Genomic DNA, 55,700 nt, shown 5'->3' on the forward strand with positions numbered 1-55,700 from the left:
GGTCAATTGCTTTTAATTTAGTTGCCAGTGAATATTTCGCCATGATAAAAGGCGCCCCCTAGTTTGGATTTCTCCAATCTAGGGGGCGCACTTCACTATCGTTAGATAAGCGTCTTTTGAGTATCATGAAAATTAGTTATGCTTCTTTTTGTTCAATACAACTGCACCGGCCATGGCAGTTCCAGCTAAGGCCAAGGCTGTTAAAGCAGCGGCATTATTCTCAACTGCTTTAGCAGTGGCTGGTAGGGCAGCTGCGCTCTTAGCAATCACTTGCTTAGCAGCGGCTTCTTGGTTTGCCTGGAAAGCAAGGGTTTGAGCAGCCATTGCGGCAGCTTGTTTTGCAGCTGCTTGTCCATTAGCTTGTTGAGTAGCACTCTTAGCAGCTTGGGCTGCAGCAGCTTGAGCTGCCATTGCTGCCGCTTGGGCGGCTTTAGCAGCATCAATAGCTTGCTGAGCAGCGGCTTGGGCAGCTTTAGCTGCTGCTTCAGCGGCCTTTACGGCATCATCAGTTGGTGTGTTATCTGTTTTACCACCTTGCTTAGCATCTTCATAGGCTTTTTGAGCTGCTTGAGCAGCCTTATCCAAGTCAGCTGCCTTTAACTTAAGGGCTTGCGCAATTTTAGCATCCTTAGCAGCGGTGTCATTAGCTGTTTTAGCATTGGCGTCAGCCTTCTTAACTACTTCAGCTGCTTGCGCATCTTCCTTCTTGGCTTGATCAAGGTTCTTTTGGTTAGTTTCTAGTGTCTTCGTAGCATCAAAACGAGCTTTTTCAGCTGCATCTAGAGCCTTTTTAGTACTATCAACTTTGGCCTTATCGGCAGGTAGGGCATCCTTAGCGGCCTTGGCATCCTTTTCAGCTTTTTCATAGGCTGCTTGGGCTGCATCGGCTAATTTCTTATTTTTTTCATAGGCGTTGTACTTTTCTGAAGCAGCTGCAGAGGCTGTATTTGTAGCTTCCTTGGCAGCCTCATACTTAGCTTCAGCTGCTTTAATGGCTTCAGAATCTTGGCTTGTTTGCGCCTCTGCTAATTCTTTGTCAGCTTGATCTTGAGCCTTAGTAGCTTCGCTACGAGTCTTCTCAGCTTGGTCTAGGTTATCTTTAGAAATAACTAGTTCACTTTGAGTGGTTGAAGCGGATTGACTAACACTGTTGAGTTGGCCAACCACAGCCTGATCTTTAACTAATTGATCCTTGGCTTTGGTATTGGCGTCATTAGCTTTTACAGCTTTAGCTGAGGCGTCATCGACCGCTTGTTTAGCTTTATCAACTTGCTTACCAGCTTCTTGAACCGCTGTACTGGTTGAAGTAGCAATTTGTTTTGCTTTTGCATCGTCAGCATTAATCTGCTTGGCTGTCTGTGATGACTTATCAGCCTTTTGTTGCGCAGCATCTGCTTGACTGTGAGCCGTGCTAGCAGCTGTTGAAGTTGACTGAGCAGCCTTCGCCAAGTCATCTAAGCTAGCAGCTGTGCTGGTGGGTGCTGGTGCGGGAACCGGCGTGGTACTAGTCATACCAGTTTTTTCAGTAGTAGTAGGGACAGCAGTATCGGCACTAGCCGTATTGCTAAGAGCCACAGCACCACCCATTAGAGCGGCAGTAAACATCATTGAGTAAACCCATTGTTTACCATTTTTATACATTTTATAGTGTTCAGTTGTGTTTGGCATAATCATAGCTCCCTTGGTTACGTAATTATTGAAATCGCTTACAAACTTCATTATAAGACAAATTTATTCGTTTTTAAATAAGAAATGCACGTATCCCTATATTTCTAGATGAGTTCAGCTTGATAGATCTTTAAGGCCGTGCCTTTGGGGTTGGCAACCATCGGTTGCTAACGCTGCTACTAAAGCGTTACAGCAATTTTTCTCTAGTCCTTGTCATTTATAGCTGACTGGCTATGATAAGATTAAACGTCATGAGATGTGGGAAGGAATGAGCATGAATAATGTGTTTAAACAGCAATTAGTCAGTTTAAGACAGCGTCAATCTTTATCGCAGGCGGCCCTAGCACAGAAATTATTTGTTAGTCGTCAATCAGTTTCTAAATGGGAATTAGGAGAAGCCGAACCAGATATTGATAAATTACTTAAAATTGCGGATGTTTTTTCGGTTGATTTAAATTTTTTATTGGCTGGTTTGTATTCTCCAAATCAATCTATTTTGCATATTGACCACTTAGTTAAGAAATTTAACCGTCCGCTACTAGAGGATGTGAGTTTTAATATTAATCATAATGAGCGGGTAGCTCTACTGGGAGATAATGGTGCTGGTAAAACTACTTTAGTCAATTTAATTATGGGTGTGATTGAACCGGATCAGGGTGAAGTTAAGCGCTCATTTGATCCACACCACGATTTGGGTGTGATGACCCAGGATAATAATTTATTGGATTCTTTAACGGTCGGTGAACAAGTTGATTTAATGGCGGCTATCGATGGGATTAAGAATCCGAGTTACACGGCGGACATGTTAAAAAAATTCAAATTAGCTAATTACAGTCAAAATTTGGTTGGTAAGTTGTCAGGGGGTCAAAAGCGGCGTCTTTTCTTGTTATTAAGCCTATTGAAAAAGACTAAGTTGCTAATTTTGGATGAACCAACGGTGGGGATGGATTTGAAATCAATTGATTTTTTCTGGTCCTATCTGGACCACATTAATAGTAGTGTTTTAATGATTACCCACGACTTTAACCAGATTGATAAATTTTTTACTAAAGTTATGTTATTAAAAGATGGTCAGATTATGACGGCTAGTGTTGCCGATGTCCATGCTAATAATCAGACGATTGAACAGTGGTATCGCCGCCATACGGAGGTAACCAAGTGATTAAGTATATTGATTTGAAAAATACCTTGCGTAATAAACGCTTTATTTTGTTTACCCTCTTAGTTCCTTCATTTTGGTATGTGTTCATGGTCTTTTCGGCCCATAGTGGGGGCTATTGGAGTCAAAAATATGCCTACATTTGGTATATGGCTTCGGCTTTGATTGGTATTTTAGGTAATTCAATTGTTACTTTTGCCAAAAAAATAAGTGCCAGTAAGCGGTTTTTTCTCCTACAACTGCACATTAGTGACTATTCCTTAGGTCGATGGATTAAGGATCAACTATTTACCCAAATTATCTTAAATACCTTAATTCAATTGGTGATTTTGATAGTTGGTTTGCTCATGGGAGCCATTAAGATTGATTTGATTGTCCTTGTGAGTTTGTTGTTAGTAATCGTGTTAGGGATATATTTTAGTATTATTGGTTTCTTACTAGGCATTTATGTTGATAGTAAGACCTTAGATACCATCGGTACGCCGATTATGATGGTCCTGGCTATGGTGGTGGTACCATTTCATACCTTTATGTCCGGGACTTTGGCTGATATGATTACTTATTTTCAGCAGCTTTTCCCGGGTTACTATGTCTATCAAATTGTTTTGAAAATGTTAACGAATCGTCCGGTAGGAGCAGACTATTTAGGTTTAATCTTGACTTTTATCATTATTATTCTGCCTATCTTGTTTGTTTCTTGGCGTGGTAAATTGCAAGAGAATCGATAAATGATTATTAAGGATATCAAGGACCTTCATAACCAAGTCAAACATGATTATGAAGCGGGTCTTTATCAAGAGCGAACTACTTTCTATGATAGAAAGTATACTAAAAATAAAAGTTCAGACTACCAACTAGGATATGAACAAGCTGCTCAAGATAACCATAAGCAACAGCAAAAACATTATCCACGGTGTCTGATTTTAGGGTTGAATTGGGTATTATTTAATCATTTACATGAATTAGTTGATTTTGTGAAGGGCTATGATGATTTTTACCGTGAGTTAGAAAAGTGATAACGAAGTTAAAAAAGGCTCAGATATTTCTGAGCCTTTTTAGCTGACTAATTTTATGGTTGTTTAATTAGTTGTAATTGTTTTTTTAGATTAGTGATGGCTGAATTGCTTAATAATAGATAGCTGATGATGATTTGTACCAAGAGACTAATAATCATTTTGATTGTGCGAGCCCCCAGTAAGCTTTGGAAATTTAAGTGATTGGTGTAGGTGATTAAAAAGGTATTGAGGAAAAAACTAACCCCGACTACAACAACGGTGTTTACCACAATAATGCGTGTGAGGGTAGGTTTTTGTAAAAAGCCATAGACCCCTCCGGCTAAGACTGCGGGAAGTAAGAACAGGATTGAAAAAGAGCCTTTTCCCATAATAGTAAAAGCCAACAGGTTAGCTAAAACAGCTGCCAGGGCTGTTAGACGGACACCGTAAAAGTAGCCGGATAGGACTAAGGCAATAAAACCAAAATTAACACTGGCAAAAATTGGCCCAATACTAATTTTTCCTAGAATAATGTTAAAGGCGATTAATACTGCTAGGCCAGTAATTTGTCGAACGTTTAAATGCATAAAAATATCCTCTCTGAACGTACATAAATGACACAAGTGTCATTTATTAAAGAGAATTATACTATATAATGACATTGGTGTCATATTTTAACTAAGGAGTTTCAATGAGTAGCAAAGGATTAACTAAAAAAAGTGAACTCAAAAAAGCGGCCATTCTTAGTGGGGCTCGGCGCGTTTTTGCTCAAAAGGGTTTTTTATCGGTTACCATGAAAGATATTATTGATGCCTGTCATATTAGTCGCGGCGGAATTTATCTTTACTTTGATTCAGTGGATGACATTTTTTTTGAAGCCGTCACCCAACGATCAGTTCGGCAATTTGATAATATTCGGGAAGAGATTAAAAAGAATCCGCCTTTTAATTTAATTTTTAAGAATTATTTAGCGGAGCAAAAAAAACGATTATTAAATTACGACAATAATGATGACTCTTTACTAAGGGCGATGTACGAATATTCTTTTACCCATCATGCTGACCGTGATAAAAAATTAAAACAAAAGCAGATGAATGCTACTAAGGCTACAGTCCGCTCCTTGTTGGCTTTAGGAGTCAAACAAGGTGTACTCTCCGGTCAAAATATCAAAGTAATAGCTGATAATTTTATGTTGCTGATTGAGGGGATGAATATTATGGCCTTAACGGGTGAATTAAAAGCACAACAAATTGATAGCCAATTTGAATTGTTTGCGCAGAGTGTGTGATTTGTAATATCAGTACCATCAAAAGGTAAAAACACAGGTATGATATGATTTTATCATTAGAAGATATTATAAATGCCAATTTTATCGAGACCAGAAATTGAGGGTAATCAATGAGTAAAGTTTTTTTAGTTGAAGATGATCCGACTATTCGTGAAAACATTAGAACTGCCTTAAATAAATGGCAATATGAAGTCATCATTGTCCAAGATTGGAATCAAGTGGTTAGTGAGATTATGGCTGCCCGGGTAGATTTAGTATTGATGGATATCACTTTACCGGTATTTGACGGTTTCTACTGGACTGAAGAGCTGCGAAAGCAGTCGCAAATACCGATTATTTTTATTTCTTCGGCCGACATGAATCCCAATGCAGTTCGAGCGATTGCTACTGGAGCTGATGATTATGTTACCAAACCCTTTGTTTTGGATGTTTTGACTTCTAAGGTTCAGGCGATTTTGCGACGAGTTAATCAATATAATCCGACTGATAATTCGGTGCTGGATTTTGATGGTAGCACCTTGAGTACTTTAACCAACGAATTGAGTTATGGTGAGGCAACGGTTAAATTAACCCCAACTGAAGGCTATATTTTACAATTGTTAATTTTGAACCTCAATCAAATTGTGTCCAAAACTAAGATTATGCGGATGCTTTGGCAGGGGGGGGCCTTCATTGATGAAGACGTACTCAACACGAATATTAGTCGCTTACGGTCAAAAATGAAAACAGTCGATTTACCGGACCGAATTATTACAGAACGTGGACAGGGATATCGTTTGGTGGAAAATGATTCATAAAATAAAATATTTGGCGCAGTTATTGAGTCAACAAATTATCATCTTAATTGTTTACTTGGTTATGTTGGTTATTCCAACGATGATTTTAAAGCTCCAGGGAGATAATGTTGATTTAGTCTGGCAGACCTTTCAATTTACCTGGATTCCAGTCTTAGCAGTGATTATTTGCCGTGTATACGGAAGCCATATGATCATTAAAAAAGTACAAAAAAGAGTACCAATTCGGTCTTGGAATCCTGTTTTACAGGTTCAGCAGCAAGTGATTTTGGCTGAAAGCCAGCGCTTCAATGATTTAGAAAGCCAAAACTATTTTAAAACCCGTCAATTGATTGATTACCTGATGACTTGGAGTCATGAAATGAAACTGCCGATTGCAGCTTTAACTCTAATGGCTGAGCAAGAAGCCATGGTTGATAGTGATCAGGTTGTAAAACAGGTAGCCTTGATGAAAAACCAATTAGAAATGTTATTAAGTTACGAACGTTTGAACGATTTTAGTCATGACTTAGACTTTAGCTGGTTAACTATCGCTGACATTATTGATGAAACCATCAGAGAATATTCAACCTTTTTCATTGAAAAACAACTCAGGCCAGTTATTCAAGTGTCTTCAACTAGAATTCTTAGTGACCAAAAGTGGTTGTTATTTATCGTGAAACAATTAGTGTATAACGCCATTAAATATAGTGATCCGCAATCCGAAATTAAAATTAATTGGTCAGACAATCAGTTAGCCATTACTAACCATGGACTGCCGATTGCGGCCAATGACTTACCACGGATTTTTGAACCTGGGTTTACTGGCGATAACGGTCACCAGCAACAAGCTGCCACGGGCATGGGCTTGTATTTGGTTAAGCAGATTTGTCAACCATTGAACATCACGATTAGCGTTAGTTCTAACCCGCAAGTTACCACGGTTGCTTTAACTTTTCCTAAGTCAGCGTTGAAAGTCTAACAAACTGTAAGATTGGTTCTAACAGAAGTCTTTTACAATTGAAATTAATCAAAGTAAAGAGAAGGAATTATAATGACACTGTTAGAACTACAACATATTCAAAAAAGTTATCAGGAAGGCTTGAAAAGTAAAGTCGCTTTAAAAGATATTTCCTTTGGTATTGAATCCGGCGAATACGTCGCCATTATGGGTGAATCCGGAGCCGGAAAAACGACCTTGTTAAATATTATGGCTACCTTGGATAAGCCAACCAGTGGCAAGATTGAACTAAATGGAACCGATTTGAAAAGCTTATCGGAAAATGAAGCGGCGCATTTTCGTCGTAAAGAATTAGGATTTGTTTTTCAAAATTTTGATTTATTAGATACGTTTAATAACCGCGACAATATATTTTTACCGCTGGTTTTGTCTAAAGTACCAGAAAAAGAGATGCAAGCGCGTCTCACTGGACTGGCGGAACAATTGGAGATTACTGACTTATTGGATAGATACCCCAGTGAAGTTTCTGGCGGACAAAAGCAGCGTGTGGCAGCGGCACGGGCATTAATTACTCAGCCGGAATTAATTTTGGCCGATGAACCAACTGGGGCCTTGGATTCCCACAGTTCTGCGCAACTTTTGGAATTATTTGACCAGGTTAATCAGGCTGGACAAACGATTCTAATGGTTACCCACAGTGCCTTGACGGCCAGTTATTCGAAACGGACGCTTTTCATCAAGGATGGTATTATCTATCATCAACTTAATCGGGGCGAATTGAGTCAAAAGGAATATTTGGATAAGATTTCAGCCAGTTTGAACTCCATCATTAATGGCGGGAGTGTTAACTAATGGTTGAAATAAAATTAGCATGGCATAGTTTAACCAGAAATTGGCAACGTTACACTTTATTTGTTTTATCAAGTAGTTTGTTGGTAGCGATAAATTATATTTTCGTTAGTATTCTATTAAATCCCAGTATTAAATCCCCAGAAAATAACGGTCAAATGGTCATCTCAGTTGTGGCGATTGGTTTTGTCTTTATTGCCTTACTGTCACTAATTTTCATGTTTTACGCTAATGGCTTTTTAACCCGGCAGCGTAATCAAGAACTCGGGATTTATAATATTTTGGGGATGACCCATCGTGAATTGAATTTAATCGTCTTTTTCCAAAATACGATGATGTACGTGGTTAGTCTGCTGGCAGGACTACTAGTTGGTCTTTCTTTTCAAGAATTAGCCTTCTTGGTACTACGGAATCTGCTGGATAATAAACAAATTGTTGGTGATATTTCTTTTCCACCAATGTTCATTATTGCAATTTTCTTTCTGATTATTAATGTACTAATTTATCTTCAAGATATTTTCAAAATGCGTCGGTTAAATCCGATTAATTTGTTAAAAGCTGCCCGTCAAGCTCCTAAGGAACCAAAAGCTCGTTGGATTATCGGTGGCTTGGGCATCGTTATTTTGGGCATCGGTTATTATTTGTCAGTTACCACAAAGCCTAGCTTATCAGCGATTCTCTTATTTATGGTTGCTGTTGTCTTGGTAGTGATTGGTACTTATCTACTATTTATTGCTGGTAGTATTGTGATTTTGAAGTTGTTACGAAAGAACAAAAAATTCTACTATCAACCCAATCATTTTATTTCTGTTTCAGGAATGCTCTTTCGGATGAAACAAAATGGTGCTGGTTTGGCATCAATTTGTTTACTATGTACATCGACTTTGGTAGTGTTGACGGCGGTTATTAGTCTGTTTGCTGGTTCGCAAAAAATATTGGAAAATTTCATGCCCTATGACATGTTCGTATCCAGTAGTCAGCCACTAAATCAGATCCAACAAAAGCAGATTGAAGAACTAGCCCTTGATAATCATGTGAAAATTAGTAATCAACGGCAGTTAACAACCTCTTATTCAACACCGATTAACATTGTGAAGGGGCATCAGGTTGAACCTCAATTTAAGAATATTAGCCTTAAAAATTTGAATTTAACAGCTACAACGATTGAACAATATAATCAGTGGCAAGGTAAAAATCTTAGTGTCGCCGCTGATGAGCTATTGGTCTATTCACCAAAAGAAAAGTTAAAGACCGATATTTTAACCATCAATGGCATTACTTATCATATCAAGCAAATTAGTGATTTTGATATGCCAGATAGTTATGCGAATTCTGCTCCTAAAATGATGTATATATTTGCTAATAATAAAGAAACGGTTGAAAAGTTGCTAGCTCGTGATGAAACGAGTGGGGACTTACCAACTGGATTTAATAAGAATATTTTCGTGTTCAATATGCGGGGGACTCTTAAAGAAAAACTAGGCTTGGCCAAAGCAGTTAAACAATATTTAATCAAGAATGATGGCAATATTGATTCCAAGTCAGAACTTGAGCAAGCTTTCAAAGCAATCTTTGGCGGACCACTCTTTGTCGGTATTTTAATCGGGATTACGATGAGTATTACCACGGCCTTAATCATCTACTATAAGCAAATTTCTGAAGGATTTGCTGATCGACATAATTTTGAAACGATGCAACGTGTGGGCTTAAGTTATAAGGAAACGCAAAAGGCAATTCACAGTCAAATGCTAATGGTCTTTATGCTACCAATTGCCGGGGCGGTGATTAACTTAGGCTTTGCTTATCCTGCCTTAAGGAGTGTTTTTAAAGCTTTAGGGGTCTGGGATCAAGGTATCTTTGCTACCGTAGCACTATCAGTAACCGTCATTTTATTTATCTGTTACATTGTGGTTTATCTCTTAACCACTCGAGTGTATCGTCGGATTGTTAACGGTTAAAAAAGGAAACAAGTTTAACTTGTTTCCTTTTTTATGTGACGGCTCGTCATTATATTGACGAGCTGTCATTTTAATGATAACCTGTCAATACTATTAAGATTGGTGAATATATTTATGCCTAAAGAAACTTTTTTGAATTTAAGTGCAGCTAAGCAGGCTCGGATTAAGGCCAGTTTAGCTGCTGAATTTTCTGACTATTGTTTGCTTGATGTTAGCGTGGAGCGGATTGTGAAGGGCGCTAATATCTCCCGGGGTTCCTTTTATACTTATTTTTCGGATGTCGATGACGCCTATTATTGGGTATTAAAGCATATTGTGGCGGATATTCATCAAGCCGTTGGACCCGAAGATTCACTGGAAAATTTACTAAAATTTATCCAAGATGTGGAAAAGAATCCTAATTATAATTTTCTGCGGAATTACTATCTGATTAATCGTTCTATTTTAGAATTACATCGCTATGAAAAAGAATTTAGTGGCGCTGGCATTCCACCCTTAAAATTCGAGCAATCCTTGTTGCCTTGGATGACTGATTTAGCAGGGCATGAATTGATTCGGCAGTATTTTTGGCATCCGGCCGATAAAAATCAGATTATAGAACGGATTCAAGCCTTAGAACAGTGGCATAAAGGAGCAAATAAATGACATTTTTAGCGATTCGTGAAATGAAAAAAGAAAAATTTCGCTATGGTTTAGTGATTGCTGTCATTACCATGATTAGTTTTTTGATTTTTATTTTAAGTGCTTTAGCTTTTGGGCTATCCCGTGAAAATACGACTGCGGTAGAAGCATGGCATACTAACTCGGTGGTTATGAGTAAGGATGCTGATGGTAATTTAAGTCAGTCTCTTTTGACTGCCGATGATCTGGCCGATTATGCTGTCAATCAGGACCAAGCTCAAGTGGCTTTGACGCCTGGCATTATGAAGGGCGCCGGCTTACGTGAAGGGGTAATGTTTGTCGGCATCAACGCCGATGATTTGGTCAGTCGCAGTATCACTTTAACGAAAGGGCGTCTATCCCAAAATAGTGATGAGTTAGTTGTATCTGATAAATTACGGCAAAAGGGCTTTAAATTAGGTCAAACGGTTGAATTAGGTATTAATAATCAGAATTTTAAAATTGTTGGTTTTGCCAAAGATGCCGAGTATAATATCGCGCCAGTCGCCTATGGTGATATTAAAGAATGGAGTAATGTTAAGGGCGTTTCGAATCGTTTTGTCGCCAGTGGGGTAGTTTCCAGGAAAACGCTAGTAGCTAAATCTGACCAAGTTAAAGCCTACAGTAAAGCGCAATTCTTGAACAAAATGCCGGGTTACAGTGCTCAAAATAGTACTTTCTTGTTTATGATTGTGTTCTTAATTGTCATTTCAGTTATTGTGGTCACGATTTTCCTCTATATTTTGACGATTCAAAAAGTTCAAAACTTTGCTGTTTTACGGACTCAGGGCATTCCGAGTCGCTATTTAGCTCTCAACACGCTCAGTCAAACCGTCATTATTATGGTTTCCGCAGTGGCCTTAAGTGTGGTTTTGGCCTTGCTGGTTAGCTTGGTGATTCCAACCCAAGTACCGATGTATTTTGATATACCATTAATCTTGCTAACGGGTCTGGGCTTAGTTGTGATGGGTACACTGGGATCGTTAATTCCCATGCGGATTATTGCTAAAATTGATCCAGTAACCGTGATTGGGGGATAAAGTTAATGGAAAAATTAGTCTTAAAAAATATAACGAAGCAATTTGGTAGTGGTACTAATTTGGTAACTGCCTTAGATGATATTAATTTTACGGCTGAAGATGGCCAGTTGACCTTAATCTTGGGACCCTCTGGTTCTGGAAAAAGTACGTTACTAACGATTCTTGGTGGGCTTCAGCGCCCTAGTCAGGGAAAAGTATCGATTAACGGCCAAAACATTGATCAACTATCAACCAAGGCAGCTGATCAGTTCCGTTTGGATCATATTGGCTTTGTTCTTCAATCCTATAATTTGGTGCCATATTTGAGTGTGAAGGATCAATTTACCCTGGTTGATCAAGTTAAACCCAAGGGGAATGTGACGGCTCAAAAATTTGAATCTTATCTAAATACTTTGGGCATCACTAAGCTCATTAATAAGTTTCCTGGTGAATTATCGGGTGGACAAACCCAGCGAGTAGCGATTGCTCGAGCCTTATATACTAACCCAGACTTCATCTTGGCCGATGAGCCAACGGCAGCCTTAGATAGTAGTCGGGTGGAAGAAGTCGGACAACTATTTAAAGATATTGCCGTTCAAGAGGATAAAGCGGTAGTCGTGGTGACCCATGATTTGCGTTTGCGAGCCTATGCTGATCGGATTTATCAGTTGGTAGATGGCAAGATTTCTTTAGAAACTGCTAAAAATAATTAATACGAAAACAAACTATTTGCGTAGTTTGTTTTTTTATTTTGCTTGCGATAATAAAAAATAGTGATATAGTAAGTGAGTAATCACTCACTATATTTAGACAAGGAGTAAACCATGACCTATACAATTGAATTACAACAGGTGGCCAAGTCGTTTGGTAACCAAAAAGTACTGAAAGATATTGATTTGAACCTAAAGCAGGGCGAAATTTTAGGTTTAATTGGTCCCTCAGGGGCAGGTAAATCGACAGTGATTAACATTGCTCTGGGTGTCGAACAGGCCGATAGCGGTCAAGCCAATATCTTAAATCAAACCATGCCAAATCGACAATTATTGGCAGAAATTGGTTATATGGCTCAATCGGATGCTTTATATGAAGCGTTAACAGCTTATGAAAACGTCGCTTTCTTTGCTGAAATGAAGGGAATTAATAAGCAAGGATTGGATCAAGAAATTAAGCGGGTAGCTGATATTGTGTCCCTGGGAGATGCGCTTTATAAAAACGTAGCTGGTTTTTCCGGTGGTATGAAACGCCGTTTATCATTGGCGATTGCCTTAATTGGTAATCCTCGATTGTTAGTTCTAGATGAACCGACGGTGGGAATAGATCCAGCCCTTCGGCGTCAAATTTGGCACGAATTGCATAAAATGCGTGATGCCGGGCATGCCATCTTGGTTACGACCCACGTTATGGATGAAGCAGAATTAGTTGACCGAGTAGCCTTGTTATTGGGCGGACGGATTATTGCTAATGACGCACCAAAAAAATTAGAAGCCGCCTATGGTGTACCCACAATTGAAGATGTCTTTTTGAAAGCAGAGGAGGAAGAATCAAATGACTAGGACTTGGGCAATTGCTAAACGAACTTTAACGGAATTGTTGCGTGATAAGCGGACATTGGCGCTGATGTTTCTAGCACCGATTGTTATTTTGGCTTTGCTGAATTATGCCTTTTCAATCAATGCAACTACCTCAATTAAGGTTGGAACGGTTAACGTTGAACGTTCCGTACAAACCAATTTAGCAGACGTAAAACATGTCAGCACGGCCAACTATGATAATCGCAGTCAGGCAACTGAGGCACTAAAAGATCAAAAAATTGATGCCGTTTTGGTTGAAAAAGATGGTCAAGACTACGATGTTTTGTATGCAAATACGGATGCTTCTAAAACAGCCATGACACGGGCTGCGCTATCCAATGCCTTTACCAAAGATAAAACCGGGAAATTAGTTAACGCCTTAACGCAGATGTCGGCACGGCTAGGGATTCAAAATCCAGCTGCTAACGGACAATTTAATTTAGAAGAGAATTATAATTATGGCAATAAGGATACTAGTTTCTTTGCCTCCATTATGCCAATCTTTATGGGCTTCTTTGTTTTCTTATTTGTTTTTCTAATTTCTGGTATTTCTCTATTAAAGGAACGGACTTCTGGTACTTTGAGTCGCTTATTGGCTACACCCGTTAAGCGTTCCGAAATTGTGTATGGTTATATGATGAGTTATGGATTAGTAGCAATCATCCAAACCGCTATTATTGTTTTCTTTACCATCTATGTCTTGAAGGTTGAGGTTGTTGGTTCGATTTTGAATCTATTCTTGATTAATGTCTTGCTGGCATTGGTAGCCTTAGCCTTTGGTCTCTTTATTTCTACTTTGGCTAAATCGGAATTCCAAATGATGCAATTTATTCCCATCGTAGTAGTGCCTCAGATTCTATTTTCTGGTATTATTCCTTTAGACAGCATGGCTAGTTGGGCACGGATTTTTGGCGATATTTTACCATTAAAATATGCTGCTGATGCCATGAGTGGGGTTGTCCTTCATGGCGTTAGTTTTGGTGGAATTGTGCCGGATCTATTGGCGCTATTAATTTTCTTGCTAGTCTTAGTAACTGCTAATATTATTGGCTTACGCCGGTACAGGAAGGTATAATCGTGACCGATTTAGTTTCGAAAGATTTAATTCAGTTAATTGATCAAGGTGAGACACCGGCTGGAAAGAAAAAAGTACTAAAGGCAGCCATTGATTTGTTTGCTAAAGACGGTTTTAGTGCTACCAGTACGGCAGTCATTGCGGAAAGAGCTGGGGTAAGTCAGGCGACTATTTTTAAGTATTTTAAAAATAAGCAAGCCTTGCTGAATGATGTTTTAAATATGATTATTAACCAGCTCGTACCGCATTATAGTCAGGATGTACTGGATGGTATGATGCATAATACCACCGATATTAAGGAATTAATTAGCTTTATCGTTACTGATCGCTATGCTTTTATGCAGGCAAATCATAATTTGATTTTAATTGTGATGACTGAATTTTTAACTAATGATGCTGTGGTGGCTGAATTGGTAACCAAATTGAAGCCAAAAACGGTGAGTCTTGTCCAGGTAATTGACCGGATGGGGATCGGACAATTGCAAGTTAGTGGCTTTGATTTATTGCAATTGATTGTTTCACAGTTGCTCTTTCTCTTCTTAAAAGAGTTCCGGTTATCTGAAGGACATCAACTCAATATTGATCAACAATTAGAACAGATTAAAAACTTAGTCATACACACGGCTATTAAAAATTAAGCGTAATGAAAAAGCTACCTCATGATTTTCCGGTAGCTTTTTTGATTAAGATAATAAGTTCTTCTTTAACGGCTGGTGTCATGGCCTGGATAGCATAACTAGTTGGCCAGAAATCACCTTGGTCTAGGTGAGCAGCATCTTGAAAACCGATGGTTGAATACCGAACTTTAAAACGCGAGGCTGGTTGGAAAAAGAGGACCACTTTATCATTCTGATTGGCATAAGCGGGCATGCTATACCAAGTTTTGGGCTTTAACTGGGGTGCAATCGTTTTGACAAGTTGATGTAGCGCATTGGCAATATTGGCTTCGGTGTCAGTCACTTCACTAATTTTAAGCAGAACACTGGCCTCGCCATATTTGGCATCTTTTTTATTTTTGGCCTGGTTAGCCAGTTCTTGGGCACGGTCTTTCATTGCCTGCCGCTCAAAATCTGAAAAGGTTGTTTTTTCCATGATTATCCCCCTTGATTTTTATAAAAGTTACTTTAACCTTAATGTATTCATTAATCTAGTATTATAAAGGAGAATTGAAACTATGCCACTAATGCGTATTGATGTTATTAAAGGTCATGATGAGGAATATTTAAAGCGCTTGTTAGCCATTGCCTACGAGGTCCAGGTCGATGTATTTCAAACACCTAAAGCTGATCGTTATCAAATCCTAACCCAGCACGAACCTTTTGAAATGCAAATTCTAGATACTGGTTTGGGCATTGAACGTAGTCGTGATATTGTCGTTTTTAACTTGGTAACCCGCCCGCGTTCGACCAAGGCAAAAAAAGCCTTTTATCAAGCCGTGACCGAGCGCTTGCAGCAAGAATTAGGCTTACGAAAAGAAGACGTTATGTTTAGCTTAGTACCCAATAACGACGATGATTGGAGTTTTGGCAATGGGGAAGCTGAGTTTCTAAATGGTAAATTATAAGCAAAAAGCTGAGGCTAAAAACCTTGGCTTTTTTAATTGACAAAGTAATTTATGAGGACTATGATGTGTCGTATTGACCGGTCGAATAGACCGGTAGAACTGTTGGGAGTTTTATATGTATGATTTATTGATTCTAACGCTACTGAGTTCACGGACGATGTCTGGCTATAAGTTGGCTTTAATTTTGGGCTCTTCGGTGATGCCCAGACGTAAAATTTCAAACGGCATTATTTACCCCCTGCTCACAAAATTAGAGCACAAAGGCTATATTCAGAGCCGTTGTGGGAATAGTCGGAATGCCAAGGTTTACGAAATTACTACGGCAGGGAAGCAATATCTAAAGCAATTGATGCAGGAACCAGTCAGTCAGGATGGTAATCGGGATAATATTTACTGCTTTAAATTTCGTTCATTTGGTTATTTAAATGATCAACAAAAGCTGGAAATTCTACAGGATTATCAAGCAGCAATCGAACAAGATTTGGCTGTTTATGACGATATTTTGCCACATTTTGCCGATTTGGCGCAGCGTTTTCCAGCCCAAAGTGACTATTACAAATGGGTGATCCGGACTGTTAGTCTCCAACAACAACTTAGTCACACTAAGTTGACTTGGGTTCAAGATAGTTTGAAACAGCTAAACAAGGAAGAAAAATAAGATGCAAAATAAAAACACAAAAAAATGGTGGGCCTTATTCGCCCTTTCACTGGGTGTATTCATGGGATTGCTCGATATTACGGTAGTTAATGTTGCCCTCCCAACCATGGTGAAGAGTTTTTCAGCAACTTTTAATGACCTACAGTGGGTTGTCAATGCCTATACAATCGCCTTTTCGGTGGTCTTACTGGTTGTGTCCAAGTTGGGGGACATGTACGGTCGTAAAAAAGTTGTCCTAATTAGTATGTTAGTTTTTGTGGTGGCCTCGGCTACCAATGGCTTGGCCACTAATTTACTAGTTTTAGATATTGGACGAGTTGTGCAAGCCTTTGGAGGCGCAGGACTTATGACCTTATCAATGGCCTTAGTTGCTTCTAACTTTGAAGGAGCTCAACGGGGGACAGCACTGGGAATTTTAGGTTCAGTAATGGGGCTATCAACGGTTTCTGGCCCACTGATTGGTGGATTATTAGTTGAGTCTTTTGGTTGGCCAGCGATTTTTTATGTTAATGTCCCAATTGGGATTGTTGCAGCGATTTTAATGTGGTTTACCATTGATGAGACGCCTAGTTATGGTAAAGGTCAAAAAATTGATTGGCTGGGGATATTCCTGTCAACAGCGGCAATTTTCTTTGCGGTCTATGGTTTGGTTGAAAAGGAAAATCACCCCCATCTACCTTGGACTGACTTAGGTATTGCGGCTTGGTTAGTAGCTGCTGTAGCACTTTTATTAATTTTTATTTTGGTAGAAATGCGTTCTGATCATCCCATGATGAATTTGAAATTGTTTAAAAATGGTAACTTTGTTGGATCAGTAATTGTAGCTTTTGCCCTCGGATCGGCTGTTTATGCCAGTAATATTTATCTGACTTCGTTGATGCAAAATTACATGGGCTACTCGGCTTTTGATACTGGGGTTCGCCAACTGACCATGACCGTTTGGAGTCTGATTTTGGGACCAGTCACGGGTTATCTTGGCACCAAATATTCGAAACGTAAGATTATTTCCGCCTCACTGTTACTAGCTGGTATGGGCTTTTTGCTCTTGGCCAATGCGATGACCACGAAGTTGACCTATATGCAATTAGTCCCAACGTTGGTAATGCTGGGAATTACTAATGGTTTGGTTAATCCGATGTTAAATACAGCTGGGCTAGAAGGGGCAGCACCCAAAGAAATCGGTATGGTTTCAGGTTTGTTAAATGTGTTCCGTCAGTTGGGTACGTCGTTTGGTATTGTTATTTTAGGATTGGCTCAAACCAATCACTATGACCAGTATCTAAATGCTCACTTTAGTTTTCCGCAGGCACCAGTGGTCATGGTTGGAAGTCTCAAACAGGTCTTAATTCAAGCTGGGCCGTTCTCTGGGAATACTATTGCCTATAGCACTAAGTTGTCGGACTTACCGTTTGTTAAAGAATTACAAGGAGTTGTTTGGAACGCCTACTGTAGTGGAATGCGAGGATTGGCTTATACGGCCATGACCATTGTTTTAATTGGCGCAGTTGGTGCATTTTGTTTACTAAAGGATCATGCTAAAAGTAAATGATAATGAAGAAGTCTGTTAGAAGGCTTCTTTTTATTTAGTGTCGAAAAATTTAAAAAGAAAAGCACTAGCATTATTAAATGTTAGTGCTTTAAGCAGTTCAATCAAATTTATTGTTATGCCAATGGGGTAAATGGCCCAACCTGTTATTAACTAATCAATATATTCTAAGATATCCCCTGGTTGGCAATCTAATAAACTACAAATCTTTTCCAGGGTACTAAACCGGATGCCCTTGGCCTTACCTGTTTTTAAAATTGATAAATTAGCCGGTGTGATACCTACTGCCTGGGCTAAGTCTTTAGAGGATATTTGTCGATCTAATAAGACTTTATCTAAATTTACTTTGATCATGGATTGCCCCCGGTTAGCTAAATCATGCTATCAGAATCTTCTTGTAGGGCCATTCCCTTGTTAAAAATCAGATAGATAACGTAGATGGCGACTAAAATTAGTATGTTTGTGAAAATTTCGGATAATGGTAGGTCGAATTCTTGTGTGGCGTTTAATTGTACTAAGCAGTAATTGATGCTCGTCATGAATTGGAAAATCATCATGCAAAGAACGGCAATCATAACTTTTTTAATTTGCATTAAATTAGCTTGAACAAAATAAGCACCTTGGCGTAAGTTGTTGACCAAACGCCGAGGTGAATCAATTATAAAATAATAGCTTGCCGAAATGAATAGGGCTAAAAAGTAGGTTGAAATTAAAATTAACGGCGATACGTGACTGTTTAATAATGAATGATGGCCTAAGGACATCGAATAATTAATTGTGTTTTGATCAGGGTGTAGGGTAACTAGAACACCACCTTTGATTAAAAGACCAATTGCAGCAATGGTGCCAATTTCAACTAAAATGATTAGGATTGATAACAATTTGAAGATGATATTTGATTTATTAGTCATAATTTTTCCCTCGCTAAATATGTTTGTATAGATGTTTATGCACCTTTTATTATCGTTTTAAAATAACAAATTATCTTTTAAAGATAATAAAAAGCATTCTTCCAAAGTAGGAAGAATGCTTTTGAGATGGGAAATTATAGAAAACTTGCTTTGTGGTGCTTGCTGAAGCTTTCTAAAAAGAAGAGTCCTAAGCCGGTCAAGGCAATGACCATTAAAGCAATGGTGTTTTGGTTAATAAAATTATTGCTGTAGTAAAGTAGTTCGCGGATACCTTCGTACAAGAAACGCATGGGTAACCAAGGTAAAATCCAATTTTGGTAGAAGGTTGGTAACATTTCTGGTGCCATGACTAAGAGGGGCAGGCCAAAGAATAACAGTAATCCAAAGATTGCCACACCGGGAACGCCTAGCCAAGCGATAAAGCCTGAGAATAGCATGATAAAGGCAAAGCTAGCTAGAGCTAAGAAGCATGATAAGGTGAATGAATCGGGGAAGGTATAACCCAGAATTTGACTAGCGTAGAAGCGGGTTGAAAAACCGATTAGTAGCGCAATAACAGCGATTATAGCCACAGTAATTGTTTTAAATTTGAGAACATCTTGACGATTACGAGGTTGAAAAGCCTTAGAAGCAAAGTACATAAGCATGGTGACAGCTAAGCTGGCAATCCAAATTGGTTGGAAGAAGACTGAACTAGCAGCTTCCAGATCGGTAGTCTGATGAGTTTTGGTAACTTCCACTTTAAGTGGATTGGCAATTGCACTGACTTGATTAGCGTTAATCGGGTTATTGCCCATCTTTGCGAGGAGGTTACTACCAATGCCATTGCCAATTTTAGTAAACATGCCCGTTAAAATTTGGTTAATCGAAGTGGATAAAGTGTTGTTACGACCTTGATTCAGCACAATTTTAATTGTCGCTGGTTGATTCGTTTGACTAATTTGCATGATATCAGCGGTAAAGTTTTTAGGAATAATAACGGTGGCGTAGTTGCCGTTAAAATCTAAATCTTTATCTGCGGCAGTCCGATTATCGTATTGCTGCCATTTAAAGATTGGCTTATCGGCATGGTCGGCCTTGGTTTTATTATTCATGATTTGTTTGGTGATGTTTTGCCCTAGTGCCCCTTGATCCTCATTAACAATGGCGATCGGAATGTTTTGCATGGTTGATTTGGCCGAGGGAATCTGGGCAATCGTCATGATTAGTGTGACTAATAAGGATGCTAGGATAGCAAATCCTAAGAATTTATTTTTAAAAATTACTTGCATATTTTTCTCCTCCACAACTGCGACACCGCGTTGCTTTTTATCTGTGATTAAGCATATAGTGAAGGCAAAGCAATTGTAAGAATTAAAATGCATAAAAGTGTTGCATTTTGTAATAGGAGGTTAGTAAATGGCTAGTTATACCAATAAAATTAAGCAAACCAATTATGTTATTCAAACGGCGTTACTGGATTTGTTAGGCACTGTGTCATTCAACAAAGTATCGGTTAATCAAATTTGTGCCAAAGCAGATATTAATCGGTCAACTTTTTATCGACATTATGTCGATAAATATCAAGTACTTGATGAAATTGAGCAGGAAATTATTACCCAACTAGGAGCAATACCTCGTAATGAATTTGAACAAAGTACTAGCATTAGTGATTTAGCCTTAAATTTAGAAGTCATTATCGATCAGATGTTAGATATTGTTCAGGGTTATCAAAATACTTTATCGCTATTATTAGGTGAAAATGGGGATGCAAATTTTCAAAATTATTTGAAACAGGTCTTTTTAACAAGGATGGAGGGGAGTTGGCAAAAAATTCACCGGCATTTAAAAGTTGATAATCATCATATTGATAGAGAGTTATCAGCGGATTTCATTGTGGCTGCTAATATGTCAATTTTATATTATGCGGTTAAGCATCCAATGGTATCACATCAACAAATCACGGAAACTTTTACTAAACTTTTGATTAGGGGACCACTGAATACCCTCTATCAGTCGATTAGTACCGAAGATTAGACGCAAAAAAGGAGCCTGTCGTTGAGGACGAGCTCCTTTTGTACATAAATAATTAACCTTGGTCGTTATGCAAACGCTTATCGGCTGGCTTCGTTTCTGGAATACCACCCATGGCTTCGGGTTCTTCTTGATAAGTGAACTTTTCGCCATCTTTGGCCACTTGACCTTCGAATTGACGAGAACCATCACCATCTGAGAAGTTCATGAGGACGTGAGTAAATTCTTGGTGTTCAATATCCTTCATGTCACCCGGTACAATGACACCATACTTTTCTTCTAGTTCTTCTTGGGCCTTCATGAATTGCAACTGATGTTGGGTTTCACGGGCTAACAGGAACTTTAACATGTCGCGCACGCCTTTATCCTCAGTCATGTAGTACAAGCGACTAACTTGCAAACGAGCTTGAGATTCACGGACAACGTTAAAACGCATATCAGCAACTAGGTTACCACTTGAAGTTACGTAACCGGCATTCCAAGCAGCACCATTAGGATTATTTAGCCCGGCCGTTAAACCGTGCACTAAGGCATGTTCTGGATCCATTCCGCTCATCAAAGCCGCCAAAGAAGGGTCTTTCTTTAATTCTTCGGGGGTAGCTTGGAAGGGAGCTCCTTCTAAAAGATAGGCAATCATGGTTGAAATCATTTCCACGTGGCCAATTTCTTCAGTACCAGTGTCTAACAATAAATCCTTATATTTTTCATCACCAGTTGATGACCATCCTTGAGAAAGGTATGACATCATGCCAGTTGTTTCACCCCATTGACCCCCTAAGGCTTCTTGTAAGCGACGAGCCATTAGTGGATCAGGACGGTCGGGCTTGGCATTGTACTGCAACTTGCGAGTGTGCTTAAACATAAGAACCTACTTTCTTTGCAATGCGAGAACGTATATTGATTTAAAATAATACCAATTTTGATATTATTTTAAATATCTGGCGATATACGTCCGGAGTTTTGACTTTTAATGCTGATTTATTAAATTGTATAACTTCTTATCAACATTGTTTAATAATATATCACAACTATACCAATTAATACAACAAAATATTTATTTTATTTTTTGTCATATATAATTGACTTTTAAACGGTGGTTAATTAAGATGAAAGCGAAAGGTATATCAAGCATTATGATTAATCGAATTCGTAAATATCGGAAGCAAAAGGGAATGACTCAGGCGGACTTAGCTCAGCAGGTTGGGATTGCTCGCCAGACGGTTAATTTAATTGAAAATGGCAAGTATAATCCGAGTTTGGATTTATGTATTCGAATTTGTCAGTGCTTGAATACCGATTTGAACACCTTATTTTGGGAGGTAGAGAGATGAAGCGTTTTACATCAATATTCTTGGGTTGCTTTTATGGTTTTGGAGAACCAATTGATCAAAAGACAGAGCAGGAAATGGCCAAGTTTAGTAGCGTCGCCTTTCCAATCTTTTCAATTTATACCTTGATTTCTAGTTTTGCGGTGGCTTGCTTAGTGGGGCAGGATACGCCACGCCTTATCTATGGAATTTTATTCAGTAATTTTATAGTGTTTTTTATCCTACTGATATCCTTTGGTTACTATATCCGTAAACACAAGTTAATCCAGGGAGAGAGCTTTTGGATGCAAGCACCCTCTAAAAGAGTAGCGCTCAGTCGGGCTATTAGTTCAGGATTATTCTTTGGTCTTGCGTATGTCATATTTGATGGCTTTATGAATGTTTTTTTGAATGAAAGTTCCTTTGTTAGTGCTTTTAGTGTTCGTTCCTTGCTTGGAGATTTTGTGGCTGCCTTAGTTTGGGCTGGAATCATTTTATTGATTAGCTATCCCTATCGTAATGGTGGTAAGAAGTAGCTTAGATGAATGATTTTTATAGGGGGAGAGATAAATATGGATCGCTGGTATAAAAAGGTAATAAGCCATTTCTACGGGATAGGGGGACCTGTTGATGAATATCGGGAGCAAAAAGTCAACAAATTTGGCAGTGTCGCCTATATTATATTGTGGATTTATTTGTTAATCTCAACCTTTATCGCAACTGGGTTTTGGAATTTTAGTGAGACTGCCTTAGCTTTCCTTGTAACAGGAAATTTGGTTGTGATTTTAGCCCTGAGCATGGGGGCAGCAATTTATGTTTATCGGAATAAACTTGATAAACAATATTTTGATAATCCACTTCGTCAGAAAAAAATTTACCGTTACAAGGCGTTTGGACAAGGTCTATATTTTGGTATTGCTACATGGTTATTAGCAGGGTTACAAAATATCTGGCTTGATAATAAATCATTTAATTTAATTTTTACTTGGAAGGAATTTATAGGCCACATTCTTATGGGGACCTTCTTTGGCGCCTTAATATACATTTTTTCGTTACATCGGATTGATAAAAAAATAGAAGAGCATTAGTTAAAAATCATTCTTACTGTTAGAAAAATTATTTTCCTTGACAAATTCTTAAATAATTTTTTTGTCTAGTAAACAATGAAAAAGGACCTCAAAAATTCAATTTTTGAGGTCCTTTTAAGTAAATCGTTAGTGTTTTTTTAGTTTTAATCAAATTCACCGTCAGCAATTTTTGCCAAAGTATCCCGCGATGGGATGAAGAATAATTGTCCGGATAATAGGGTTGAAAAGGTTAGTAGGAAGTCATTTTGCAAAACCATGCTTAACAGCATATTTTTGGTGATTTCCCAGTGACGAGCGTACCCCATAAAGTAAGTACCAGTATTGCCGGTGGCGGGGTCGGAATAAGGAACATTCATTCGAATAATCTTTTGTTCTTCACCTTCAGGAGAAATTGATTTCGAAGCGACGTTGTGGGCGTTCTTGTACTTATCCTCGTCTTCTAATTCCAAATCAGAAAACTTTTCACGACCGACTGCTTTTTCTTGGCTTTCAGTCTTCAGGTGGTTCCAAAAGTCCATATCATGGTGCCACTTTTGGGCAAAGGCGTAAGAACCATTGATGTAATCAGGGTCTTCGTCACCAATAATGGCGTAATCAGCGGCATCCTCAATGGCTGGTGCCTCGGTACCATCAATAAAGCCGATAATTGCTCGACCTTCAAAGTAACGGAAGCCCTTGGTGGAATCAACGACTTCAGTATATTCCCGCAAGAACTTCATGAACTGCGTTTGAACCTCATAAACCTGAGCCTCAGCACTATCACGGATATGGAAGAACATATCACCTTCACTAGCAGGCATGCTGTACTTGGCGTCTAAATCAGGCATACCGGGCATTTCGTAGTTAGGGCCATCGATTCCTTCAAAAGTTTCTAATTCTTTTGGTTTAGGAGTATTTGGGAAGAGAATATCCCAAGCATGATTACTAAAACCAAAAGCAACTTTGATACCGGCATTAGCTGATAAACCAGATTCCCTAATTCGCATTGAACGAATGATAGCTTGTGAACGGTCAGCGAACTCTTCGATAGCTTCCTGTAAAACCTTTGGATCAACGTCTTCTTTGAACTTTAATACAGTAAATTGAACGTGCTCACCGATATCTTTAAATACATCTTGAGCCTTGCTTGGATTAATAGGCATTGCGCTATTTCCTCGATTTCTATTATCTTTTACAGATTAAAATTTACACTAAAACGGTCTCAAATTCTACCCCAAATTAGATTGATTCTAAATAATGTGAAGACTATGAGAATTTTGTAAAGGAATAGTAAAAATTGCAATGAAGCTTACTGTTGTCATTTTGTAAGCGCTTTGATAAACTACGAATTAAGGACAAAAATTTTTTTCAACCCGAAATTGACGATGGTTTTAACCTCAATGATGAGTAATTTATTAATTTCATTGAAGCATGCCTTGAAAAAAATGGTTGGACTAAAAAATAAAGGAAAGTGGTTGGAAAAATGACAAAGAGTTTTCAAGGGATTGCAGCTAGTAATGGGATTGCGATTGCCAAGGCATATTTGCTGGTAGCACCGGATTTGGGTTTTGATGTGCACAGTATTACGGATGTGGAGGCTGAACAGGCTCGTTTTGATGCTGCTTTGGCTGCATCAACGGCAGATTTGGAGCATATCAAGGCCAAGGCTAGTCAGAACTTGGGTGAATCTGAAGCCCAAGTCTTTGAAGCTCATTTGATGGTTGTGGCTGATCCAGAAATGTCAGCGGCCGTTAAAAAGCGAATTGTCGACGAATCAGTTAATGCCGAGCAAGCGCTAACCGAAGTGACAGATGCCTATACTAGTATGTTTGAGGCAATGGCTGGTACTAACGATTATATGAAGGAACGTGCGGCTGATATTCGTGATGTTACGCAACGAATTTTGTCTCATTTGTTGGGCGTAAACATTCCTAACCCAGCTTTGATTGATGAAGATGTGGTTTTGGTAACCCAGGATTTGACTCCTTCAGACACTGCTCAGTTAGATCGTCAGTTTGTCAAGGGAATTCTTTCTGATTTAGGTGGTCGAACAGCCCACGCTTCTATCATGGCACGAACTTTGGAAATTCCCGCTGTGGTTGGGACTGATGTGGCCACTAGCCAGGTTAAAGATGGTGACCTAGTTGTCTTAGATGGTTTCACTGGCCATGTAGAGGTTAACCCTGATGCTCAAACTTTGGCTGCTTATCAGAAGAAGGCTGAAGACTTTGCTGCTCAAAAGGTTGAGTGGGCTAAGTTGAAGACTGAACATTCAGTTTCAGCTGATGGTAAAAACTTCGTGGTTGGTGCTAACATCGGTGCTCCTAAGGATATGGAAGCCGTTTTGGATAACGGGGCCGAAGGAGTTGGCTTGTACCGAACTGAATTCTTGTATATGGAATCAGATCACATGCCAACCGAAGATGAACAGTTTGAAGCTTATAAAGCTGTCTTGGAAAAGATGGTTGGTAAGCCTGTTACCGTTCGTACCATGGATATTGGTGGAGATAAGCATCTAAGTTACTGGAAGCTCCCTGAAGAAGATAACCCATTCTTGGGTTATCGTGCCATCCGAATTTCTTTGGATCAAGATGAAATTTTCCGGACTCAATTGCGCGCTTTGATTCGCGCCTCAGCCTTTGGAAACTTATGGATTATGTTCCCAATGGTAGCAACTATTACGGAATTCCAACAAGCTAAGGCTATTTATGAAGAAGAGCGTGCTAAGTTGGCTGAGCAAGGTGTGCCAATGGGTGACATCAAGTTGGGTATCATGATTGAAATTCCAGCCGCTGCTGTGATGGCTGACCAGTTTGCTAAAGAAGTGGACTTTTTCTCAATTGGAACTAACGATTTGATTGGTTATACCATGGCTGCTGATCGTGGTAATGATCGCGTTTCTTACCTTTACCAACCTTATAACCCAGCAATTTTACGTTTGATTAACACGGTTATTCAAGCTGCTCACGTTGAGGGAAAGTTTGTAGCCATGTGTGGAGAAATGGCTGGTGACAGCATTGCTATTCCTTTGCTAGTGGGTATGGGCTTGGATGAGTTTTCAATGAGTGCCCCATCAATTTTGCAGACTCGTTCTTTGATTAAAAAGTTGGAAACCGAATCCTTGAAGCATTTGGTTCAAAAAGCCTTGGCTTTGCAAACTAATGACCAGGTTAAGGAATTAGTTGAAGCAGAGTTGGGTGACAAGATTAATATGTAATCTTTTCACAGATAAGAAAAATTGAAACATAAACAATGAAAACGTTTTCAATTAGATAAATATGTGCTATTATGTTAGTTGTAAATATGAGTGTAGCTAACAAGGAGGAACCATATGTTTGGGTTTGGGAAATCAAAAGAGCTGGATAAGAAGCTCTACGCACCAGTTTCAGGTGAAGTAATTGAATTATCATCAGTCAGTGATCCAGTTTTTTCACAGAAGATGATGGGGGATGGCTTTGCGGTCAATCCTGATGCCCAAGAAGGCATTTACGCCCCAGTATCTGGTGAAGTAGTAATGGTCCAAGGGCATGCCTTTGGCTTTAAGACTGCTGCTGGCGCAGAAATTTTGTTGCATGTCGGTATTGATACAGTTAACTTGGAGGGAAAGCCTTTCACTAGTACTGTTAAAGCTGGTGATACAGTTACAGCCGGAGATAAGATTGGAACTGTTGACTGGGCTCAGGTTGAGGCGGCCGGATTAGAAAAGACCACTATGGTAGTGGTAACTGGCGGTGGTCAGGACAGTCCTTTGGCAATTGACCTTGGTCAAAAAGCGGCTGGCGAAGCAGTCGCAACACTTTAATACTGGAGTAGGGAAGTTATGGCAAAGCAAAATTATGATGAGCTAGCCAGCAAGATTATTGAACTTGTTGGTGGCCCTGAAAATATTAAAAAAGTGATTCATTGTATTACGCGATTGCGTTTTTACCTATACGACGAGAAAAAGGCTAACACCGAAGCAATTCAGGCTTTGGATGGTGTTGCTGGAGCCGTGTATAACAGCGGTTTGGGTCAATATCAAGTTGTTATTGGGCCAGCGGTTGCTGATGTTTACGATTGTGTGATTAAGCAATTGGGTACTGACGCAGCTGGCGATGATGCCCAAGAGGCGGCTACCACTGCGGCCCCTAAGTCAGAAGGACCAACAAGTTTCCTTGACCTTATTAAAAAAGGCTTCCAAACTTTGATTGGGACTATTACCGGTTCAATGATTCCAGTGATTGGATTGTTGGCTGCTGGTGGTATGCTCAACGGATTCTTGGCTATTTTGTCTGAACCAAGTTTGCTTGGTTGGATTTCAGCAAAGTCAGATACCTATGTCATTATTCAATCGATGGCCATGGCACCATTTTATTTCCTACCAATCTTAGTTGGATTTACGGCTGCTAAACAGCTTCGTTCTGATCCATTGGTCGTTGCGGCCATTGGTGCTTTCTTGGTAAAGCCGGAAATGGCTGCCTTTGTTAATGTGAAACACGTTGAGCATTTCATGGGAATTAGTTTAAACGCCAACTTCTTTGGCCTACCAATTTCAATTCCATCATATGCTTATTCAATTTTCCCAGTTATCTTTGCAGCCTGGTTGGCTCGTCCGGTTGGTAACTGGTTGAAGGATCACTTGCCTGCTTCAATTCGGTCAATTTTCCAACCATTGTTTACCATTTTCATTGTTGGTTCAGTGGTCTTGGTTGTAATGGGACCAGCGATTATCGCTATTTCAGCGGCAATCTCCTTCTTGATCAACCAGTTGTTGCAGTTCAACTACGCAATTTCAGGTTTGTTGATTGGTGGTCTTTATCAGGTTTTGGTTATCTTTGGTTTGCACTGGATGGTCGTACCACTGGTTGCCCAAGAAATTGCCCAACATGGTCAATCTAACTTGAACGCTTTGATTAACTTCACTATGATTGCTCAAGGTGCTGGTGCTTTGGCAGTGGCCTTTAAGACTAAGATTGCTAGTTTAAAGGGATTGGCTGGAAGTTCAGCTTTGTCAGCCTTTGCTGGAATTACTGAACCAGCGGTTTATGGAATTAACTTGAAGTACGGTCGGGTATTTTGGATGTCCAACGTCGGTGGTGCTGTGGGTGGCTTGATTGCTGGTATGTTTAACTTGCATATGTATGGCTTCACTGGTTCCCTAATTGGATTCCCATCCTTTGCTTCGGCTAAGGACAACCCTAACAACCTATGGATTTTCTGCCTAGCTGCAGTGGCTACAATTATTGTTTCATTTGCTATGGTTTATTTCTTCGGATTTAAGGATAGCGATACTCAAAGCGTTAAGGCTCCTGTTGAAAAGAAGAATGTCTTCAAGGAAGCAGTAGCAGACGAAAAGTAGTTTAGTACTGACAAGCACGCGGGAGACTGCGTGCTTGTTATACGTTAATCAGCGGATATTTAAATGATGATTAGCAGAGGAAGGATATCGAACATGAATTCGAAAAATTGGCAACTACGTTATGATGACTTGCAAACAGGAAAAAAGTCATATGGGCAGGAATCACTGCTTTCTTTGGGAAACGGCTTTCTGGGATGGCGTGGAGCGCCAATCTGGTCGACTTATTCGGATAATCATTATCCAGGGCTTTATGCTGCCGGTATTTTTAATCAAACCTCTACTCCAGTAGCGGGACGTGATGTTATTAATGAAGATATGGTTAATTTACCTAATCCTCAATTATTAGAAGCAACAATCAATGGGACAGCTTTAGCCAACTTGGACCTCGTTAAGCGTTCAAGTAAGTTGAATTTTAAAAGTGGTATTTTAGAAGAAATCTTTGTTTTCCAACATGATCAGGGTTTGGTTACTTTAACCTCTGCTAAGTTTATTGACCCAATTAACTGGCATATGCTGGCCATTACTGCCAGCTTAACAGCTGATTTTGATGCTGAAATTCAACTAAGTAGCCTTGTTGATACGACAGTTGAAACCCAAAACGTTGAGCGTTACCGTGCGTTTGAATCACATCAATTTGATGTCCAAGAAGTTAATCCAACTACCAAGACGGTTTTGGTGCAAACTAAGCAATCCGGGATTCAAATTGGCTTGGCAGTTGATAGTCAGGTTGAATATGCTGGGGTTAGTTTGCCAGTCACAGCCCAGGTCGTTGATCAAAAACTTGTGGAAGAAGTCCTGGTCAAGGCCCTTGCTAATACGCCGGTTCAATTGACTAAGCGTGTCGTTATAGCGACTTCTCGGGAAACTTTTGCTGATTTACTACCATTTTTGCAAAATGAACTTGCCCAACATAGCTTGGCAAGTATTCAAAATAATATGGCTGACTACTGGGCTCAAATTTGGGCCGATAAAGATATTGTTGTTGATACCCAAAGTCAAGGGGTTAAGGACTTTATTACCAAGCAATGGAACCAGCTTTGGGACAATGACGATGTGACCATTGCGTCGGACGGTGACATCTTGCAGTTAATGATTCGGATGAATGTGTTCCATCTTAATCAAGCAGCTCAATGGCGGGCCAACGAGCATTTGGATGCTTCCGTTGGTTCACGTGGTTTGACTGGTGAAGGTTACCGTGGTCATATTTTCTGGGATGAGCTCTTTGTTCTTCCTTATTACGCTGCTAATGAGCCACGAACAGCCCGGGCGATTTTGCAATATCGAATTAAGCGTCTTTCAGCGGCCCAAGCCAATGCTAGCCGTGAAGGTGAAGCTGGGGCAATGTATCCTTGGCAGGCCGGCTTATATGGGGATGAACAGTCTCAAGTTATCCATTTAAATACGGTTAACAATGAATGGGAACCTGATAATTCTCGCTTGCAACGGCACGTGTCTTTGGCGATTGTTTATGACTTGTGGATTTACACACAATTTACTGGTGACACTAGCTTGTTGGATGAAGGTGGCTTGAATGTCTTACTAGAAACTAGTAAGTTCTGGTTGAATAAGGTCCAAAAGGCTGATGACGGTCGCTTTGATTTATCTGGCGTAATGGGACCAGATGAATATCACGAAGCTTACCCAGAGGCCAAAGAGGGTGGCGTTAAAAACAACGCTTATACCAATGTGATGTTGTCTTGGTCATTAGGCTGGTTGTTAGATCTTCAAAAAACTTTGCCTAGTTTTGCGGCCATTGCGGCTGCCGATAACTTTGATGCCGATTTGTTGCAAAAGGCAGCCGATGTGGCAGCTAACTTACGCCTAGAACAGCGTGCAGATGGCGTCTTTGCCCAATATCAAGATTACTTTAATCTGTCCGAAATTGATTTTGATGCCTACGCTAAAAAATATGGTGATATCCACCGGATTGACCGTTTGCTTAAGGCTGAAGGTAAGTCACCCGATGATTATCAGGTCGCTAAACAAGCTGATTTCTTGATGTTGATGTACAACCTAGGTAATCAACGTGTTGCTCATTTGCTAGAACAAATGGGTTACCAGTTGCCAGCCGATTGGCTTGTCAAAAATACGGATTACTACCAAGCGCGGACAGTCCACGGATCAACAACTTCACGACCAGTCTTTGCGGGAATTGATGTCCACTTGGATCGTATGGATGAAGCTGAAGAATTCTTGCAACAAGCTATTCGCTCGGATTATGATGATATTCAAGGTGGTACCACAGCCGAAGGTGTCCATGCCGGCGTAATGGGTGAAACCTTAGCTGTTATTCAAAATGAATTTGGTGGTGTGGATCTACGTGATGGACAGTTCAGTATTAATCCTCACTTGCCAGAAAATTGGTCACACTTGGCCTTTACGCAAGTGTTCCAAGGTGTTAAGGTTGCCATTGTTGAAACCCCAACAGTTGTTCAGTTAACGGCTAATGCTGATTTGGATGTTGAAGTAATGGGTCAACCTGCTCATCTAGTTGCGAATCAGTCAATGACTTTTAAAATGGAGAAATAAGATGGTCAAGTTTTCAGAAATTAAAGGTTTTACGTTTGATATGGATGGTGTCTTAGCTGATACAGCTAAGTTTCATACGGTTGCTTGGCGTCAGTTAGCTGAAAAGCTAGGTGTTACCTGGAACGACGATTTACAAGAACGCCTAAAGGGTATTGACCGGATGGGTTCATTGAATATGATTTTGGCTGAGGATAATTTAGAGAACCAATACAGCCAGGAGCAAAAAGAAGCTTTGGCGGCAGAAAAGAATGATAACTACCGTCAGTTAATTTCAACTTTAACGCCTAGTGATGTTTTGCCTGGTATGCAAGCATTCTTGGATAGTTTAAAAGCGAATGGTTACCAAATGAGTGTGGCTTCAGCTTCTAAAAATGCCCCCTTTATCTTGGATAAGTTAGGTTTAGCTGATTACTTTGTTGGGGTAGTTGACCCGGCTAGCTTACATGCCGGTAAGCCTGATCCTGAGATCTTTGTTCGGGCTGGTGAATTGTTAAAGTTGGCGCCTGAACAATTAATTGGTTTAGAAGATTCAGCTGCTGGCATTCAGTCCATTAACGGGGCTGGTCAAACTTCACTAGGAATCGGTAATCCTCAAGTTTTGAGTGAAGCTGATTTGAACTTTGAGAGTACGGCCGAGGTTACCTTAGCAGCCATTCAAGCTAAGTTAGGCTAAATTTAAAACATTAAAAAAAGACGCTCGATCATATGATTTGAGCGTCTTTTTTAATGCTGTTTATAAAATTTTCGATACAAGATAATGGCCACCATTAAAATAAAAATAGCGATACAAAGTGAAATGGTCTTAGTCGCATTGTCATGATAAACCAAAATTGACCGGATCATGGCCGTCACCGCAACGTATAGGTAGTTTTCAAAATTAATGGCCGCTTTATTTTCAAAATATTCTTTAATAATAACGGCAAATTCGAAGCATAAGAAGGCCGATAAGACGGTTTTAGTGATGTCAGTGATTTCGATATCACCCTTGAATTCAAACAACGCCATGCCCAACTCATAGATACTTAAACCAAAGTAGCCTAAAATAACTAGTCCAAAAATCATCATGAAGCTCATAATGGTATATTCATAGAATTTGGCAAAAATAGTATAAATTTTTTCTTTCATTATGTTTATCCTTTAGTCAAAGCATTAGTAGCTTGTTTTTGGGCTTGAAGTTCGGCTAAAATTTGCTTTTGTAGCGCTAAATTTTCAGCCTGGAGGGTGTTATTTTTACGCTGTAAAGCTTGAATATGTAGGGCATCTTCATGGGACTCGTCATAACCCCATTTAGCTTCCTTACTTTTAATCAAAGAATTATTGATAAAACGAATGGTATAAAAAACAATCGCCGCAATGAATATCAGGGTAATAAAACTATTAAAAAACGAAGCTAATGGATTCAGAATTAAATTAAACTGCAAAGGATGATTCGTCCCCAAAATCCATTCAAATAAAAAGTTTACTAGACCGGATAGGGTAGCGATTAAATCTTTAATGGCTGAGCCAAAACTATTACCAACGACCACTGAAATCACAAAAGTCAGCAGGTTGGGAGCGAAAAGGAACTGTTTAAAGGCCTTTAAAGTTGAATTAGTACTAGTAATTAAATGGTCGGCTTGCTGTGAAATAATTTTCTTGGGTCGTAACATGAAAACCTCGTGGGGGATGTTATTATTGTTTTTTATCGTTGAGCAGGGCTTTAATTTCGGCTAAATCATTTTCAATGATTTTTAAACGTTGATCAATTTTATCGGTTTCACGATCATGTTGTTCGCCTAAAAAGTAAGAGGTAATGACACTGGTGATGCTACCAATTAAACCGATACCGACAATCATTAAGAGCACGGCTACAATTTTACCGGTGTAGGTGTGTGGTGAAATGTCGCCATAGCCAACGGTAGTAGTTGTCGCAATCGCCCACCAGAGGGCGCTAGCATAGCTGGTATTTTCAGCCAGTGCGTAAACACCAGCGCCTAGGAGAATGAACACTACGGCTGTTAGGAATAGGTAAATAAAACCATTAGTGTTGATGAATTTTTTAGTTTTAGTACGTAATTTTCCGGTAAAACCAATAATCCGAATAATTCGGAAAAGTTTTATTAACCGGACTGTTCGGGAAATTCGGAAAATAGCAAAGAGGCTGTCAAAAGGAATTATCGCCAATAAATCAAAGATATTATTTTTGAAAAATGACCATTTATTCTTAGATCGGCTCAATCGAAGCAGATAGTCTAACCAGAAAAATAGTAAAATACTATTATCAATGAAAGCTAGTGGTTCTTTTTGGATATTAATGATGTTAGTTAAATCCAATAAGGCTAAACCAATCGAAATGATTGATAGGGCTAAGACAATGGTATAGTAAAGCCGTTTCATTTATTATTTACCGTTTGAATCCTTCTATTCTCCCAGTAGTGGTGACTACTTTCAATTGCATTGCAATGTCAAATCATTTTAATATTATCATAAGTAAAGGATAGAGTTATGTTAGTTGAAATTATTATTGTTATTTTAGTTTTGGGGTATTTCATTAAAGATCAATTTGAATTTGCTCAGGTAACTCATTTGCGATATTTATTCTTACCGATTGGGGGGCTATTGGTCTTTTTAACAACCATTAATCATCTAAAAGACTTACCCTTAGCAATTATTCTGGGACTGATAGCAATCGCTATTGGTAAATTTCAGACTTCTTCTTTTGAAGTTCGCTATAAATATTTACATACCAATTTGGTTTATCAAGCCGATGGTGTTGACTATCCAATTACCAAAAAAGAACTGTTTTCTAAAGGGGGCGCTAATTATTTGTACGGTTGGCTCGTAATTGCCTTTTTTCAAATTAGTATCTCCATGATTAAGCATGGTTTAAATATGAGCGACCTTCCTAGTGAACTATTAGCTGAAATTTTTAAAGATTTATTTGTTATTTTTCGTATTACCGATAGTGAAAGTGGTTGGTGGGTCTGGGAACTTTATTCTATTAGCAGTATTTCATATTTGATTTGTCTAATTCGCTCCTCGCCTCTTTTGGCTCAACATATTTTGAAAAAAGATCCGCTAAATTAAAAACAACCTGACTTAGTCGGGTTGTTTTAATTTAGTGCTAAAAGTTGAATTAAGGCTAGTGAGGCGATACCCACAATCACAATGATGACCAAACTTTTAGTTAAAATAGCACTAATCACGGTTGGCAAGGAAGCTAATAGATTAGGGTAATCAAGGCTTGGTAAATGGCCTAGATTTTGGTGAAATAGACTTTCAAACCATAAAGCTGACATGATAACAATTGGTACAAAGCTTAATAAATCAACTACTTTGGCTGGTAATTGGAACCTTTTTAAAAGGACAAACGGTGCCACTCGGGAAATAAAAGTGACCAAACCACACATGATGATGGTCGTTAAAATAAAATTAAAAGAAGGCATTTTTAATCACCACCCCTAAAACACATCCTAGAATTGTTACTACGATTATTAATAATTGGCTGGGAATAAAAATTAATCCCAAGAAAACTAAGAAAAATACTAATAAGACCACGCTTCCTTGTAATAGCAGAGGTAGGGATCGGTCATTGATAATTTGCAGATAAAGCAACCCAATAAACATGGCAATTAGGGCAAAACTTAGGCCGTATTTTTCAGGATTTTGGATATAGCCACCGACTAGTGCGCCAATCAGCGACGAGCACACCCAGGTAGCATAGGAAATTAAATTAACCGTATTGAACCAGGCAAAATTTAACTGGCGGTTGGTGAGATTACTTTTGTTCATGGCTAAGGCAAAACTTTCATCGGTTAAGAGGGTACCTAAAATCACATTTTTTATAAGCGATTCATGCTTGACCAACGGCGCAACGGTCATGCTCATTAAAATCATCCGGGCATTTACTAGAAAAACAGACAAAGTGATAGCTAAGATGCTGTTACCAGTGGCAAACATGCCAATCATGATGAATTGAGCTGAGCCCGCGTAAGTGATTAGGGAAGTTAGGGTCACTAAAAGCGGACTAATACCTGCAGCGCGAGCGACGATACCAAAAGCTAGGCCGATGCCAATGTAGCCAAAAACAGTTGGCAGGGTTTCACGAACAGCGACTGTTGCTTTTAATTGGTTATTCATGGGGCCTTTCCTCCTGATTTTGAGCTAATTGCGCCGGCCAATTAATTTTTAAAATCTCCCCCTGTCGATCTAAGGGAACGATTTCACTGAGTTTATGTGATTTAAGTGAATCTTTAAGTGCAATTTCGGCATCTTTAAAAATATTACCCGTAATTTGAACGTAGTGTTCGGTTAACGCTGGTGAAATAAACATATTACGGATACCGGTTAAATCATAGCCACTGGCGAAGGCTTCGGGACTTTCAACAGCTTGAAATAAATCGTAAAAAGTTATTTCATCAATAGGGTGATTTAATGCATAGCCACCATTTTTAGAGGCTTCGGCCTTAATTAATCCCGCATCTTTAAGCTTTTTAGCTGTTTTTTGTAGATAAGTGTGTGAAACGCCCATAGCCTGGCTGAGTTCGCCCGATTTTAAATAGGTATGGTCTGGCAACTCAGCTAACATCACCATTAGTGCTGCAGTTTGTAAAAATCCCTTGCTAAATTTCAAAAATTTCCCCTAACTATTGACTTTATATATCTGTGGATATAATATATCTATGGATAGTAAAAAGCATTAAATATTACTATCAAAAGTATAGATTAAGTAATCAAAATGCACAAGGAGTGTGGCAATGATGCAGGGACGTAAGTTAAAATTATTGATTGTGTTATTTTTTATGTCTTTAATACCAGTGGTTTATTCCAGTCTATTTTTAGGGGCTTTAATGGACCCCTACGGCAAGGTTAGCCAACTACCAGTAGCCGTGGTAGCTAAGCAGGCTAATCCGGTATTAACAGCAATGAACGAGCACCATCTTTTTAAATTGGAAAATGAAAATATCAATCAGGCGAACGCTGATTTAAAGCAAGGCAAAGTCTATGCCATTGTGCAATTTGACGATAACTTTAATGACCAATTAAATCAGTTTGTTAAAAACCAGCAGTCACCTACAATTACCCTGGTCACTTCCGAAGGATTAAGTTATACCACTAGTAAGTTACTAAAAAATACCATGCTTCAATTTACTACTGAATACAATAATCAGCTTGGTCAAAAAATACTGACAAACCTGCAAGGACAAAACATTCCGACTGGGGTGGGCCAGATTATTAAATTGCAAAATGAAGAACGTCATCCAGTTAAAAATAACGGGACAGCAATGGCGCCTTATATTTTCTCCCTAACCCTTTTTGTCGGTGATATTTTTATTAATCAGTTTGTGATGCGGACCTTGAGTCGTAAGCACCTGGATTTTGGGCGTTATTGGATTACTGAATTCCTAGTTCCTTTTATTATTGCTAGTTTACAGGTCTTCATCTTGCTGTTGGTTAACCAACTATTTATTAAGATCCAGATTGATCAGATGACCTTACTGGTGCCATTTGCCTTATTAGTAGCGGCAACCTTTAGTAGTATCATTGTGGCTTTAAACAAATTAATTCCAGGTATTGGTAGTCTCATGGTATTGCTTTTGACCATGTTACAAACCTCTTCTTCAGGTGGTACCTACGCGATTGAACTGTCGGGCTCATTTTTTAAGACAGTTAATGCCTTTTTGCCAATGACCTATAGTATTGATGGCTTTAAAAAATTAATTAGTTTGAATAATGTTAACATCTGGCCAGAGGTCTTCATTTTATTAGCTTTTTTCGTCCTAGGACAGTTGATTTTAGTCCGAGCTTATCGTAAACATGAATTACCAGCACTTTAGGCTTCCAATTTAGGCCTAAAGCTGTAAGATAAAGAAAAAGCATGAATTAGAGGATAGCAAAATGAGTGAGTTACAACAAAATATCGTGATTATTTTAGGCTTTTTAGGTGAGTGGTTTTTGTTTTCTTTTCCGCTCCTACAAGGTAGCTTAGAATTATCCGAACAAACTGATGTGATTGGTCACTATAAAGAATCAGCCGGTCAATATCCGAAGGTATCACCCTGGTACTGGTTATTGCCACCATTGAAGGTGTATCTAGAGCGTGAACGGGTCAAGAAAATGTTAAAAAGTGGTAGCTTTTCCGGTGTTGATAAACGACAGCTACGCATTTTTTCGATGCGCGCCACGGCTTGGTTCTACGTGGCCATGGCCGGAGCCTTTAACGGAATTGGGAAAACTAAAGAAGTCTTGGAGCATTTTCACTGGTCGGAGTCAGCCTGGGTGTTTTGGTCAATTAATGGCGTCATGCTCATATTGGGTGTTGCTAATGTGATTATCCGGCTTCGAATCTCTAAGCAAAAATTAGCTAAATCAAAAAGCGAGTCATTGCTATAATGGCTCGCCTTTTATTATTGAATGTTAAAGTCGTACTTACGAATTGAAAGGGCAACTACAATTAATTCAACGGCTGTAAAGGTAATACCAATTGGTGGCCAGAAATAGACAGCGATAAAAACAAGAATGTTAATCAAGCCAAAGATTGGGCTTTTAAGTAAACCGTAAATGAACATTGACTGGAGATAATGTTCACGTCCCGTCTGCTCCTGAATAATTTCAGCTAGTAATGCTTGACTAATACCGTAATAGGCAATTGTCCAAGCTAGGAAAATAATTAAATAGAAATAAGCGGGGGCAACCTGAGTTGGGAAACGCCCCAACCAGGCCGCCGAAACTGGAATTAATGACATGGTAAAGAGCCATAAGTTATTCAGCCAGTAAATTTTAAGATTAAGCTTTTTCACCAGTTCGAACATATAGTGGTGATTAAACCAAGCTACACCAATAAATAAGAAGCCCACCATATAAGAAATTAGGTAAGGACCTTCATGTAGCAAACCCGTAATGTCGGCAGATTCTGGTACCTTAAATTCTAAGACCATAATCGTGACAATAATTGGTACGATAGCATCAGTAAAGGCTTCAATACGACCTTTGTTCATAATAAATTCTCCCGTTTGTTAAAAAAATATTCAGCAATGAAACCATTGTACCGCAACTTTACTAGGAGATTTAAGTGTTAATGATAATTATTTATTAGGCATGATCCAGTAGTTATCTTGATTGTGATTTTTAACATATTCTGCAAATTCCGTTGATTGATAGGCCTTAGTTACGGCTTTAGCCCAAGGTTTGTTAGTGTTTTTCTTGTTTATGGTTGCAATTAGGAAATAATCAGGTTGAATATTTTCCGCTAATAATATTTTCTTAGTTGAAATTTTAGCTTCATAAGCATCTGATCCAGTTAAAATGATAAAGTCAAAATCATTTTTGGAACGTGGGATGGTTGAAGAATTCATCTCGGTAATATTTAAGTTGTATTTGTTAGAAGTGATATCTTTTTTACCAACTTTTATCGGATTAACATCTTTTTTCAAAGTAATCCAACCGGCTTTTTCCATTAACCGATAGGCGCGTGCTGTATTAGATGGATCATCGGGAATGGCAATTTTGTCTCCATTTGATATAGCATCTAAGTTATCTTTTTGTGCGGGATAAATGCCGGTTGGGACAGTTGGAATTTGATTTAAAGCAGTGAGATTAGCTTTCTTTTCGTTGTTAAAATTTTTCATATAGGCGGTGTGCTGATCGACACTTAAATCAACCTGACCCTCATTTAGGGCAATATCAGCATTTAATAGGCTCGCAAATGATTTATTTTTCACAGTGTAGCCCTCTTTTTCGAGAATTGGCTTAATACCCTGCAAAAATAAGTCACTATAAGGTCCGGGTGAGGAACCTAAAATGATGGTTTTATCTTCGGTCTCCTTATTGCCCGGATGGTAAATAAAACTAAAGAAGAACAAACCAATCAAGCTGATTACTAAAATACTGATCCAATAACGTTTTTTCATATTTTGACTCACTTTCTAATTCAGTACAGAAGAGTAGATTTATGGACAAAAAAATCAGTAGGCGCACGGGCGTGCCTACTGATTGGAAGTGATTTTGAATAAAGGATAACTTCACTAAAAATAACTTGGTCAGTCAGACAAACCGTACAGGTACACCTAACTGAATATCATTTCTACTCATTTAGGGTACGGATAATAGCGCAATATCCGTATCCTAAGAACAACAAATATCGCCTTTATATATGCATGCACATGGGCATCGACATGTATGCCATAGTTGACATACAGCAGGCGTTATTTGAGTAGCTTTGGTTATTTAACATAATGAATATCCCCCCTTTGATAGTTGTGTTGATTAAAACACGAATTGAAATGTTTGTAAAGAGAATCTTTGCACAAGTTAGATTAAATTAATTGAAAACATCATTCTTTTAGTAGAGCTGTCTAGAATAATTATTTTAAAAACTGGCTAGACGTTCCTGTGTAAATAATGATAAGATGGCTGAGATTAAGTCATTTTAAGAACTTGAAAATGAGGGGGACCAGCGATTGAAAATTGCGATTTTAGGACATGGAACGGTCGGACAAGGTGTTAGCGAAATTATTAACGATGCTCCTGCAGGGAAAGGCACTGCTCAAATTGACATTGCCTATGTCTGGGTACGGCCGGAGAAGGCCCATGAACGGCCATATTACACAGCAAATTATCAAGAAATATTAGAAGATCCAACGGTTGATGTTATTGTTGAGGTGTTAGGTGGGCTTGAACCAGCCCGTACCATGATTCTAGCTGCCTTAGAACATGGAAAACATGTGGTAACAGCCAACAAAGCCGTTGTTGCGCGTTATTTAGTATTATTTAACCAAATGGCCGAGAAGCATCGGGTTAAGTTCTACTTTGAATCTAGTGTTGGTGGTGGGATTCCGTGGATTATTAACCTAGAACGGGCCTTGCGAATTGATGAAGTCGACTCGATTCACGGAATTTTCAATGGTACCAGTAACTTTATCCTAGATCAGATGACTAAAACCGGCGCTTCCTTTGAGGACGTCTTAAAAGAAGCCCAAGATTTGGGCTATGCTGAAGCAGATCCAAGTGCTGATATTGATGGTTTTGATATTGAAAATAAACTATGTATTAGTGCTGATATTGCCTATAATACCGTGATTGAGCCTGGTGATCAGCTCTTGAAGTTTGGTATTCGGAATATTACAGCTGCTGACATTGCCTTTTTTAAAGAGCATAACTGGGTAGTGAAATTACTAGGCCGTAGTCTTCGCAAAGAAGATACCTATAGTTTTATTATTGAACCGACCCTCTATCTCCCTGGTGAAATTGAAGCCGGTGTCCATGATAACTATAACTATGTTGGCCTGCGGGGAACAACCATTGGTAAATTAAGTTTTAACGGACAAGGAGCTGGTAAGTTGCCGACAGCGCATGCCTTAATGCAAGATCTTTTAGATTTGCAACAGGGGGCCAACCACTTGTACCAAGATTTTGACCAAAAATTAGTTTTGGATAATCGGCGTAGTATTCGAAATTATGTGATTCGAACGACGTTGGATTTGCGCCAGTCCTTTGCCGACTATGACCTACAACAAAACGGCCCTTATTGGTTAGTAGCTGATATTAACGCTGAAGACTTGCATCGAAAAATAGCCGAGTTAATTCAGCAAGATGAACATATTTTCTTTGCCTGCTTAAACCGCCGTGCGCAAGCAATTTTATAAAGCAAAAGGTAGCTAGTTTAATTAACTAGCTACCTTTTATTTTAAATAAAGTCCGTAGAGTTGCTGACTCAATAAATCGCCGTGCTGATTACGAGCAATATTAGGTAATTCGCCCCACAAAGTAAAGCCATGCTTTAGCAGAAGATGATTACTGGCCGTGTTGACGGAAAAAGTCGTGGCTACTAAGTTATCAAAGCCTTGATCTTGGGCAATTGCCAATAACCTTCTTAGTATTTTAGTTCCTAATCCCTGACCACGATAGGCCATATCTAGATAGTAGGAGACTTCGGCAGTCTGTTGATAACCAGGACGAATATTATAAGTTGATAGATAACCATAGCCGATTACTTCATGATCATCAACTAGGACTAGCAGGGGATAATGGAAATTATCTAGGTGTTCCTCAAGGGCCACCATGCGCTGCTGCGGTGTTTCTGGTACTAGGTCTGCTGTGATATTACCGTGCTGGATGGCTTGGTTATAAATCGTAGTGATTCGTTCAAAATCAGTTCTTAGGGCTGGACGAAAGCTAAGCATAGGCGCCTCCAAAATAAAGTTAGAGGTATCTTAGCATAAGTTGGTTAGAATCTGAAATTGTATTTTTTAGATAACGGTGTTATCGTTTTAATAATTATCAGAAAGAAGAATTATTATGAAAAAAATTGCGCTTATTATCGGATCTAACCGTTCGCAAAGAGTCGCCCTATCAATTGGGCAGTGGGCACTAAATCAGTTACAATCCGAGGCCTTTACCGTTGATATGATTGATTTGGCAGATATTAACCTGCCTTGGTTGGATGAACCAGAAATCCCAGCCAAAGGAAATTATCAGTTAGAAAGTACTCAAAAATGGTCTGAGTTAGTCGCCAGCTACGATGGTTTTATCATGCTCTATCCTCAATATAATTGGGGTTATCCAGCTGTTTTAAAGAATGCCCTAGATAGCCTATATGCTGAATGGCACAATAAGCCAGTTAGTTTGATTTCGTATGGATCCCATGGTGGTTTTCAGGGGATGCAGGCTATGCGTTGGGTCTTGGCCGGTTTGAAGATGAAACAACTAGCGACACAAGTCGGCTTGATTATGACTGATGATATGGTCAATGAAGCTGGTCAATTCATTGATATTGAGGCGGCTTTAGCCAGTCAAGCTTTTAACCTTGATTTGCTACGACAAAATTTTGAACAGGAATTAAAGACTAAGTGATGCTTCTAGGCTGCTTGGTTGTGAATGTCTAATAAAAGGACGTGCAATTAGCACGTCCTTTTTTAGTCTCGATTTAAACTATTAACAAAATTGAGATAGGCATCTTCTTCAGTTGTTGGCGTAATAGTTAGTTGATCTGGTTGTAGCTGACCAGAATGCAACAGAGCTTCATCAAGGCTGATTTTAGCCGTGAAAGTTGCGTTCCCAACTAGCTCAATCCACTGTTGTGGTTCATTGGGATGAACAATTGTTTTGACCATTCCACCGGGGTTAAAGACTTCGATTGGTTGTTGAGTGTCGACTAAATCAGGATAGTTTTGCGCAAAGGCTAATGACGTCGCTGACATCCCAGTGCCACAGGCATTAGTAAAGCCCACACCGCGTTCATAGGTTCGGACAAAAAGACGATTAGGACCGAGAATTTTAGCAAAATTGACGTTGACGCCATCTGGGAAATAAGGATTGGTTTGATTTAATTTTTGACCTAAATCACCGAGAGTTTGGTTGAGATCTTCTTCATCCTTTACAAAGCTGACCAAATGTGGATTTGGGACGGCCAATGCTGTAAAAAGGAGTCGGTTACTAAGTTCAGGTAAATATTCATTAATGATTTCATCCTTGCCTAACTTATCAAAGGGCAGGGCCGTTCGTTCATAACTAACTGGTGAAATTTCAACTGAAAAAGCTTGAACTTCGGGGGCTAAATCATCTTTGCGACTAACTCGTAAATCAGCGGCTGGGGTTTCAACCGTGAATTCGGTTTGGTTGTATTTTTCAGCCAGGTAACGTCCAACACAGCGTAAACCATTACCACACATAGAAGCTCGACTGCCATCGGCATTGACGACCACCATGCGACCAATGGGGCCTGGATGAGTAGCGGATTCAACGACTAAGATGCCATCAGCACCAGGCCAGTTAGCGTCTTTTTGACAGTAGTTTAAGGCTAATTGGGTGAGTTCTTCTTCGGATAAAGCTTGATTTAAACTAGTTTGATCTAAGATGAAAAATTGATTTTCAGAACCGTGAACGCGAGTTAATTCTGCCATTATTAGGCCTCTTTTCTGTTTTTAAAAAAATGATGATAAATATCAATGACGGCTTGATCAGCATCAGCTCGGCTGGTACCAATCATAGTTGAAATTTGGGAAGCACCTTGATTGATCATGTTGACTGGAATCCCTTTTTGGGACAAAACACTAATAGCTTCGCTGGCAGCTTTGCTTTGACGAAGCATCCCTTCGCCGACCACCATAATAATAGAATAGTCGTCAATCCACTTCAAAGTATCTGGGTGTAAGACCTCTTGGACTTCCTGGCATAACTGCTCAATAGTAGTTTGATTAAATTGCCGATTATCAAAAATAATGGTTAAATCATCAATTCCAGATGGCATGTGCTCATATGAAATGCCGTATTTATAAAAAATTTGCAATAATTTTAAAGTTAAACCAACTTCTTGGTTTAAGAGATATCGGTGCAAATACAAAGCGGAAAAATGATTGGAACTAGTGACCCCGGTAATCGGATACTGGGGTTGGAAACCATCTTCAGGAACAATCATGGTCCCGGGTGCCTGGGGGTCATTGGTGTTTTTGACGTTAATTGTAACTTCTCCCTCAATGGCTGGAATAATCGCTTCATCGTTGAAAACGGAGAAACCAGCGTATGATAATTCCCGCATTTCTCGATAGGTCATTTCAGCAATCGGGGCTGGGTGGTCAATAATCTTAGGGTTAGCCACGTAAATCGAGGAAACATCGGTAAAGTTTTCATACACAGAGATACCTAGACCGCGCGCCACAATTGATCCGGTAATGTCCGAACCACCTCGGGCAAAAGTTGCAATTTGTTCATTGGGGGTAATACCGAAGAAGCCAGGGAAAACTAACACCTCTTCTTCATCATACTTTAGTTGCGCTAAATTGGTATAAGTTTCAGGTAGGACTGTGGCACTATTGGCATTATCGCTGACAATCAGGCCGGCTTGAGACGGATCAATAAAGCGGGCAGGCAGCCCTAACTTTTGTAGAACCATAGCCATGAGCATGGCGTTTAATTTTTCACCATGGGCTTTAAAATAGGCTAGGCGGTAATCTGGGTCAATGAATTCTTGGTCAGGAAGGGCTAGGATGGTATCTAGAATGGGGGCAAAGATTGCCGCATCGAGTTGGAAATAATCACTAATAGCTTGATAGCGGGTAATAATTTCTGTCTGAGCTGTCTGAGAGCCGTCTTGCTGACTTTCTTGGGCGTATTGGATTAGTAAATCAGTAACCTTGATATCATCATCAAAACGCTTTCCTGGAGCGGAAACTACCACAACTTTGCGCTCAGAATTGCTCTTAATAATATCAACAACTTTTTGATATTGACGGCCGTCAGCTAGTGAAGTTCCGCCAAATTTGACAACTTTTTTCATGCCCAATACCTTCCAATTATTTGTTTACAGATTGATTAATTTGAATTTTAACAGTATTTTGCTTAGATGCAAACAAGATTTCTTAATAAACGGGTCTAATTTGGGGCGACTATATGAATAAAAATTAAAAAAGTGATATTTTGATTTAGGACTTGACGAATCCATTAAAATATTCTAAGATTTTAGTGATCGAAGAGGTTGCAACTAAGACTACTAGATTGACCGAGTCCCTGTGAGGACGGTGACGTTAATTGAACAGCAAGGTTGCCGAAGTTTATCAACTATCACAGTAGTCGATAGGCTGGGGCGTAGCTTAAGAGGCTGCGAACTGTCACAAGTCAATGCTTGTGGGGCGCTTTCGACAATGGAAACCGATAATAACGATACGTCATGATTGGATTCTTTTGTATGAGGGGTGTGCCCTTTGTACAAAAGGATCCTTTTTTTATTTGGAAAATTAAAGTTAGGTTGGATAAATAATGAACGAACAGATTAGCCCATCCCAGATTAATGCAGCCGGCCATTTGACGATTGGTGGCTGTGATGCCGTTGATTTGGCTCATGAGTATGGCACCCCTTTGGGGGTATATGATGTTAGCCAAATTAAAAGCCAGATTCAGCATTTTCAGGAAGTCTTTAAAAATAATGATGTTGACTATGCTGTCTGCTATGCCAGTAAAGCCTTTGCCAACACAGCCATGTACCAGTTAGTTCATGAGATGGACTGCCATGTTGATGTTGTCTCAGCAGGTGAAATCAGCATGGCTCTGCATGCTGGCTTTCCAGCTAGCAAAATGACCTTTCATGGAAATAATAAATCACGTGAAGAATTGCAGTTGGCCGTTGACCAAGGTTTGGGTGTAATTGCCTTAGATAACTTCCATGAAATTGATTTGCTAAGCGATATTTTGGAAAAGTCACAGGCTGAAATCAAGGTTTTGCTCCGAATTACTCCTGGGATTTCAGCCCATACGCACGAGTACATTCAAACCGGTCAAATTGATAGTAAATTCGGGTTTGATTTGGAATCCGGCCAAGCTGACCAGGCCTTGCAACGCGTTTTGCAGGAACCACGGATGCATATGCTAGGGGTTCACGCCCATATTGGTTCTCAAATTTTTGAACTAGCTGGTTTTGAAGGAGCCGGTAAGAAATTAGTTGATTTGGCAGCTGATTGGAAGAAGCGCTTTGACTATGAGGCTGAGGTAATCAACGTGGGTGGTGGCTTTGGTATTCGCTATACCCAAGCTGATCGACCACTAAAGCCTGAGCAATTTGTTGATATCATCATCAAAACTATCAAGCAAGAAAGCCAAGCGGCTGGTTTGAAAACACCAGCAGTCTGGATTGAACCGGGTCGTTCGATTGCCGGACCAGCGGGTTACAGTTTGTACACGATTGGTTCTCGTAAGGATGTCAAAGGAATTCGTCCCTATCTAGCCGTTGATGGTGGTATGGGGGATAACATTCGACCCGCCCTTTATGATGCCCAATACGAAGCAGCGGTGGCTAATCGTCCAGCTGCACCAGCCGTTGAAACGGTGCACATTGCCGGTAAATATTGTGAATCGGGTGACATCTTGATTCAAGAACAAGCCTTACCTGAAACCCAGCCGGGTGACATTCTAGTTATGTTTGATACAGGTGCTTATGGTTATTCGATGGCTTCTAATTATAATTTGAATCCTAAACCAGCCATTGTTTTCGTTGAAAATGGCCAAGCAACTTTGGTTACGCGGCGAGAAACTCCATCTGATTTGGAACGGTTAGACTTTGGTTTGAACGGCCAACAATTATCTTAATGAGTGTAAATGAAAGAATAGAGGAACTTATCCATGGTTGAATTGAACGCGCAAGAAATTATTAACTATATCGGTTCGGCAAAGAAAAAGACACCGGTTAAGGTTTATCTTAAAGGCGACTTGAAGCAAGTTGATTTTCCTGAAAATGTTAAGGTGTTTGGTGGAGATGATTTTGCGACCGTCTTTGGCGATTGGGCTGAGGTAGCACCATTGCTGGAAAATAAGGCTATCGTTGATTTTCAAATTGAAAATGATGCCCGTAATTCAGCCGTGCCTTTGCTAGACTTAAAAGGCATTAATGCCCGCATCGAACCCGGCGCAGTCATTCGTGATCAAGTTGTGATTGGTGATAACGCGGTGATTATGATGGGTGCCATTATTAACATTGGTTGTGAAATCGGAGCTAACTCGATGATCGACATGGGTGTGGTTATGGGTGGTCGGGCCATTGTGGGGCAACATGCTCACATTGGTGCCGGTGCTGTTTTGGCGGGGGTGATTGAACCAGCTTCAGCCGAACCAGTCCGGATTGATGATGATGTCTTAGTTGGTGCCAATGCCGTAGTTATTGAAGGAGTACATGTTGGTAAGGGAGCCGTTGTCGCTGCCGGTGCCATCGTTACCGAAGATGTGGCCCCTTATACTGTGGTAGCTGGAAGTCCAGCCCGTAAGGTGAAGGATGTCGATGGTAAGACACAGTCAAAGACCGGTCTTGAGGATGATTTAAGAAAGTTGTGATAACTGCATGCTAAAAACTGCTGATTTAATTCAAATTCGACGTCATTTACACCAGATTCCCGAACTAGCTTTAAATGAGGTCCAAACGCAGGCCTATATAAAGGAAGTTATTCAAGGTTTTAACCAAGAACATTTAACGCTTCGTGAAGTTAAAGAGCTACCGACGGCACTTTTAGTTCATATTGATGGGGCTAACCCTAAGCGCACGATTGGCTATCGGACTGATATTGATGCCCTCCCAGTTCAAGAAGAAACCGGATTGTCTTTTGAGTCAAAACACCCAGGGGTGATGCATGCCTGTGGTCATGATATTCATATGACGGTGGCTTTGGCGGTTTTGAGTTATTTCGCTCAAAATCAACCCCAAGATAATATGGTCTTTTTCTTCCAACCGGCTGAGGAAAGTGAAAACGGCGGTTTGTTAGCATACGAAGATGGTGTGTTTGAAGGGCAATGGCGACCAGATGAATTTTACGGTTTGCATGATACACCGGATTTGCCGGCTGGTCAGATTGGTTGTCGTTTGGGCACTTTATTTGCCGGGACAACTGAAGTCGATGTTGATTTTGTGGGTAAAGGTGGCCATGCCGCCTTTCCACAAAATGCCAATGATATGATTGTGGCGGCTTCTCAATTTATTAATCAGATTCAAACCATCATTTCCCGTAGTTTGGATCCTATCCACAGTGGCGTGGTGACTTTTGGCATGTTTGAAGCTGGTACGATTCGTAATGTGATTGCTGGACGGGCCCATCTTGAAGGCACCATTCGCGGCCTAAAGCAAACGACTATCGAACAAATTGATGATCGAATTCGCGATGTCGCGGCCGGAATTGCTCGCAGTTATAACTGTGAAGTTAACTTGAACTTCATTCAGGGTGGTTATTTGCCGGTTGAAAATGATCCGAAACTCACTGAAAACTTCATTAACTACATGGAAAAACATCATGCCAGCCAATTTACCATCACTGAACCAGCGATGACGGGGGAAGATTTTGGTTACTTGCTTTCTAAAATTCCAGGAACGATGTTTTGGCTGGGCGTTGGGGATGAACACCCCCTTCATTCGGCTAAATTAAATCCAAATGAAGACGCCATTGAACCTGGTGCTAAAGCAATTGTTGATTTCTTAGAATATCGGATGCAAGAGAAATAAGAGGAGACCTGCCATGTTTGAAGATGCTGATTTAATGACCGCGATTATCACGCCTTTTGACCAAAATGATCAAATTGACTATGACACTTTGGCACAATTGACGGAACGGTACTTGCAAGAAGGACACCGTGGTTTTATTATTGGTGGTACTACTGGCGAAACGCCAACTTTATCTCACAATGAAAAATTAGAATTATATAGTCGTTTTGCTAAGCTTGTGGCCGGACGGGTACCAATTGTGGCGGGAACTGGCAGTAACAATACCGCCGAAACGGTTACCCTGACCCAAGAAGTTAGTGAAATTCAAGGCATTAACGCAGCGTTAGTCGTCGTACCTTACTACAATAAGCCTGACCAACGGCGGATGATTGCTCACTTTTCGACAGTGGCCGATCAAGGTGGGATGCCGGTAATTATGTATAATATTCCCGGCCGGACCGGGGTTACAATGGCTAATGAAACCATTTTGACCTTAGCCCAAAATCCTAATATCATTGGTGTAAAACAATGTACCAATATGCCGGATTTGGAATACTTAGTGCAAAATGCGCCAACGGAATTTTTAGTTTACAGTGGGGAAGATGAGCAAGCCTTATTTGCCAAAATCATTGGGGCCAAGGGAATTATCTCGGTGGCTTCTCATGTCTATGGACCTAAAATGCGGCAGATGTATGATGTCTTGTATCAAGGTGATTACCAACAGGCCGGTCGCTTGCAAAGTGAATTAACCCCCAAGATGGCAGCCTTGTTTATGTACTCTTCACCAGCGCCAGTTAAGGCGATTTTGACTGCCCAAGGCTACCAGGTTGGTGCGCCACGGTTGCCGATTTTACCTTTGGATGATGAAGAAAAGACGATTTTGGCTACCAAGTTAGGCTTGGCACCGGATGCCTTGCAACATACTTTAAAGGAGTTAAATTAATGGCGAAAATAATTTTAGCTGGATTTAAAGGTTCCATGGGGCAAAAAGCACTCAAGATGATTGCTGATACCCCGGAATTTGATTTAGTTGGTGTTTATTCTCCCAGTGCCAACCAAAGTGCCACTAGTTATGGTTTGGCTGAGGAGGTCGCCGTCTTTAATCAACTAGATCAAGTCAAGCTGGCTGCTGACATTTGGTTGGATTTTACGACTCCTAGTGCGGTTTATCAAAATACCCGCTTTGCCATTGAACATGGTTTGCATCCAGTAGTGGGAACGACTGGTTTATCGGATGAGCAAGAACAGGAATTGATTGAGCTGAGCCAAAAACAAGGCTTGGGTGGTCTAATTGCCCCTAATTTTGGTCTTTCCGCCGTGTTATTGATGCAATTTGCTCAAAAAGCGGCCCAGTATTTTCCCGATGTTGAAATTATTGAAATGCACCATGAGGATAAAAAGGATGCCCCTTCGGGGACCGCTTTAATGACGGCTAAGATGATTGATGAGGTACGTCCAGAGCATGAACAGGGCCACTCCAAAGAAACCTTAGCAGGCGTTCGAGGTGGTGATTATAATGGGATTCGAGTGCATGCAGTTCGTTTACCCGGCTATATTGCCCATGAAGAAGTCCTCTTTGGTGGACCTGGTGAAGGACTAACCATTCGTCAGGATAGTTTTGATCGGGCTTCCTTTATGCAAGGGGTAAAACTTGCCATTAATAAAGTTGATCAATTAGATCAATTAACCATCGGCTTAGAAAAAATTTTGTAAAAGGAGTACCGGATGCCAGGTTTATCAGATAAATTAAAACACACCTATAATCAGCGTCTTGATTTGGTTCAACCTTCTAGTATTCGTAGTTTTGACCAAAAGGTATCTAGTATTGATGGCTTAATCAAATTAACCTTGGGCGAACCTGATTTGGATACGCCCGAGCACATTAAAGCTGCGGCCATTAAGGCGATTGAGACTAACCAATCCCACTATACGGCGCAACCGGGAACCTTAGCCTTACGTCAGGCAATTCAATCCTATTTAAAAGAGTTCCATCAGTTAAATTATGATGCTCAGGGTGAAATTATTGCAACGGTTGGGGCTACTGAAGCCATCTATGCCATCTTTGAAACCCTTATTAATCCCGGTGATAAAATTATTATTCCCACACCGGTCTTTGGCCTTTATGAACCAATTGTGACGATGTTAGGCGGTCAAGTGGTCGAAATCGACACTTCCTTGACCGGTTTTAAGCTAACTGCTGAAGCGCTAGAAGCAGCCTTAGAAGAGCATGGTGAGGCCGTTAAAGCGGTGCTACTTTGTTATCCTAATAACCCGACTGGCGTTGCCTTAACTGACCAAGAAGTACAAGCGTTAGCTGCCGTTATTCAAAAGCATGCTATCTTTGTCCTTTCGGATGAGATTTATAGCGACTTAGTATACCAGACTGAGCATCATTCCATTGCCCAGCTATTACCTGAGCAAACAATCTATATCTCGGGCGTATCCAAATCTTATGCCATGACTGGCTGGCGAATCGGTTTTGTGGCTGGACCACGGGCGTTCATTACCCAATTGACCAAGGTGCATGCCTTCATGGTTACCTGTCCATCCAGCATTGATCAAGCCGCTGCCACTGAGGCTTTTGCCCATGGTAGCCGTGATTTCTTGGCGATGCGGGAGACTTATCGGGAACGGCGAGATTATTTGGCACAGGCCTTGGCTGACTTGGACTTTGAAGTCGTTATGCCAGAAGGGGCCTTTTACCTCTTTATCAAAATCCCAGCTATCTTTAATCAAGATGATACCGATTTTGCCCTACAATTGGCTTATCAGGCTAAAGTTGGGGTGATTCCGGGATCAGCCTTTGGTAAGGGAGGACAAGGATATGTACGCTTGTCCTATGCCTCATCTTTGGACGCATTACATAAAGCCGTTGGACAAATTAAACAAGCATTGGCACAAGGTAAGTTAGTACCAGGAAAGGAATGAATCATGAAATCATATAATGTGGCTATTTTAGGGGCAACTGGAGCCGTGGGAACACGTTTGATTGATCAATTAGCCCATTCCACGGTGCCGGTAAAATCACTAAAGTTGTTGGCTTCTAGCCGTTCGGCTGGTAAAACAATTGATTTTAAAGGAGAACCAATCACGATTGAAGAAGCGACTCCGGAAGCTTTTGACGGGGTTGATTTGGTTTTGGCTTCAGCCGGGGGTGGGGTTTCTAAGCGTTTGTTACCAGAAGCCGTAAAGCGAGGTGCTGTCTGTGTTGATAACACGAGTGCCTTTCGAATGGATCCCACCGTTCCTTTGGTGGTACCAGAAGTTAACGCTGATCAGTTGAAAAATCATCATGGAATTATTGCCAATCCTAACTGCTCGACAATTCAAATGGTTGTAGCATTAAAGCCCGTTCTGGATAAGTTTGGTTTGAAGCAAATCGTGGTGTCAACCTATCAAGCCGCTTCTGGTGCTGGACAATCGGCTTTGAATGAATTCTTCCAGCAGGCGCAAGATTATTTGAACGGCAAAGAAATGCAGTCAACTATCCTACCAACTGGTAGTGATAAAGAGCATTATCCTTTGGCCTTTAATTTGCTCCCTCAAATTGATGTTTTTGAAGATGATGGTTATACCCACGAAGAGTGGAAAATGATTCATGAAACCAAAAAGATCATGCTCAACGACATGGATGCCGAAGGTTTGAAGGTTACAGCTACCTGTGTTCGAGTACCAGTCCCAATTTCCCACGGGGAATCAGTTTACTTTGAAGTCGCTGATGATAAAGCTACTACCGATGACATTAAGGCGGCGATTGCAGCCGGTGAAGGGGTTGTTTTGCAAGATGATCCTGATCACCAAGTTTACCCTCAACCTTTGACAGCTGAAGGAAAACGCGAAACTTTTGTGGGTCGGATTCGTCCTGACCGTGAAAATTCAGGGGCCTTCCATTTGTGGGTTGTTTCGGATAACTTACTCAAGGGAGCCGCTTGGAACACGGTGGAAATCGCTGAGCGCTTAGTCGCTGATGACCTAGTTCGAGTACCTGAATAACAACTATAGTGTTAGTTAATCTGACATATTTATTATAAAATGTTAAGAAACCTATCATAAAATTAAGCAGACCATTTTACTATTGGTATGCTTTTTTTATTAAATAAATGAGGTGGGATAACATGGATAGTGGTAGCATTACTTGGGTCTTGATTTCGGCCCTATTGGTCTGGATAATGTCGCCGGGATTGGCCCTATTTTATGCCGGTTTAGGTGGCCCTAAGAATCGCTTACATACAATTGGTACATCCTTGATTTTGATGGGGGTTGCTTCAATTATTTGGTTTTTACTAGGTTATACCCTAGCTTTCGGTGGCGGTAATGACTGGCTTGGTAATTTGAAATTCTGGGGTTTAAATCAAATTTCCTTTAGTCATTCGACGCGAGGTTTGACGATTCCAGACGGCTTGTTTGCTATCTTTCAGGGGATGTTTCCCATCATTACCGTCATTATCATCATTGGTTCGGTGATTGGTCGGATCCGTTTGCGCTCTTTGATTGTTTTTATCAGTCTCTGGCTGCTAGTCGTTTATTCACCACTAGCCCACATGGTTTGGGATAATGGTTTCCTAGCTAAATTAGGAGCGATTGATTTTGCTGGCGGAACGGTGGTTCATATTTCCAGTGGGGTGACCGGCTTGGTATTGGCTTACTTGATAGGTCCACGTCGGGATCAGAGTTATGAGAAAATCTATTCGCCTTATATTTTTGTTGGTGGTTTTCTGTTGTGGTTTGGCTGGTTTGGCTTTAACGCTGGCTCCGCTTTGGCTGCCAACGATCAGGCAATTCTAGCTTTGATGAATACTTGGTTGGCCTCAGCGGCAGCCTTGTTGCCCGGAGCTTGGATGTCTTACCGATTGCGTGGCCATTTATTACTAGCTGACCTAGTGACGGCTGGTCTGTCGGGCTTGGTAGTTATCACCCCTGCGGCTGGTTTTGTTCATCCCTGGGCAGCGATTGTGATGGGGGCCATTGCTGGTGTGGTTGGTATCTATAGCATTACCTTAATTAAGCGTCATTTTGGCTATGACGATACCTTAGATGCTTTTGGTATACATGGTATCGGCGGAACCTTGGGGGCCATTTTAACCGGTGTATTTGCTGATAAAAGTTTGGGCAATGCAGGTGGTCTAGTGAATGGTCACTGGGAGCTTCTAGGGCAACAATTGATTGCCATTGTCATTACCCTTTTGTTAGTCGTGGTTGGTACGGTATTGCTAGCTGGGATTACGCGACTATTGGTCGGACCTTTACGGGTTAGTGAAGATGACGAAACCATTGGTTTGGACCTGCGTTTGCATCTACAAAAATAATTAATTGGCAAAGTTAACCAGTTATCAGGCATAGATAACCGGTTAGCTTTTTTTGCTAGCATGAAAAAGGGAAAGTCGGTATAAATAGATAAACGGAAAGGAGTAATGAGATGGAGGTACATTTAGAAATTGACGCTGGGCAGAAAACGATAATTACCTATCGGGCCAGCGAGGATGGACAGGCTACCCAAGAGCTGTTTGAGGATTTAAAAGACCTGGTTGATCGTCAAAAAATACGGATTGAACAGGATGGCTCTTATCATTATTTACCTGTTCAAAAAATTAAACGAATTTACACCGAAAATAAGCTGGTCTATTGCGAAACTGCAACAGAACGTTATCGCTTAAAGGAACGCTTGTACCAATTGCGCGCAATTTTACCAGAACATCGTTTTTTACAGATATCCAATAGTGAAATTATTAATCGCGCTTATTTAAAGCAGTTTGATTTGTCGAAAACGGGGATGTATCAGGTGATTTTTACCGATGGCCAGATGACTTATGCCTCTAGGCGTTATATGCAGGCTATTAAAAGGAGTTTTAAATTATGAAGTATGTACGAATGATTCGCTTTGGCGTTATTACCGGGGTGTTTATCGGTTTTATGTCCGCCTTGCTGTTTTCCTGGCTTTATCAGAGTGATGTTTTTCAGCCATCTAGTCCTAAATTTGTGGCGCATATTTCTGATAATTTAACGGCGGTGACGATATCAGCGGTTATTTGGGCGTTGATGGGGATTGTCTTTAGTACCGCTCAAATGATTTTTGAAGTAGAAAGTTGGAGCATTACTAAGCAAACGGTTTTGCACTTTATAACCACCTATACGGGTTATACTATCTTAGCTATTTTGGCTGGCTGGTTCCCATTGAATTTTTGGTATTTATTGCAATATTCATTAATCTTTGTGGTGGTTTATATCATTATTTGGTCGATTTCAATGTATATTGCCCGACGGAATGTGAGGGAGTTGAATCAGGAATTGTCTAAATAAATTATTAAATTTAAAGAGCCTGTTGGAATATTATTCCAATAGGCTCTTTTTCATTTTACTTTTTTCTGTTATTTGATATTTTGTTAATGACAGAGTTGGTTAGTAGAGCGATTGCAGTTAAAGCTATCATGTTTACAATTATGGCCGTTAACTTATCTAGTTTTTGTAATACAAAAATAAAAAGCAAAAACTCCGAAATACCAGCCACTGCCCCAAGAATCAATGAGTACTTTAATCTATCTGACATAATTTGCTCTTTTCGAATTGGAAATGATGACCTAATGAAGTGCTGTGTTTATGTTTACTTATATCTTCCTTTCTCTAATTATATACCTGGATAATGTATTATCTTAATTTTTCATTAACATTTTCTAACACTTCCTCCACCTCAAAAGCCTTAGAATGAAGATGATATAAACATTCAATAAAAGGCATATTGGTTAGGAATCCAATTAGAAAGTGGTCCGTATTTAATGTCGTTTAAAATAATCATTTTTGGTGTTCGAGACAGTGAAATTGAGCTTTTTCAGCAATTAAAACCTAAAAGTTTCGAATTAAAATTAATCTCTGACAATCTAACTCATGAAAATGTCGCCTTGACGGCTGGCTATGATGGCGTGTTATTACGGGCAAATAATTTAGCCGATGCCCACAACTTAAATCAGATGAAATCCTATGGTATTCATTATATTTTCACGCGGACAGTTGGCTATAATCACATTGATCTAAACCAGGCGAAACAGAATGGACAGCTTATCGCCTATGTACCATCATATTCGCCTTATGCCGTGGCCGACTTAGCCTTTAGTTTAGGAATCATGCAATCGCGCCTGCTACCAACAGCCATTGCAAACAGTGCTCAAGGGGATTTTCGAATCAATGGCGCTAGTCTAACCACCGAATTTCAGAATATGACCATAGGCATTATTGGTACGGGTAAGATTGGTCAGGCTGAAGCGCGACTGTGGCAGGCAGTGGGTGCTCGAGTGTTAGCTTGCGATTTTCATCCTAAGGCTGAATTGGCTGGGATTGTTTCCTATGTACCGCAAGCAGATTTGCTGGCTCAAGCTGATGTGGTGTCCTTGCACATTCCCTATACCCAGGGTAAAAACGACAATATCTTCGCTCAAGCAGAACTGGCTCAAATGAAAGCTAATGCTGTTTTGGTCAATACGTCTCGGGCTGAAATTACGGATGAAGAGGCAATTTTAGATGCCGTTGAAAACCATCACATCAAAGCCTTTGCCACTGATGTGATTAAAAACGAAGCAGCTTATTTTGGTAAGAAAATCGGTTCGGTCGATGGGACAGTTGGTCGGATGCAAGCACTATATCCACGGGTCGTTGTTACGCCTCATTTGGGCTCATTTACCAGCGAAGCCCTTAATGATATGATTACTACTTCATTTTCAAATTTTGCACACGCCTTAGCGGGTGACTTTGATGATAATTTTTTAGTTAAACCAAACTTAAGTAAAGTCTGAAATCTATAAAAGCGTTCCTATTATTAATAGGAACGCTTTTACTTTGCATTTTTCTGGACACATTGATCACAAAGACCGAAAAT

63 protein-coding genes and 1 riboswitch (1 of these 64 running past the window's edge) are annotated in these 55,700 nt (G+C 40.0%); of the genes, 42 read left to right on the forward strand and 21 right to left on the reverse strand.

Annotated elements, in window-relative coordinates; translation table 11 throughout:
- Positions 1–132: 132 nt before the first annotated feature.
- On the reverse strand, positions 133–1,668 hold the full coding sequence (locus C7384_RS06305; protein WP_165806788.1) for a KxYKxGKxW signal peptide domain-containing protein: 1,536 nt from the start codon (positions 1,666–1,668) through the stop codon (positions 133–135).
- Positions 1,669–1,942: 274 nt separating this feature from the next.
- Between C7384_RS06305 and C7384_RS06310 the strand changes: the two genes are divergently transcribed.
- Genes C7384_RS06310 through C7384_RS06320 form a run of 3 tightly spaced genes read left to right on the forward strand, consistent with a single transcriptional unit; the run spans position 1,943 to position 3,843 of the window.
- Positions 1,943–2,830 carry an XRE family transcriptional regulator gene (locus C7384_RS06310; protein ID WP_089939165.1) on the forward strand — a complete coding sequence of 296 codons (888 nt, stop codon included), beginning with the start codon at positions 1,943–1,945 and terminating at the stop codon, positions 2,828–2,830.
- On the forward strand, positions 2,827–3,555 hold the full coding sequence (locus C7384_RS06315; protein WP_089939167.1) for a hypothetical protein: 729 nt from the start codon (positions 2,827–2,829) through the stop codon (positions 3,553–3,555). The genes C7384_RS06310 and C7384_RS06315 overlap by 4 nt, the downstream gene beginning before the upstream one ends.
- On the forward strand, positions 3,556–3,843 hold the full coding sequence (locus C7384_RS06320) for a hypothetical protein (RefSeq protein WP_089939169.1): 288 nt from the start codon (positions 3,556–3,558) through the stop codon (positions 3,841–3,843). It abuts the gene before it with no gap.
- A gap of 53 nt (positions 3,844–3,896) precedes the next feature.
- On the opposite strand, the gene C7384_RS06325 is transcribed toward C7384_RS06320, so the two are convergent.
- Positions 3,897–4,409 (reverse strand): folate family ECF transporter S component, encoded by a 513-nt coding sequence (locus C7384_RS06325; protein ID WP_089939171.1) that lies wholly within the window; start codon positions 4,407–4,409, stop codon positions 3,897–3,899.
- Positions 4,410–4,513: 104 nt separating this feature from the next.
- Here C7384_RS06325 and C7384_RS06330 point away from each other — a divergent pair, with 104 nt between their 5' ends.
- The 11 genes from C7384_RS06330 to C7384_RS06380 all read left to right on the forward strand — a co-directional run bounded on the left by C7384_RS06330 (position 4,514) and on the right by C7384_RS06380 (position 14,614).
- Positions 4,514–5,110 (forward strand): TetR/AcrR family transcriptional regulator, encoded by a 597-nt coding sequence (locus C7384_RS06330; RefSeq protein WP_089939173.1) that lies wholly within the window; start codon positions 4,514–4,516, stop codon positions 5,108–5,110.
- Positions 5,111–5,220: 110 nt separating this feature from the next.
- Positions 5,221–5,907, forward strand: coding sequence for a response regulator transcription factor (locus C7384_RS06335; RefSeq protein ID WP_089939175.1), 687 nt, complete (start codon positions 5,221–5,223; stop codon positions 5,905–5,907).
- On the forward strand, positions 5,897–6,865 hold the full coding sequence (locus C7384_RS06340; RefSeq protein ID WP_089939177.1) for a sensor histidine kinase: 969 nt from the start codon (positions 5,897–5,899) through the stop codon (positions 6,863–6,865). Before C7384_RS06335 ends, C7384_RS06340 begins: the two co-directional genes overlap by 11 nt.
- Before the next feature lie 72 nt (positions 6,866–6,937).
- Entirely contained in the window at positions 6,938–7,696 is a 759-nt protein-coding gene (locus tag C7384_RS06345) for an ABC transporter ATP-binding protein (RefSeq protein WP_089939179.1), read from the forward strand.
- Positions 7,696–9,651 carry an FtsX-like permease family protein gene (locus C7384_RS06350; protein ID WP_089939181.1) on the forward strand — a complete coding sequence of 652 codons (1,956 nt, stop codon included), beginning with the start codon at positions 7,696–7,698 and terminating at the stop codon, positions 9,649–9,651. The genes C7384_RS06345 and C7384_RS06350 overlap by 1 nt, the downstream gene beginning before the upstream one ends.
- A gap of 114 nt (positions 9,652–9,765) precedes the next feature.
- A complete protein-coding gene (locus C7384_RS06355) occupies positions 9,766–10,296 on the forward strand; it encodes a TetR/AcrR family transcriptional regulator (protein ID WP_089939184.1) in 531 nt (176 codons plus the stop codon).
- The gene (locus tag C7384_RS06360; protein ID WP_089939185.1) at positions 10,293–11,351 is read left to right on the forward strand and encodes an ABC transporter permease; all 1,059 of its coding nucleotides are present in this window, start codon (positions 10,293–10,295) and stop codon (positions 11,349–11,351) included. Before C7384_RS06355 ends, C7384_RS06360 begins: the two co-directional genes overlap by 4 nt.
- 5 nt (positions 11,352–11,356) lie before the next feature.
- Complete coding sequence (locus C7384_RS06365; protein WP_089939187.1) at positions 11,357–12,043, forward strand: ABC transporter ATP-binding protein; 687 nt, start codon at positions 11,357–11,359, stop codon at positions 12,041–12,043.
- Between the two features lie 111 nt (positions 12,044–12,154).
- A complete protein-coding gene (locus C7384_RS06370; protein WP_089939189.1) occupies positions 12,155–12,883 on the forward strand; it encodes an ABC transporter ATP-binding protein in 729 nt (242 codons plus the stop codon).
- Positions 12,876–13,976, forward strand: a complete 1,101-nt coding sequence (locus C7384_RS06375) for an ABC transporter permease (protein WP_089939191.1) — start codon at positions 12,876–12,878, stop codon at positions 13,974–13,976. Before C7384_RS06370 ends, C7384_RS06375 begins: the two co-directional genes overlap by 8 nt.
- Positions 13,977–13,978: 2 nt before the next feature.
- On the forward strand, positions 13,979–14,614 hold the full coding sequence (locus C7384_RS06380) for a TetR/AcrR family transcriptional regulator (protein ID WP_165806789.1): 636 nt from the start codon (positions 13,979–13,981) through the stop codon (positions 14,612–14,614).
- Between the two features lie 19 nt (positions 14,615–14,633).
- On the opposite strand, the gene C7384_RS06385 is transcribed toward C7384_RS06380, so the two are convergent.
- Positions 14,634–15,068, reverse strand: coding sequence for a DUF1801 domain-containing protein (locus tag C7384_RS06385; protein ID WP_089939194.1), 435 nt, complete (start codon positions 15,066–15,068; stop codon positions 14,634–14,636).
- Between the two features lie 82 nt (positions 15,069–15,150).
- On the opposite strand from C7384_RS06385, the gene C7384_RS06390 reads away from it, so the two are divergent.
- From C7384_RS06390 to C7384_RS06400, 3 genes are all read left to right on the forward strand, one after another.
- Positions 15,151–15,540 (forward strand): tautomerase family protein, encoded by a 390-nt coding sequence (locus tag C7384_RS06390; RefSeq protein WP_089939196.1) that lies wholly within the window; start codon positions 15,151–15,153, stop codon positions 15,538–15,540.
- 115 nt (positions 15,541–15,655) lie between these two features.
- A complete protein-coding gene (locus C7384_RS06395; RefSeq protein WP_089939197.1) occupies positions 15,656–16,198 on the forward strand; it encodes a PadR family transcriptional regulator in 543 nt (180 codons plus the stop codon).
- A gap of 1 nt (position 16,199) precedes the next feature.
- Positions 16,200–17,747, forward strand: a complete 1,548-nt coding sequence (locus tag C7384_RS06400; protein ID WP_089939199.1) for an MFS transporter — start codon at positions 16,200–16,202, stop codon at positions 17,745–17,747.
- A 150-nt stretch (positions 17,748–17,897) separates the two neighbouring features.
- Here the strand turns inward: C7384_RS06400 and C7384_RS06405 are convergent, their stop codons facing one another.
- The 3 genes from C7384_RS06405 to C7384_RS06415 all read right to left on the reverse strand — a co-directional run bounded on the left by C7384_RS06405 (position 17,898) and on the right by C7384_RS06415 (position 19,926).
- A complete protein-coding gene (locus C7384_RS06405; RefSeq protein WP_089939201.1) occupies positions 17,898–18,098 on the reverse strand; it encodes a helix-turn-helix domain-containing protein in 201 nt (66 codons plus the stop codon).
- A 17-nt stretch (positions 18,099–18,115) separates the two neighbouring features.
- Positions 18,116–18,655 carry a DUF2975 domain-containing protein gene (locus tag C7384_RS06410; protein WP_089939202.1) on the reverse strand — a complete coding sequence of 180 codons (540 nt, stop codon included), beginning with the start codon at positions 18,653–18,655 and terminating at the stop codon, positions 18,116–18,118.
- Positions 18,656–18,789: 134 nt separating this feature from the next.
- The gene (locus tag C7384_RS06415) at positions 18,790–19,926 is read right to left on the reverse strand and encodes a YhgE/Pip domain-containing protein (protein ID WP_165806790.1); all 1,137 of its coding nucleotides are present in this window, start codon (positions 19,924–19,926) and stop codon (positions 18,790–18,792) included.
- Between the two features lie 127 nt (positions 19,927–20,053).
- Here C7384_RS06415 and C7384_RS06420 point away from each other — a divergent pair, with 127 nt between their 5' ends.
- A complete protein-coding gene (locus tag C7384_RS06420; protein WP_089939205.1) occupies positions 20,054–20,671 on the forward strand; it encodes a TetR/AcrR family transcriptional regulator in 618 nt (205 codons plus the stop codon).
- A gap of 52 nt (positions 20,672–20,723) precedes the next feature.
- On the opposite strand, the gene C7384_RS06425 is transcribed toward C7384_RS06420, so the two are convergent.
- Complete coding sequence (locus C7384_RS06425; RefSeq protein ID WP_089939207.1) at positions 20,724–21,530, reverse strand: manganese catalase; 807 nt, start codon at positions 21,528–21,530, stop codon at positions 20,724–20,726.
- Positions 21,531–21,774: 244 nt separating this feature from the next.
- On the opposite strand from C7384_RS06425, the gene C7384_RS06430 reads away from it, so the two are divergent.
- From C7384_RS06430 to C7384_RS06440, 3 genes are read left to right on the forward strand one after another with little or no spacing between them, the layout of a single operon-like run.
- A complete protein-coding gene (locus tag C7384_RS06430; RefSeq protein ID WP_176760696.1) occupies positions 21,775–21,999 on the forward strand; it encodes a helix-turn-helix transcriptional regulator in 225 nt (74 codons plus the stop codon).
- Complete coding sequence (locus C7384_RS06435; protein WP_165806791.1) at positions 21,996–22,511, forward strand: DUF3278 domain-containing protein; 516 nt, start codon at positions 21,996–21,998, stop codon at positions 22,509–22,511. The genes C7384_RS06430 and C7384_RS06435 overlap by 4 nt, the downstream gene beginning before the upstream one ends.
- 36 nt (positions 22,512–22,547) lie before the next feature.
- On the forward strand, positions 22,548–23,063 hold the full coding sequence (locus tag C7384_RS06440; protein WP_165806792.1) for a DUF3278 domain-containing protein: 516 nt from the start codon (positions 22,548–22,550) through the stop codon (positions 23,061–23,063).
- Positions 23,064–23,206: 143 nt separating this feature from the next.
- Here the strand turns inward: C7384_RS06440 and C7384_RS06445 are convergent, their stop codons facing one another.
- Positions 23,207–24,205 (reverse strand): Dyp-type peroxidase, encoded by a 999-nt coding sequence (locus C7384_RS06445; protein ID WP_089939213.1) that lies wholly within the window; start codon positions 24,203–24,205, stop codon positions 23,207–23,209.
- 320 nt (positions 24,206–24,525) lie between these two features.
- Between C7384_RS06445 and ptsP the strand changes: the two genes are divergently transcribed.
- From ptsP to pgmB, 5 genes are all read left to right on the forward strand, one after another.
- Positions 24,526–26,259: a phosphoenolpyruvate--protein phosphotransferase gene (ptsP, locus tag C7384_RS06450; RefSeq protein ID WP_089939215.1), complete on the forward strand. Its 1,734-nt coding sequence runs from the start codon at positions 24,526–24,528 to the stop codon at positions 26,257–26,259.
- Positions 26,260–26,373: 114 nt separating this feature from the next.
- The gene (locus tag C7384_RS06455; protein ID WP_089939217.1) at positions 26,374–26,844 is read left to right on the forward strand and encodes a PTS sugar transporter subunit IIA; all 471 of its coding nucleotides are present in this window, start codon (positions 26,374–26,376) and stop codon (positions 26,842–26,844) included.
- Between the two features lie 18 nt (positions 26,845–26,862).
- On the forward strand, positions 26,863–28,380 hold the full coding sequence (locus tag C7384_RS06460) for a PTS transporter subunit EIIC (protein WP_089939219.1): 1,518 nt from the start codon (positions 26,863–26,865) through the stop codon (positions 28,378–28,380).
- A 93-nt stretch (positions 28,381–28,473) separates the two neighbouring features.
- Positions 28,474–30,909, forward strand: coding sequence for a glycoside hydrolase family 65 protein (locus C7384_RS06465; protein WP_089939221.1), 2,436 nt, complete (start codon positions 28,474–28,476; stop codon positions 30,907–30,909).
- Position 30,910: 1 nt separating this feature from the next.
- Positions 30,911–31,582, forward strand: coding sequence for a beta-phosphoglucomutase (pgmB, locus tag C7384_RS06470; RefSeq protein ID WP_089939223.1), 672 nt, complete (start codon positions 30,911–30,913; stop codon positions 31,580–31,582).
- Between the two features lie 50 nt (positions 31,583–31,632).
- Here pgmB and C7384_RS06475 read toward each other — a convergent pair whose 3' ends face one another.
- The 3 genes from C7384_RS06475 to C7384_RS06485 are packed head-to-tail and all read right to left on the reverse strand — an operon-like array spanning position 31,633 to position 33,285.
- Positions 31,633–32,034: a phosphate-starvation-inducible PsiE family protein gene (locus tag C7384_RS06475; protein WP_089939225.1), complete on the reverse strand. Its 402-nt coding sequence runs from the start codon at positions 32,032–32,034 to the stop codon at positions 31,633–31,635.
- A 5-nt stretch (positions 32,035–32,039) separates the two neighbouring features.
- On the reverse strand, positions 32,040–32,558 hold the full coding sequence (locus tag C7384_RS06480; RefSeq protein ID WP_089939227.1) for an MscL family protein: 519 nt from the start codon (positions 32,556–32,558) through the stop codon (positions 32,040–32,042).
- Between the two features lie 22 nt (positions 32,559–32,580).
- Positions 32,581–33,285: an ion transporter gene (locus C7384_RS06485; protein ID WP_089939229.1), complete on the reverse strand. Its 705-nt coding sequence runs from the start codon at positions 33,283–33,285 to the stop codon at positions 32,581–32,583.
- A 108-nt stretch (positions 33,286–33,393) separates the two neighbouring features.
- Here C7384_RS06485 and C7384_RS06490 point away from each other — a divergent pair, with 108 nt between their 5' ends.
- Positions 33,394–33,975 (forward strand): hypothetical protein, encoded by a 582-nt coding sequence (locus C7384_RS06490; RefSeq protein ID WP_089939231.1) that lies wholly within the window; start codon positions 33,394–33,396, stop codon positions 33,973–33,975.
- 26 nt (positions 33,976–34,001) lie between these two features.
- On the opposite strand, the gene C7384_RS06495 is transcribed toward C7384_RS06490, so the two are convergent.
- Genes C7384_RS06495 through C7384_RS06505 form a run of 3 tightly spaced genes read right to left on the reverse strand, consistent with a single transcriptional unit; the run spans position 34,002 to position 35,521 of the window.
- Positions 34,002–34,334: an AzlD domain-containing protein gene (locus C7384_RS06495; RefSeq protein WP_089939234.1), complete on the reverse strand. Its 333-nt coding sequence runs from the start codon at positions 34,332–34,334 to the stop codon at positions 34,002–34,004.
- Positions 34,321–35,028: an AzlC family ABC transporter permease gene (locus C7384_RS06500; RefSeq protein ID WP_089939236.1), complete on the reverse strand. Its 708-nt coding sequence runs from the start codon at positions 35,026–35,028 to the stop codon at positions 34,321–34,323. The genes C7384_RS06495 and C7384_RS06500 overlap by 14 nt, the downstream gene beginning before the upstream one ends.
- Positions 35,021–35,521, reverse strand: a complete 501-nt coding sequence (locus C7384_RS06505; protein WP_243400723.1) for an RrF2 family transcriptional regulator — start codon at positions 35,519–35,521, stop codon at positions 35,021–35,023. The genes C7384_RS06500 and C7384_RS06505 overlap by 8 nt, the downstream gene beginning before the upstream one ends.
- 124 nt (positions 35,522–35,645) lie before the next feature.
- On the opposite strand from C7384_RS06505, the gene C7384_RS06510 reads away from it, so the two are divergent.
- Together C7384_RS06510 and C7384_RS06515 are read left to right on the forward strand one after the other, a co-directional pair.
- A complete protein-coding gene (locus C7384_RS06510) occupies positions 35,646–36,725 on the forward strand; it encodes a YhgE/Pip domain-containing protein (protein WP_089939238.1) in 1,080 nt (359 codons plus the stop codon).
- Between the two features lie 61 nt (positions 36,726–36,786).
- Entirely contained in the window at positions 36,787–37,281 is a 495-nt protein-coding gene (locus C7384_RS06515; protein ID WP_089939240.1) for a hypothetical protein, read from the forward strand.
- 14 nt (positions 37,282–37,295) lie between these two features.
- Here C7384_RS06515 and C7384_RS06520 read toward each other — a convergent pair whose 3' ends face one another.
- Positions 37,296–37,886, reverse strand: a complete 591-nt coding sequence (locus C7384_RS06520) for a TMEM175 family protein (RefSeq protein ID WP_089939242.1) — start codon at positions 37,884–37,886, stop codon at positions 37,296–37,298.
- An 87-nt stretch (positions 37,887–37,973) separates the two neighbouring features.
- Entirely contained in the window at positions 37,974–38,798 is an 825-nt protein-coding gene (locus C7384_RS06525) for a MetQ/NlpA family ABC transporter substrate-binding protein (RefSeq protein ID WP_089939244.1), read from the reverse strand.
- A 549-nt stretch (positions 38,799–39,347) separates the two neighbouring features.
- Between C7384_RS06525 and C7384_RS06530 the strand changes: the two genes are divergently transcribed.
- Positions 39,348–40,532, forward strand: coding sequence for a homoserine dehydrogenase (locus C7384_RS06530; protein ID WP_089939246.1), 1,185 nt, complete (start codon positions 39,348–39,350; stop codon positions 40,530–40,532).
- 36 nt (positions 40,533–40,568) lie between these two features.
- Here the strand turns inward: C7384_RS06530 and C7384_RS06535 are convergent, their stop codons facing one another.
- The gene (locus C7384_RS06535; protein ID WP_089939248.1) at positions 40,569–41,069 is read right to left on the reverse strand and encodes a GNAT family N-acetyltransferase; all 501 of its coding nucleotides are present in this window, start codon (positions 41,067–41,069) and stop codon (positions 40,569–40,571) included.
- A gap of 115 nt (positions 41,070–41,184) precedes the next feature.
- Here C7384_RS06535 and C7384_RS06540 point away from each other — a divergent pair, with 115 nt between their 5' ends.
- On the forward strand, positions 41,185–41,739 hold the full coding sequence (locus tag C7384_RS06540; protein WP_089939250.1) for an NADPH-dependent FMN reductase: 555 nt from the start codon (positions 41,185–41,187) through the stop codon (positions 41,737–41,739).
- Positions 41,740–41,801: 62 nt separating this feature from the next.
- Here C7384_RS06540 and dapF read toward each other — a convergent pair whose 3' ends face one another.
- The gene (dapF, locus tag C7384_RS06545; RefSeq protein ID WP_089939252.1) at positions 41,802–42,788 is read right to left on the reverse strand and encodes a diaminopimelate epimerase; all 987 of its coding nucleotides are present in this window, start codon (positions 42,786–42,788) and stop codon (positions 41,802–41,804) included.
- A gap of 2 nt (positions 42,789–42,790) precedes the next feature.
- Entirely contained in the window at positions 42,791–44,161 is a 1,371-nt protein-coding gene (locus C7384_RS06550; protein WP_089939254.1) for an aspartate kinase, read from the reverse strand.
- A 184-nt stretch (positions 44,162–44,345) separates the two neighbouring features.
- A riboswitch (Lysine riboswitch) is annotated at positions 44,346–44,528 on the forward strand.
- Positions 44,529–44,640: 112 nt separating this feature from the next.
- Between C7384_RS06550 and lysA the strand changes: the two genes are divergently transcribed.
- The 10 genes from lysA (at position 44,641) to C7384_RS06600 (ending at position 54,133) form a co-directional block, all read left to right on the forward strand.
- Complete coding sequence (gene lysA / locus C7384_RS06555) at positions 44,641–45,963, forward strand: diaminopimelate decarboxylase (RefSeq protein WP_089939255.1); 1,323 nt, start codon at positions 44,641–44,643, stop codon at positions 45,961–45,963.
- A 33-nt stretch (positions 45,964–45,996) separates the two neighbouring features.
- Positions 45,997–46,701, forward strand: coding sequence for a 2,3,4,5-tetrahydropyridine-2,6-dicarboxylate N-acetyltransferase (gene dapD, locus C7384_RS06560; RefSeq protein WP_089939257.1), 705 nt, complete (start codon positions 45,997–45,999; stop codon positions 46,699–46,701).
- A 7-nt stretch (positions 46,702–46,708) separates the two neighbouring features.
- Positions 46,709–47,857, forward strand: a complete 1,149-nt coding sequence (locus tag C7384_RS06565) for an N-acetyldiaminopimelate deacetylase (RefSeq protein WP_089939260.1) — start codon at positions 46,709–46,711, stop codon at positions 47,855–47,857.
- Positions 47,858–47,870: 13 nt separating this feature from the next.
- On the forward strand, positions 47,871–48,779 hold the full coding sequence (dapA, locus tag C7384_RS06570) for a 4-hydroxy-tetrahydrodipicolinate synthase (RefSeq protein WP_089939262.1): 909 nt from the start codon (positions 47,871–47,873) through the stop codon (positions 48,777–48,779).
- Positions 48,779–49,549, forward strand: a complete 771-nt coding sequence (gene dapB / locus C7384_RS06575; RefSeq protein WP_089939263.1) for a 4-hydroxy-tetrahydrodipicolinate reductase — start codon at positions 48,779–48,781, stop codon at positions 49,547–49,549. The genes dapA and dapB overlap by 1 nt, the downstream gene beginning before the upstream one ends.
- Before the next feature lie 12 nt (positions 49,550–49,561).
- Positions 49,562–50,764, forward strand: a complete 1,203-nt coding sequence (locus C7384_RS06580; protein ID WP_089939265.1) for an aminotransferase class I/II-fold pyridoxal phosphate-dependent enzyme — start codon at positions 49,562–49,564, stop codon at positions 50,762–50,764.
- Positions 50,765–51,829, forward strand: a complete 1,065-nt coding sequence (locus tag C7384_RS06585; protein ID WP_243400725.1) for an aspartate-semialdehyde dehydrogenase — start codon at positions 50,765–50,767, stop codon at positions 51,827–51,829.
- A 122-nt stretch (positions 51,830–51,951) separates the two neighbouring features.
- Entirely contained in the window at positions 51,952–53,142 is a 1,191-nt protein-coding gene (locus tag C7384_RS06590; protein WP_089939268.1) for an ammonium transporter, read from the forward strand.
- Between the two features lie 110 nt (positions 53,143–53,252).
- Entirely contained in the window at positions 53,253–53,693 is a 441-nt protein-coding gene (locus C7384_RS06595; RefSeq protein WP_089939270.1) for a LytTR family DNA-binding domain-containing protein, read from the forward strand.
- Positions 53,690–54,133, forward strand: coding sequence for a DUF3021 domain-containing protein (locus C7384_RS06600; RefSeq protein WP_089939272.1), 444 nt, complete (start codon positions 53,690–53,692; stop codon positions 54,131–54,133). Before C7384_RS06595 ends, C7384_RS06600 begins: the two co-directional genes overlap by 4 nt.
- A 55-nt stretch (positions 54,134–54,188) precedes the next feature.
- On the opposite strand, the gene C7384_RS06605 is transcribed toward C7384_RS06600, so the two are convergent.
- On the reverse strand, positions 54,189–54,380 hold the full coding sequence (locus C7384_RS06605; RefSeq protein WP_089939273.1) for a hypothetical protein: 192 nt from the start codon (positions 54,378–54,380) through the stop codon (positions 54,189–54,191).
- Positions 54,381–54,606: 226 nt separating this feature from the next.
- Between C7384_RS06605 and C7384_RS06610 the strand changes: the two genes are divergently transcribed.
- Positions 54,607–55,617, forward strand: a complete 1,011-nt coding sequence (locus C7384_RS06610) for an NAD(P)-dependent oxidoreductase (protein ID WP_089939275.1) — start codon at positions 54,607–54,609, stop codon at positions 55,615–55,617.
- A gap of 38 nt (positions 55,618–55,655) precedes the next feature.
- Here the strand turns inward: C7384_RS06610 and C7384_RS06615 are convergent, their stop codons facing one another.
- Positions 55,656–55,700: the final stretch of a Fur family transcriptional regulator gene (locus C7384_RS06615; RefSeq protein WP_089939277.1), read on the reverse strand. It continues 414 nt past the right edge of the window; only the last 45 of its 459 coding nucleotides appear in the window; its start codon lies beyond the right edge, outside the window; its stop codon occupies positions 55,656–55,658.

The organism is Convivina intestini (assembly GCF_003096575.1).
In the GTDB taxonomy this organism is placed as follows: domain Bacteria; phylum Bacillota; class Bacilli; order Lactobacillales; family Lactobacillaceae; genus Convivina; species Convivina intestini.

Excerpts from the sequence above, each read along its gene's own strand:
- C7384_RS06375 (WP_089939191.1), top strand. The coding sequence starts at position 12,876 with ATGACTAGGACTTGGGCAATTGCTAAACGAACTTTAACGGAATTGTTG.
- C7384_RS06550 (WP_089939254.1), bottom strand. The coding sequence starts at position 44,161 with ATGAAAAAAGTTGTCAAATTTGGCGGAACTTCACTAGCTGACGGCCGT.
- ptsP (WP_089939215.1), top strand. The coding sequence starts at position 24,526 with ATGACAAAGAGTTTTCAAGGGATTGCAGCTAGTAATGGGATTGCGATT.
- C7384_RS06540 (WP_089939250.1), top strand. The coding sequence starts at position 41,185 with ATGAAAAAAATTGCGCTTATTATCGGATCTAACCGTTCGCAAAGAGTC.
- C7384_RS06395 (WP_089939197.1), top strand. The coding sequence starts at position 15,656 with ATGTATGATTTATTGATTCTAACGCTACTGAGTTCACGGACGATGTCT.
- C7384_RS06365 (WP_089939187.1), top strand. The coding sequence starts at position 11,357 with ATGGAAAAATTAGTCTTAAAAAATATAACGAAGCAATTTGGTAGTGGT.
- C7384_RS06455 (WP_089939217.1), top strand. The coding sequence starts at position 26,374 with ATGTTTGGGTTTGGGAAATCAAAAGAGCTGGATAAGAAGCTCTACGCA.
- C7384_RS06410 (WP_089939202.1), bottom strand. The coding sequence starts at position 18,655 with ATGACTAATAAATCAAATATCATCTTCAAATTGTTATCAATCCTAATC.
- C7384_RS06590 (WP_089939268.1), top strand. The coding sequence starts at position 51,952 with ATGGATAGTGGTAGCATTACTTGGGTCTTGATTTCGGCCCTATTGGTC.
- dapD (WP_089939257.1), top strand. The coding sequence starts at position 45,997 with ATGGTTGAATTGAACGCGCAAGAAATTATTAACTATATCGGTTCGGCA.
- pgmB (WP_089939223.1), top strand. The coding sequence starts at position 30,911 with ATGGTCAAGTTTTCAGAAATTAAAGGTTTTACGTTTGATATGGATGGT.
- C7384_RS06610 (WP_089939275.1), top strand. The coding sequence starts at position 54,607 with ATGTCGTTTAAAATAATCATTTTTGGTGTTCGAGACAGTGAAATTGAG.
- C7384_RS06580 (WP_089939265.1), top strand. The coding sequence starts at position 49,562 with ATGCCAGGTTTATCAGATAAATTAAAACACACCTATAATCAGCGTCTT.
- C7384_RS06355 (WP_089939184.1), top strand. The coding sequence starts at position 9,766 with ATGCCTAAAGAAACTTTTTTGAATTTAAGTGCAGCTAAGCAGGCTCGG.
- C7384_RS06440 (WP_165806792.1), top strand. The coding sequence starts at position 22,548 with ATGGATCGCTGGTATAAAAAGGTAATAAGCCATTTCTACGGGATAGGG.
- C7384_RS06415 (WP_165806790.1), bottom strand. The coding sequence starts at position 19,926 with ATGCAAGTAATTTTTAAAAATAAATTCTTAGGATTTGCTATCCTAGCA.
- C7384_RS06475 (WP_089939225.1), bottom strand. The coding sequence starts at position 32,034 with ATGAAAGAAAAAATTTATACTATTTTTGCCAAATTCTATGAATATACC.
- dapF (WP_089939252.1), bottom strand. The coding sequence starts at position 42,788 with ATGGCAGAATTAACTCGCGTTCACGGTTCTGAAAATCAATTTTTCATC.
- C7384_RS06465 (WP_089939221.1), top strand. The coding sequence starts at position 28,474 with ATGAATTCGAAAAATTGGCAACTACGTTATGATGACTTGCAAACAGGA.
- C7384_RS06330 (WP_089939173.1), top strand. The coding sequence starts at position 4,514 with ATGAGTAGCAAAGGATTAACTAAAAAAAGTGAACTCAAAAAAGCGGCC.
- C7384_RS06360 (WP_089939185.1), top strand. The coding sequence starts at position 10,293 with ATGACATTTTTAGCGATTCGTGAAATGAAAAAAGAAAAATTTCGCTAT.
- C7384_RS06495 (WP_089939234.1), bottom strand. The coding sequence starts at position 34,334 with ATGCCTTCTTTTAATTTTATTTTAACGACCATCATCATGTGTGGTTTG.
- C7384_RS06510 (WP_089939238.1), top strand. The coding sequence starts at position 35,646 with ATGATGCAGGGACGTAAGTTAAAATTATTGATTGTGTTATTTTTTATG.
- C7384_RS06340 (WP_089939177.1), top strand. The coding sequence starts at position 5,897 with ATGATTCATAAAATAAAATATTTGGCGCAGTTATTGAGTCAACAAATT.
- C7384_RS06385 (WP_089939194.1), bottom strand. The coding sequence starts at position 15,068 with ATGGAAAAAACAACCTTTTCAGATTTTGAGCGGCAGGCAATGAAAGAC.
- C7384_RS06515 (WP_089939240.1), top strand. The coding sequence starts at position 36,787 with ATGAGTGAGTTACAACAAAATATCGTGATTATTTTAGGCTTTTTAGGT.
- C7384_RS06335 (WP_089939175.1), top strand. The coding sequence starts at position 5,221 with ATGAGTAAAGTTTTTTTAGTTGAAGATGATCCGACTATTCGTGAAAAC.
- dapB (WP_089939263.1), top strand. The coding sequence starts at position 48,779 with ATGGCGAAAATAATTTTAGCTGGATTTAAAGGTTCCATGGGGCAAAAA.
- C7384_RS06445 (WP_089939213.1), bottom strand. The coding sequence starts at position 24,205 with ATGCCTATTAATCCAAGCAAGGCTCAAGATGTATTTAAAGATATCGGT.
- C7384_RS06420 (WP_089939205.1), top strand. The coding sequence starts at position 20,054 with ATGGCTAGTTATACCAATAAAATTAAGCAAACCAATTATGTTATTCAA.
- C7384_RS06425 (WP_089939207.1), bottom strand. The coding sequence starts at position 21,530 with ATGTTTAAGCACACTCGCAAGTTGCAGTACAATGCCAAGCCCGACCGT.
- C7384_RS06595 (WP_089939270.1), top strand. The coding sequence starts at position 53,253 with ATGGAGGTACATTTAGAAATTGACGCTGGGCAGAAAACGATAATTACC.
- C7384_RS06350 (WP_089939181.1), top strand. The coding sequence starts at position 7,696 with ATGGTTGAAATAAAATTAGCATGGCATAGTTTAACCAGAAATTGGCAA.
- C7384_RS06480 (WP_089939227.1), bottom strand. The coding sequence starts at position 32,558 with ATGTTACGACCCAAGAAAATTATTTCACAGCAAGCCGACCATTTAATT.
- C7384_RS06565 (WP_089939260.1), top strand. The coding sequence starts at position 46,709 with ATGCTAAAAACTGCTGATTTAATTCAAATTCGACGTCATTTACACCAG.
- dapA (WP_089939262.1), top strand. The coding sequence starts at position 47,871 with ATGTTTGAAGATGCTGATTTAATGACCGCGATTATCACGCCTTTTGAC.
- C7384_RS06370 (WP_089939189.1), top strand. The coding sequence starts at position 12,155 with ATGACCTATACAATTGAATTACAACAGGTGGCCAAGTCGTTTGGTAAC.
- C7384_RS06320 (WP_089939169.1), top strand. The coding sequence starts at position 3,556 with ATGATTATTAAGGATATCAAGGACCTTCATAACCAAGTCAAACATGAT.
- C7384_RS06490 (WP_089939231.1), top strand. The coding sequence starts at position 33,394 with ATGTTAGTTGAAATTATTATTGTTATTTTAGTTTTGGGGTATTTCATT.
- C7384_RS06535 (WP_089939248.1), bottom strand. The coding sequence starts at position 41,069 with ATGCTTAGCTTTCGTCCAGCCCTAAGAACTGATTTTGAACGAATCACT.
- C7384_RS06525 (WP_089939244.1), bottom strand. The coding sequence starts at position 38,798 with ATGAAAAAACGTTATTGGATCAGTATTTTAGTAATCAGCTTGATTGGT.
- C7384_RS06430 (WP_176760696.1), top strand. The coding sequence starts at position 21,775 with ATGAAAGCGAAAGGTATATCAAGCATTATGATTAATCGAATTCGTAAA.
- C7384_RS06390 (WP_089939196.1), top strand. The coding sequence starts at position 15,151 with ATGCCACTAATGCGTATTGATGTTATTAAAGGTCATGATGAGGAATAT.
- C7384_RS06400 (WP_089939199.1), top strand. The coding sequence starts at position 16,200 with ATGCAAAATAAAAACACAAAAAAATGGTGGGCCTTATTCGCCCTTTCA.
- C7384_RS06325 (WP_089939171.1), bottom strand. The coding sequence starts at position 4,409 with ATGCATTTAAACGTTCGACAAATTACTGGCCTAGCAGTATTAATCGCC.
- lysA (WP_089939255.1), top strand. The coding sequence starts at position 44,641 with ATGAACGAACAGATTAGCCCATCCCAGATTAATGCAGCCGGCCATTTG.
- C7384_RS06485 (WP_089939229.1), bottom strand. The coding sequence starts at position 33,285 with ATGAAACGGCTTTACTATACCATTGTCTTAGCCCTATCAATCATTTCG.
- C7384_RS06520 (WP_089939242.1), bottom strand. The coding sequence starts at position 37,886 with ATGAACAAAGGTCGTATTGAAGCCTTTACTGATGCTATCGTACCAATT.
- C7384_RS06500 (WP_089939236.1), bottom strand. The coding sequence starts at position 35,028 with ATGAATAACCAATTAAAAGCAACAGTCGCTGTTCGTGAAACCCTGCCA.
- C7384_RS06310 (WP_089939165.1), top strand. The coding sequence starts at position 1,943 with ATGAATAATGTGTTTAAACAGCAATTAGTCAGTTTAAGACAGCGTCAA.
- C7384_RS06600 (WP_089939272.1), top strand. The coding sequence starts at position 53,690 with ATGAAGTATGTACGAATGATTCGCTTTGGCGTTATTACCGGGGTGTTT.
- C7384_RS06345 (WP_089939179.1), top strand. The coding sequence starts at position 6,938 with ATGACACTGTTAGAACTACAACATATTCAAAAAAGTTATCAGGAAGGC.
- C7384_RS06405 (WP_089939201.1), bottom strand. The coding sequence starts at position 18,098 with ATGATCAAAGTAAATTTAGATAAAGTCTTATTAGATCGACAAATATCC.
- C7384_RS06460 (WP_089939219.1), top strand. The coding sequence starts at position 26,863 with ATGGCAAAGCAAAATTATGATGAGCTAGCCAGCAAGATTATTGAACTT.
- C7384_RS06435 (WP_165806791.1), top strand. The coding sequence starts at position 21,996 with ATGAAGCGTTTTACATCAATATTCTTGGGTTGCTTTTATGGTTTTGGA.
- C7384_RS06305 (WP_165806788.1), bottom strand. The coding sequence starts at position 1,668 with ATGCCAAACACAACTGAACACTATAAAATGTATAAAAATGGTAAACAA.
- C7384_RS06605 (WP_089939273.1), bottom strand. The coding sequence starts at position 54,380 with ATGTCAGATAGATTAAAGTACTCATTGATTCTTGGGGCAGTGGCTGGT.